Source organism: Stenotrophomonas sp. CFBP 13718 (genome assembly GCF_014842145.1).
Taxonomy (GTDB): Bacteria; Pseudomonadota; Gammaproteobacteria; order Xanthomonadales; family Xanthomonadaceae; genus Stenotrophomonas.
This window is the reverse complement of record NZ_JACYVC010000003.1, coordinates 286,230-343,217: the sequence shown is the minus strand read 5'-3', so window position 1 is coordinate 343,217 and position 56,988 is coordinate 286,230. Positions and strand designations below refer to the sequence as shown.

General features: G+C 65.7%; 49 protein-coding genes, 2 tRNA genes and 1 pseudogene (2 of these 52 running past the window's edge). 28 read left to right on the top strand and 24 right to left on the bottom strand.

Features of this window, described 5'->3' with window-relative positions; genetic code table 11:
• The 7 genes from IFT58_RS07385 to IFT58_RS07355 all read right to left on the bottom strand — a co-directional run.
• On the bottom strand, nucleotides 1-32 hold the 5' portion of the coding sequence (locus IFT58_RS07385; RefSeq protein ID WP_188325274.1) for a K+/H+ antiporter subunit F. The gene continues 253 nt to the left of window position 1, outside the view; 32 of the gene's 285 nt are visible here — the first part of the coding sequence; it begins with the start codon at nucleotides 30-32; its stop codon lies off the left edge, out of view.
• Nucleotides 29-535 carry a Na+/H+ antiporter subunit E gene (locus tag IFT58_RS07380; RefSeq protein ID WP_188325273.1) on the bottom strand — a complete coding sequence of 169 codons (507 nt, stop codon included), beginning with the start codon at nucleotides 533-535 and terminating at the stop codon, nucleotides 29-31. The genes IFT58_RS07385 and IFT58_RS07380 overlap by 4 nt, the downstream gene beginning before the upstream one ends.
• Nucleotides 532-2,067 (bottom strand): monovalent cation/H+ antiporter subunit D, encoded by a 1,536-nt coding sequence (locus IFT58_RS07375; RefSeq protein ID WP_188325272.1) that lies wholly within the window; start codon nucleotides 2,065-2,067, stop codon nucleotides 532-534. Before IFT58_RS07375 ends, IFT58_RS07380 begins: the two co-directional genes overlap by 4 nt.
• Complete coding sequence (locus IFT58_RS07370; protein ID WP_192082544.1) at nucleotides 2,064-2,441, bottom strand: Na+/H+ antiporter subunit C; 378 nt, start codon at nucleotides 2,439-2,441, stop codon at nucleotides 2,064-2,066. Before IFT58_RS07370 ends, IFT58_RS07375 begins: the two co-directional genes overlap by 4 nt.
• The gene (locus tag IFT58_RS07365) at nucleotides 2,441-5,269 is read right to left on the bottom strand and encodes a monovalent cation/H+ antiporter subunit A (RefSeq protein WP_192094333.1); all 2,829 of its coding nucleotides are present in this window, start codon (nucleotides 5,267-5,269) and stop codon (nucleotides 2,441-2,443) included. The genes IFT58_RS07370 and IFT58_RS07365 overlap by 1 nt, the downstream gene beginning before the upstream one ends.
• Before the next feature lie 342 nt (nucleotides 5,270-5,611).
• Entirely contained in the window at nucleotides 5,612-6,094 is a 483-nt protein-coding gene (locus IFT58_RS07360; protein ID WP_188325270.1) for an Mpo1-like protein, read from the bottom strand.
• 75 nt (nucleotides 6,095-6,169) lie between these two features.
• On the bottom strand, nucleotides 6,170-7,096 hold the full coding sequence (locus IFT58_RS07355) for a phosphoribosylaminoimidazolesuccinocarboxamide synthase (protein WP_192082541.1): 927 nt from the start codon (nucleotides 7,094-7,096) through the stop codon (nucleotides 6,170-6,172).
• A 141-nt stretch (nucleotides 7,097-7,237) separates the two neighbouring features.
• Here IFT58_RS07355 and IFT58_RS07350 point away from each other — a divergent pair, with 141 nt between their 5' ends.
• The 4 genes from IFT58_RS07350 to yegS all read left to right on the top strand — a co-directional run bounded on the left by IFT58_RS07350 (nucleotide 7,238) and on the right by yegS (nucleotide 10,354).
• Nucleotides 7,238-7,567 (top strand): DnaJ domain-containing protein, encoded by a 330-nt coding sequence (locus IFT58_RS07350; protein WP_188325268.1) that lies wholly within the window; start codon nucleotides 7,238-7,240, stop codon nucleotides 7,565-7,567.
• Nucleotides 7,568-7,604: 37 nt separating this feature from the next.
• A complete protein-coding gene (gene rpe / locus IFT58_RS07345; protein ID WP_192094332.1) occupies nucleotides 7,605-8,276 on the top strand; it encodes a ribulose-phosphate 3-epimerase in 672 nt (223 codons plus the stop codon).
• Between the two features lie 59 nt (nucleotides 8,277-8,335).
• Entirely contained in the window at nucleotides 8,336-8,806 is a 471-nt protein-coding gene (locus IFT58_RS07340; protein ID WP_192082540.1) for a GNAT family N-acetyltransferase, read from the top strand.
• A gap of 609 nt (nucleotides 8,807-9,415) precedes the next feature.
• Nucleotides 9,416-10,354, top strand: a complete 939-nt coding sequence (gene yegS / locus IFT58_RS07335) for a lipid kinase YegS (protein WP_192082538.1) — start codon at nucleotides 9,416-9,418, stop codon at nucleotides 10,352-10,354.
• A 41-nt stretch (nucleotides 10,355-10,395) separates the two neighbouring features.
• On the opposite strand, the gene IFT58_RS07330 is transcribed toward yegS, so the two are convergent.
• Nucleotides 10,396-11,256, bottom strand: a complete 861-nt coding sequence (locus IFT58_RS07330; protein ID WP_192094331.1) for an ankyrin repeat domain-containing protein — start codon at nucleotides 11,254-11,256, stop codon at nucleotides 10,396-10,398.
• Between the two features lie 113 nt (nucleotides 11,257-11,369).
• Here IFT58_RS07330 and IFT58_RS07325 point away from each other — a divergent pair, with 113 nt between their 5' ends.
• The 7 genes from IFT58_RS07325 (at nucleotide 11,370) to IFT58_RS07295 (ending at nucleotide 19,486) form a co-directional block, all read left to right on the top strand.
• Entirely contained in the window at nucleotides 11,370-13,739 is a 2,370-nt protein-coding gene (locus IFT58_RS07325; protein WP_192094330.1) for an XVIPCD domain-containing protein, read from the top strand.
• Between the two features lie 198 nt (nucleotides 13,740-13,937).
• A complete protein-coding gene (trpE, locus tag IFT58_RS07320; RefSeq protein WP_192094329.1) occupies nucleotides 13,938-15,428 on the top strand; it encodes an anthranilate synthase component I in 1,491 nt (496 codons plus the stop codon).
• A gap of 69 nt (nucleotides 15,429-15,497) precedes the next feature.
• Nucleotides 15,498-16,280 carry an SIMPL domain-containing protein gene (locus IFT58_RS07315; RefSeq protein WP_192082532.1) on the top strand — a complete coding sequence of 261 codons (783 nt, stop codon included), beginning with the start codon at nucleotides 15,498-15,500 and terminating at the stop codon, nucleotides 16,278-16,280.
• Nucleotides 16,281-16,283: 3 nt separating this feature from the next.
• On the top strand, nucleotides 16,284-16,862 hold the full coding sequence (locus IFT58_RS07310; RefSeq protein ID WP_188325261.1) for an aminodeoxychorismate/anthranilate synthase component II: 579 nt from the start codon (nucleotides 16,284-16,286) through the stop codon (nucleotides 16,860-16,862).
• A gap of 29 nt (nucleotides 16,863-16,891) precedes the next feature.
• The gene (gene trpD / locus IFT58_RS07305) at nucleotides 16,892-17,923 is read left to right on the top strand and encodes an anthranilate phosphoribosyltransferase (protein WP_188325260.1); all 1,032 of its coding nucleotides are present in this window, start codon (nucleotides 16,892-16,894) and stop codon (nucleotides 17,921-17,923) included.
• A 55-nt stretch (nucleotides 17,924-17,978) separates the two neighbouring features.
• Nucleotides 17,979-18,773, top strand: a complete 795-nt coding sequence (gene trpC, locus IFT58_RS07300) for an indole-3-glycerol phosphate synthase TrpC (protein WP_192082530.1) — start codon at nucleotides 17,979-17,981, stop codon at nucleotides 18,771-18,773.
• The gene (locus tag IFT58_RS07295; RefSeq protein WP_188325258.1) at nucleotides 18,770-19,486 is read left to right on the top strand and encodes a haloacid dehalogenase-like hydrolase; all 717 of its coding nucleotides are present in this window, start codon (nucleotides 18,770-18,772) and stop codon (nucleotides 19,484-19,486) included. The genes trpC and IFT58_RS07295 overlap by 4 nt, the downstream gene beginning before the upstream one ends.
• A 905-nt stretch (nucleotides 19,487-20,391) precedes the next feature.
• Here IFT58_RS07295 and IFT58_RS07290 read toward each other — a convergent pair.
• Both IFT58_RS07290 and crp read right to left on the bottom strand, forming a co-directional pair.
• Nucleotides 20,392-21,153 (bottom strand): sulfite exporter TauE/SafE family protein, encoded by a 762-nt coding sequence (locus IFT58_RS07290; RefSeq protein WP_192094423.1) that lies wholly within the window; start codon nucleotides 21,151-21,153, stop codon nucleotides 20,392-20,394.
• 243 nt (nucleotides 21,154-21,396) lie between these two features.
• Nucleotides 21,397-22,086, bottom strand: a complete 690-nt coding sequence (gene crp, locus IFT58_RS07285; protein WP_188325257.1) for a cAMP-activated global transcriptional regulator CRP — start codon at nucleotides 22,084-22,086, stop codon at nucleotides 21,397-21,399.
• Between the two features lie 150 nt (nucleotides 22,087-22,236).
• Between crp and speD the strand changes: the two genes are divergently transcribed.
• On the top strand, nucleotides 22,237-23,031 hold the full coding sequence (speD, locus tag IFT58_RS07280; protein WP_188325256.1) for an adenosylmethionine decarboxylase: 795 nt from the start codon (nucleotides 22,237-22,239) through the stop codon (nucleotides 23,029-23,031).
• A gap of 167 nt (nucleotides 23,032-23,198) precedes the next feature.
• A complete protein-coding gene (sugE, locus tag IFT58_RS07275) occupies nucleotides 23,199-23,519 on the top strand; it encodes a quaternary ammonium compound efflux SMR transporter SugE (protein WP_188325255.1) in 321 nt (106 codons plus the stop codon).
• 1,842 nt (nucleotides 23,520-25,361) lie between these two features.
• On the opposite strand, the gene coq7 is transcribed toward sugE, so the two are convergent.
• Nucleotides 25,362-26,006, bottom strand: a complete 645-nt coding sequence (gene coq7, locus IFT58_RS07270; protein WP_192094328.1) for a 2-polyprenyl-3-methyl-6-methoxy-1,4-benzoquinone monooxygenase — start codon at nucleotides 26,004-26,006, stop codon at nucleotides 25,362-25,364.
• 196 nt (nucleotides 26,007-26,202) lie between these two features.
• Between coq7 and rplM the strand changes: the two genes are divergently transcribed.
• Both rplM and rpsI read left to right on the top strand, forming a co-directional pair.
• A complete protein-coding gene (gene rplM / locus IFT58_RS07265) occupies nucleotides 26,203-26,631 on the top strand; it encodes a 50S ribosomal protein L13 (RefSeq protein WP_006398837.1) in 429 nt (142 codons plus the stop codon).
• Nucleotides 26,632-26,633: 2 nt separating this feature from the next.
• Nucleotides 26,634-27,026, top strand: a complete 393-nt coding sequence (rpsI, locus tag IFT58_RS07260; protein WP_188325253.1) for a 30S ribosomal protein S9 — start codon at nucleotides 26,634-26,636, stop codon at nucleotides 27,024-27,026.
• A gap of 254 nt (nucleotides 27,027-27,280) precedes the next feature.
• Here the strand turns inward: rpsI and IFT58_RS07255 are convergent.
• Both IFT58_RS07255 and IFT58_RS07250 read right to left on the bottom strand, forming a co-directional pair.
• Nucleotides 27,281-27,355 (bottom strand) — tRNA-Gln (locus tag IFT58_RS07255).
• Between the two features lie 51 nt (nucleotides 27,356-27,406).
• Nucleotides 27,407-27,483: transfer RNA gene (locus IFT58_RS07250), tRNA-Met, on the bottom strand.
• A 119-nt stretch (nucleotides 27,484-27,602) separates the two neighbouring features.
• Between IFT58_RS07250 and IFT58_RS07245 the strand changes: the two are divergent.
• The 3 genes and pseudogenes from IFT58_RS07245 (at nucleotide 27,603) to bfr (ending at nucleotide 29,122) form a co-directional block, all read left to right on the top strand.
• A pseudogene (locus IFT58_RS07245) lies at nucleotides 27,603-28,216 on the top strand (RNA pyrophosphohydrolase).
• Between the two features lie 123 nt (nucleotides 28,217-28,339).
• Nucleotides 28,340-28,546 carry a (2Fe-2S)-binding protein gene (locus tag IFT58_RS07240; RefSeq protein WP_188327370.1) on the top strand — a complete coding sequence of 69 codons (207 nt, stop codon included), beginning with the start codon at nucleotides 28,340-28,342 and terminating at the stop codon, nucleotides 28,544-28,546.
• A 105-nt stretch (nucleotides 28,547-28,651) separates the two neighbouring features.
• On the top strand, nucleotides 28,652-29,122 hold the full coding sequence (gene bfr / locus IFT58_RS07235; RefSeq protein ID WP_192082528.1) for a bacterioferritin: 471 nt from the start codon (nucleotides 28,652-28,654) through the stop codon (nucleotides 29,120-29,122).
• Nucleotides 29,123-29,231: 109 nt separating this feature from the next.
• Here bfr and IFT58_RS07230 read toward each other — a convergent pair whose 3' ends face one another.
• Genes IFT58_RS07230 through IFT58_RS07220 form a run of 3 tightly spaced genes read right to left on the bottom strand, consistent with a single transcriptional unit; the run spans nucleotide 29,232 to nucleotide 33,972 of the window.
• Complete coding sequence (locus tag IFT58_RS07230) at nucleotides 29,232-31,442, bottom strand: hybrid sensor histidine kinase/response regulator (RefSeq protein WP_192094327.1); 2,211 nt, start codon at nucleotides 31,440-31,442, stop codon at nucleotides 29,232-29,234.
• 42 nt (nucleotides 31,443-31,484) lie between these two features.
• Nucleotides 31,485-33,329, bottom strand: a complete 1,845-nt coding sequence (locus IFT58_RS07225; RefSeq protein WP_188325249.1) for an EAL domain-containing protein — start codon at nucleotides 33,327-33,329, stop codon at nucleotides 31,485-31,487.
• Between the two features lie 28 nt (nucleotides 33,330-33,357).
• Nucleotides 33,358-33,972: a DUF4126 domain-containing protein gene (locus IFT58_RS07220; protein WP_188325248.1), complete on the bottom strand. Its 615-nt coding sequence runs from the start codon at nucleotides 33,970-33,972 to the stop codon at nucleotides 33,358-33,360.
• Nucleotides 33,973-34,190: 218 nt separating this feature from the next.
• On the opposite strand from IFT58_RS07220, the gene IFT58_RS07215 reads away from it, so the two are divergent.
• The 5 genes from IFT58_RS07215 (at nucleotide 34,191) to ampE (ending at nucleotide 37,694) form a co-directional block, all read left to right on the top strand.
• Entirely contained in the window at nucleotides 34,191-34,928 is a 738-nt protein-coding gene (locus tag IFT58_RS07215) for a DUF6776 family protein (RefSeq protein ID WP_192094326.1), read from the top strand.
• 4 nt (nucleotides 34,929-34,932) lie between these two features.
• Entirely contained in the window at nucleotides 34,933-35,403 is a 471-nt protein-coding gene (locus IFT58_RS07210; RefSeq protein WP_188325246.1) for a polymer-forming cytoskeletal protein, read from the top strand.
• Nucleotides 35,404-35,434: 31 nt separating this feature from the next.
• Nucleotides 35,435-35,824, top strand: coding sequence for an iron-sulfur cluster insertion protein ErpA (erpA, locus tag IFT58_RS07205; RefSeq protein ID WP_188325245.1), 390 nt, complete (start codon nucleotides 35,435-35,437; stop codon nucleotides 35,822-35,824).
• Nucleotides 35,825-35,894: 70 nt separating this feature from the next.
• Nucleotides 35,895-36,797, top strand: a complete 903-nt coding sequence (gene nudC, locus IFT58_RS07200; protein WP_192094325.1) for an NAD(+) diphosphatase — start codon at nucleotides 35,895-35,897, stop codon at nucleotides 36,795-36,797.
• 9 nt (nucleotides 36,798-36,806) lie between these two features.
• Nucleotides 36,807-37,694 carry a regulatory signaling modulator protein AmpE gene (gene ampE / locus IFT58_RS07195; protein WP_192094324.1) on the top strand — a complete coding sequence of 296 codons (888 nt, stop codon included), beginning with the start codon at nucleotides 36,807-36,809 and terminating at the stop codon, nucleotides 37,692-37,694.
• A 172-nt stretch (nucleotides 37,695-37,866) separates the two neighbouring features.
• Here the strand turns inward: ampE and IFT58_RS07190 are convergent, their stop codons facing one another.
• The 8 genes from IFT58_RS07190 to IFT58_RS07155 form a co-directional block, all read right to left on the bottom strand.
• Nucleotides 37,867-38,292 carry a DUF2752 domain-containing protein gene (locus IFT58_RS07190; protein WP_192094323.1) on the bottom strand — a complete coding sequence of 142 codons (426 nt, stop codon included), beginning with the start codon at nucleotides 38,290-38,292 and terminating at the stop codon, nucleotides 37,867-37,869.
• A gap of 50 nt (nucleotides 38,293-38,342) precedes the next feature.
• Nucleotides 38,343-38,621 carry a CD225/dispanin family protein gene (locus tag IFT58_RS07185; RefSeq protein WP_188325241.1) on the bottom strand — a complete coding sequence of 93 codons (279 nt, stop codon included), beginning with the start codon at nucleotides 38,619-38,621 and terminating at the stop codon, nucleotides 38,343-38,345.
• 32 nt (nucleotides 38,622-38,653) lie between these two features.
• Nucleotides 38,654-38,944 carry a CD225/dispanin family protein gene (locus tag IFT58_RS07180; RefSeq protein ID WP_188325240.1) on the bottom strand — a complete coding sequence of 97 codons (291 nt, stop codon included), beginning with the start codon at nucleotides 38,942-38,944 and terminating at the stop codon, nucleotides 38,654-38,656.
• Between the two features lie 183 nt (nucleotides 38,945-39,127).
• The gene (locus tag IFT58_RS07175) at nucleotides 39,128-41,014 is read right to left on the bottom strand and encodes an MFS transporter (protein ID WP_192082516.1); all 1,887 of its coding nucleotides are present in this window, start codon (nucleotides 41,012-41,014) and stop codon (nucleotides 39,128-39,130) included.
• 570 nt (nucleotides 41,015-41,584) lie between these two features.
• Nucleotides 41,585-43,768 carry a YccS family putative transporter gene (gene yccS, locus IFT58_RS07170; protein WP_192094322.1) on the bottom strand — a complete coding sequence of 728 codons (2,184 nt, stop codon included), beginning with the start codon at nucleotides 43,766-43,768 and terminating at the stop codon, nucleotides 41,585-41,587.
• Between the two features lie 115 nt (nucleotides 43,769-43,883).
• Complete coding sequence (locus tag IFT58_RS07165; RefSeq protein WP_192094321.1) at nucleotides 43,884-47,006, bottom strand: efflux RND transporter permease subunit; 3,123 nt, start codon at nucleotides 47,004-47,006, stop codon at nucleotides 43,884-43,886.
• Between the two features lie 31 nt (nucleotides 47,007-47,037).
• Complete coding sequence (locus IFT58_RS07160; RefSeq protein ID WP_192094320.1) at nucleotides 47,038-50,283, bottom strand: efflux RND transporter permease subunit; 3,246 nt, start codon at nucleotides 50,281-50,283, stop codon at nucleotides 47,038-47,040.
• Between the two features lie 74 nt (nucleotides 50,284-50,357).
• Complete coding sequence (locus IFT58_RS07155) at nucleotides 50,358-51,608, bottom strand: efflux RND transporter periplasmic adaptor subunit (RefSeq protein WP_192094319.1); 1,251 nt, start codon at nucleotides 51,606-51,608, stop codon at nucleotides 50,358-50,360.
• Between the two features lie 184 nt (nucleotides 51,609-51,792).
• Between IFT58_RS07155 and IFT58_RS07150 the strand changes: the two genes are divergently transcribed.
• From IFT58_RS07150 to IFT58_RS07130, 5 genes are all read left to right on the top strand, one after another.
• Nucleotides 51,793-53,112: a M20 family metallopeptidase gene (locus tag IFT58_RS07150; RefSeq protein WP_192082509.1), complete on the top strand. Its 1,320-nt coding sequence runs from the start codon at nucleotides 51,793-51,795 to the stop codon at nucleotides 53,110-53,112.
• An 838-nt stretch (nucleotides 53,113-53,950) separates the two neighbouring features.
• Nucleotides 53,951-54,769, top strand: coding sequence for an NADPH-dependent 7-cyano-7-deazaguanine reductase QueF (gene queF, locus IFT58_RS07145; protein ID WP_192094318.1), 819 nt, complete (start codon nucleotides 53,951-53,953; stop codon nucleotides 54,767-54,769).
• 106 nt (nucleotides 54,770-54,875) lie between these two features.
• Entirely contained in the window at nucleotides 54,876-55,166 is a 291-nt protein-coding gene (locus IFT58_RS07140) for a LysM peptidoglycan-binding domain-containing protein (RefSeq protein WP_192094317.1), read from the top strand.
• 43 nt (nucleotides 55,167-55,209) lie between these two features.
• Nucleotides 55,210-55,719, top strand: a complete 510-nt coding sequence (locus IFT58_RS07135) for a hypothetical protein (protein ID WP_192094316.1) — start codon at nucleotides 55,210-55,212, stop codon at nucleotides 55,717-55,719.
• Nucleotides 55,720-56,278: 559 nt separating this feature from the next.
• A protein-coding gene (locus IFT58_RS07130) for a hypothetical protein (RefSeq protein ID WP_192094315.1) crosses the window boundary here: on the top strand, nucleotides 56,279-56,988 show its 5' portion. 406 nt of this gene lie beyond the right edge of the window; only the first 710 of its 1,116 coding nucleotides appear in the window; its start codon is at nucleotides 56,279-56,281; its stop codon lies off the right edge, out of view.

The following is a 56,988-nucleotide window of genomic DNA, read 5'->3' as shown; positions in this document are numbered from 1 at the left end:
AGGGTGTTCTGGATGACATCGAATCCGGTCATGGGAAGATCTCCATCAGCGGGGCCTCGTAACGGCGTTTGATCTCGGTGATCAGGTGCTGCTCATCGTCTAGGTTCAGCACATGCACCAGCAGGTATTTGCGGTCGTCACTCAGCGCGGCCGACACCGTGCCCGGGGTCAGCGTGATCATGCTGGTCAGCGCGGCGATGCCATGGACATTGGCGATGTCCAACGGAATCCAGACGAAGCCCGGGTGGATCTTGCTTTCCTTGCCCAGCACCTGGCCGGCCACCTCGATGTTGGACACCAGGATGTCCCACAGGGTGACCGCCAGCAGCTTGGGCACGGGCCGCAGGGTCCCGATGCGGGCGAACTCGCGGTCAAGGCGCGCGGCGAACAAGGGCACGACCAGCCCGAGCAGCAGGCCCAGCGCAAGCAGGCCCACGCTGAAGCTGTCCGACATCAGCAGCCAGAACACGATGACCATGATCGTGAGTGGCAGCGAGGGAAAGATCCGGCGCAGCAGGGGACGTTTCTGGGTCATGGATTGCGGACCTCCGGCTGGGTGGCGCGGACCTGGTCAACGTAGCCCGAGGGCTGCAGCAGGTCACTGGCGATCGCATCGGCGTGTCGCATCAGCGGCGCCGCAAAGACGGTCATGCCGACGCCGTACAGCAGCAGCAGGCACGCCGCCAGGAGTTCTATCCGGCGCGTCGGTGCCTTGCGCGGCTTGGGCGCGTCAGGCTCGGCGTGGGGGACACGCCAGAACAGCCGGATGCCACCCCGGGCCAGGCCCATGATGACCAGCAGGCTGCTGCCCAGCACCGCCGCCCAGACCGGTGCGGTCAGGTAGGGCGGCATGCCCTGCAGCAGCGCGGCCTTGGCCAGGAAGCCGGACAGCGGCGGCAGGCCTGCGATGGAAATGGCCGCGATCAGGAACAGCACGGCGGGCGTTTCCTTGCCCGGCATCGGCGCGATCACTTCCTTGCGGTCGCTGGCACCGCCGCGACGGCGGCGGATGAGATCGGCGATCAGGAACAGCGCCGCTGCGACGAACGTACTGTGCGGCAGGTAATACAGGCCGGCGGCGAGCACCTGCTGGTTGCCCACCGAGAAAGCGATGAACAGCGTGGCGGCCGACACCACCACCAGATACGAGATCAGCACGCGCAGGCGCACGGCGGCCAGTACGCCCAAGCCCCCCAGCACCAGCGTCACCACGCCGGCCCATAGCAGCCAGTCGCGGCCGTAGCCGGCCATCGCACCGGCTTCGTCACCGAACCACAGGCTCTGGATGCGCAGCACGGCGTACAGGCCGACCTTGGTCATGATGGCGAACAGGGCGGCAACGGCCGCCGGCGCGCGCGCATACGATTCGGGCAGCCATAGGTATAGCGGCATCAGTGCCGCCTTCGCGCAGAACACCAGCAGCAGCAAGCCCATGGTGGCCTTCAACAGCACCAGGTGCGAGGCGGGTACCTCGGCAATGCGCTGCGCGATCTCGGCCATGTTCAGTGAACCCAGCGTGGCGTACAGCAGGCCGAGCGCGATCAGGAACAGGGTGGACGCGGTCACGTTGAACACCACGTAATGCAGGCCGATGCGCATGCGCAGGCCACGGCCACCGCTGAGCAGCAGGCCATACGAAGCAATCAGCATCACTTCGAAGAACACGAACAGGTTGAAGATGTCGCCGGTCAGGAACGCGCCGTTCAAGCCAACCAGCTGGAACTGGAACAAGGCATGGAAGTGCGGTGCGCGGCGGTCCCAGCCGGAGCAGGCATGCATCAGGCAGCCGATGGCGAGCAGGGCGGTGGTCAGCACCATCCACGCCGACAGCCGGTCGGCCACCAGGGCGATGCCCAACCGGGCTGGCCAGTCGCCGAGCAGGTAGACCAGGGCGACACCGTCGGCCGTGCGCGCGAACAACAGCAGCACCGCGGCGAGCAATGCGGTGAGTGACGCCCATGCCACGGCGCGCTGGATGCGCGGCCCGAAGCGCCGGTGTTCCACGAACAACGACAGCGACGCGCCGAGCAGTGGGATCAGGATCGGCAGGATCACCAGATGGTTCATGCGTGGTCCTCGTCGCGGCGCGGCGGTGCATCGTCGTCCGGCTCGTGCGCGTCCACATGGTCACTGTGGTTGTCGCTGCGGCTGCGGATCGCCAGCACGATCGTCACCGCCGTCATCGCAAAGGCGATCACGATGGCGGTCAGCACCAGCGCCTGCGGCAGGGGATCGGTGTAGTTGCCCAGGTTCGCGTCCAGCCCTTCCTTCAATACCGGCGGCTTGCCGGCGACCAGGCGGCCCCCGGCGAAGATGAGCAGGTTGGTGGCATAGGACAGGAAGGTCATGCCCAGGATCACATCGAAGCTGCGCGCACGCAGCAGCAGGTAAACGCCGAGCATCGTCAGCACGCCGATGGCGCTTGCAATGGCCAGTTCCATCAGCGCATCTCCCCGGTCAGTGCGGAACGTTTCTGCGGATCGATCTCGCCGCGGCGCGCGGTGCGGGTGCGCGACGGCTTGATGGTGCCCATCATGGAAAGCATCAGCATCGCGCCCCCGAACACCACCAGGTACACGCCGGTATCAAAGCCGATGGCGCTGGCCAGCGGCACGTCGCCGATGATCGGCAGGTGCAGGTCCAGGTGACCGCTGGTCAGGAACGGCACGCCGAACAGCATCGACGCACAACCACTCACGACCGCGATCAGTAGGCCGATGCCGATGCAGCGGATGTAGTCGAAACCAAAGCGCGACTCCACCGAGGCGGTGCCTTGGATGACGTATTGGATCAGCAGCGGCACGGCCAGGATCAGGCCGGCGATGAAGCCGCCGCCGGGCGAGTTGTGGCCGCGCAGGAACATGAAGATCGACACCGTCAGCGTCAGCGGGAACATGATCTGTGCCAGGTCGGCCGGCACCGGCAGCTTGATCGGCGGGCCGGGCATGATCTGTTCCGGCGCCATCCGCGACCGCCGCAGCATGGCATGCACCACCAGGGCGGCAATGCCGAACACGGTGATCTCGCCGAAGGTATCGAAGCCGCGGAAGTCGACCAGGATCACATTGACCACGTTGCTGCCATACGCTTCAGGCAGGGCGCGGGCGAGCATCTCACCGGCCATCGTGTTCGGCGGCAGGGTCATGGCCGTGTAGGCCAGCGCGGCCAGCCCGAGGCCGGCCACCAAGGCAATGCCGGCATCGCGGTACTTGCGCAGCTTGGAGCGCTCGGTCACCGACTGCGCCGGCAGGTAGTTCATGCCCAGCAGCATCAGCACCAGGGTGACCATCTCCACCAGCAACTGGGTCAGTGCCAGGTCCGGTGCGGACAGGAACACGAAGGTCATGGCCACCATCAGGCCGACGCCGCCCACCAGCAGCACCGCCAGCAGGCGCTGCTTGTACATGCGCAGGGTGGCCATGGCGCAGGCCATCATCACCGCCCACAGCGCCCAGCCCAGCAACGGCATCGGCTGTGGCGAGGGCCAGTTCGGCCAAGCGGGCGCGGCCAGCCACGGCGCTGCACCGACGATCACCGCCACCACCACCAGGCCCAGGAGCATGCGCTGCAGGCTGCCGTTGGCGATGGCGCCAGTCAGCCGCTGGGCCAGCGCGGAGAGCAGGTCCAGTTGGTGATGGAAGGCGTCACGCCCGGGCGTGGTGTTGCGCACGGCATACAGATTGATCAGCCTGCGCAGCCCGAAATACAGCGCGATGCCGCCGAGTACGCCGGCCGCGCTCATCGCCAGCGGCAGGTTGAAGCCATGCCAGATGGACAGGCTGTACTCGGGCATCCGGGCGCCCAGGATGGACGCTGCACCGGCATGCAGTACCGGCGCGATGGTCAGTGCCGGCGCAATACCCACCGCCACGCAGATCACCACCAGGATTTCCACCGGCACCTTCATCCAGCGCGGTGGCTCGTGCGGCACGCGATCCAGATCGTGCGGACCCTTGCCGAAGAACGTGTCGTGCACGAAGCGCAGGCTGTAGGCCACGCCGAGTACGCCGGCCAGCAGCGCGGCGATGGACATGGCCAGCCGCATCGGCTCCGGGCCCCCCGCATCCAGGGCCTCGGCGAACAGCATTTCCTTCGACAGGAAGCCGTTGAGCAGAGGAATACCGGCCATCGCCAGCGAGGCGATGATCGCCAGCGCGCTGGTGAAGGGCATCAGCTTCCTCAGCCCACCGAGCTTGCGCATGTCGCGGGTGCCGGTTTCGTGGTCGATGATGCCGGCCGCCATGAACAGCGATGCTTTGAACGTGGCGTGGTTGAGGATATGGAACACACCGGCGACCACCGCCATCGGCGTGGACAGCCCGAACAGCATCGTGATCAGGCCCAGGTGGGAGATCGTGGAATAGGCCAGCAGACCCTTCAGGTCGTGCTGGAAAATGGCATTCCACGCGCCGATCAGCAGGGTCAGTGCGCCGATGCCACTGACCGTATAGAAGAACAGATCGGTGCCGGCCAGCGCCGGGTGCAGGCGCGCCAGCAGGAACACGCCGGCCTTCACCATGGTCGCCGAATGCAGGTAGGCGGACACCGGGGTGGGCGCGGCCATGGCCTGCGGCAGCCAGAAGTGGAACGGGAACTGCGCGCTCTTGGTGAAGATGCCGGCGAGCACGAGGAACAGCACGTACGGGTACAGCGCGCTGTCGCGGATCTGCTGGCCTGCGGCGAGTACCACGTCCAGATCGAAGCTGCCGACGATGCGGCCGATCAACAGCACGCCACCCAGCAGCGCCAAGCCACCGCCGCCGGTGATGACCAACGCCATGCGCGCGCCTTCACGTGCGTCCTGACGGTGCGACCAGAAGCCGATCAGCAGGAACGAGCTGATGCTGGTCAGTTCCCAGAAGATCATCAACAGCAGCAGGTTGCCGGACAGCACCATGCCCAGCATCGCGCCCATGAACAGCAGCAGATAGCAGAAGAAGCGGTGCGCGTTGTCCTGCGGGCTCAGGTAATAGTGGGCATACAGCACCACCAGGGCGCCGATGCCGAGCACCATACCGGCGAACATCCAGGCCAGGCCGTCCAGGCGCAGGGTGAAATCCAGCCCGATCTGCGGCAGCCACTGGCCACTGCTGCGCAGCACCTCGCCATCCAGGACGGCCGGCGTGAGCGTGGCAAGCAGGGCGAGACCGGCCAACGGCGCGGCCGCGGCCAACCAGGCGGCCGTGCTGCGCGAACTTCGGGGTAATGCGGCGACCGCCACGGCCAACAGGAAGGGCAGGGCGAGCAGCAGGATAAGGCTTGGGATCATGCAGGGAATACGCGATTCACGAGCAGGTCATGCAGTCTAACAGGCTGCCATTTGCTGCCGATACCCACGAACAGGTCACCAATTGCACGGATCGTGTGCTTATTCATTTTTTTAACCTTTGCCGGCGTCGGGACAGCGGCGCTGCGGGAGCGCGCTGGACACTGTGCCGCATGTGTCGCGAATGGCGCGTGCAGCGCTGCATCCCCCGTACGGCAGGGGCTGCAAAGGGATGGTTGAAACCGTCAGTTGGCCGATCGGACACTGCTTGGGGAGCCAGCGCGGTCCCATACCGTCCACGTTCCGCGTGCTGAATACGCGTCGACCTCGTTCAGCAAGAGCGGGTCAATAGCGCCAATCGAACTTGCGGTAGACCTTGGCCAGCACCCAGGCCGGTCCGATCAGCAGGTAGGTCAGGTCGGTGAGGAAGCTCGGCTTGCGGCCCTCGGCCTTGTGGCCGATGAATTGTGCGATCCAGGCAAGCACGAACACCACGGCAGCCAATCGGGCGAGGTTGCCCAGGCCGATACGTGCTTCCAGCAGGCGGCAGGTGCAACCGATCACGAACAGTACTGCCAGCATGCCCAGTCCCAGCGGTCGCGACAGCCGGTTGTAGAAACACCACGCGCCGAACATCGCCAGGCCGGCCCAGATGCCGTTCTGGAACCAGGTGATCAGCGGCGGCAGGCACCAGAGCAGGGCGACGACCGACCACAGGATGGCCGGTACCGCGACCACATGGATCCGCTGGTTCAGCACATTGCGGTGGTCGTCGGAATAGCTGGCGAAGTAGCGGTCCACGGGGCGGGCAAGCGAGGTGCTGGACATGGTGCCTCCGGTCGAGCCGGCCGCGGGGCCGGCAACCTTTCCTGATGGGTGGGGCGGGCTGGACCCGCCACTACCTCAATCGACGCTGATGCCCGCCAGGCGCTGCAGGGCTTCGGCGTACTTGGCGCGGGTGCGCTCGATCACCTCGGCGGGGATGCTCGGGCCGGGGGCGGTCTTGCCCCAATCGAGCGTCTCCAGATAATCGCGGACGAACTGCTTGTCATAGCTCGGCGGGCTGGTGCCCACTTCGTACTCGTCGGCCGGCCAGTAACGCGACGAATCCGGCGTCAGCATCTCGTCCATGATGTACAGGCGACCGTCTTCATCGGTGCCGAATTCGAACTTGGTGTCGGCCAGGATGATGCCGCGCTCGCGCGCGTAATCGGCGGCGAAGGCGTAGATGCGCAGGGTGGCGTCGCGGACGCGCTCAGCCAGGTCGGCACCCACCGTCTTCACCATCGCGTCGAAGTCGATGTTTTCGTCATGGTCGCCGACCGCGGCCTTGGTCGACGGAGTGAAGATCGGCTCAGGCAGCTTCTCGGCCTGGCGCAGGCCGTTGGGCAGTTCAATGCCGCTGACCTTGCCGGTGCGCTGGTAATCCTTCCAGCCGCTGCCGATCAGGTAGCCACGGGCGATGGCTTCCACCGGTACCGGCTTCAGCTTTTTGGTGACCACGGCGCGCTTGGCATACAGCGCCGCATCCACGCCGTCGGGCAGCACGCTGGCCACGTCGATGTCGGTCAGGTGGTTGGGCATCAGGTGGGCGGTCTTGGCGAACCAGAAATTCGACACCTGGCAGAGCATTTCGCCCTTGCCGGGAATCGGATCGGGCAGCACCACATCGAAGGCCGACAGACGGTCGGTGGCGACCATCAGCAGGTAGTCCCCCGGGGGCGTGCCAACCGGCAGGCGCTCGCGCGGAATATCGAAAACGTCACGCACCTTGCCGCGATGGCGCAAGGGCAGGCCGGGAAGATCGGATTGCAACAACGTGGTCGGCACGGGCACTCCTGGAGGCTTCGTCGATACGGCTGCCCAGGGACCCGGAGGGCCCGCCGGCCAGCGGGCGGCCTAGTGTAAAGCCGTCCGGGGCGGCTGTGACGTAAAATGGAAGCCCAATTGGCCAAATCTCCCCGGAGCGCCATGCGCTGGTACGGAAAACTGCTGGGTTTCATCGCCGGGGCCCTGCTGTTCCGGCCCAATCCGTTGTTCGGCGCGGTACTGGGGCTGCTGATCGGGCACGCCTTCGATGCGGACTGGTTCCGTCTGAACAAGGAGAACCCGTACCGCGAACTGGGCCTGACCTCGTCGGCCACCGAGTCGGAAATCGACCTGGCCTACCGCCGACTGATGTCGCAGTACCACCCCGACAAGCTGATCGGCGCCGCCCCGGAACTGCTCAAGCAGGCCGAGGCGAAGAGCCGCCGCGTGAACGCGGCCTACGACCGCATCAAGACCCTGCGCAAGCGCTGAGTTTTTCCCTTTTCCCTCTGTTCCGAAGGCCCCGGCCATGTCCAACTGCATCATTGCCCCGTCCATCCTGTCCGCGGACTTCGCCCGCCTTGGCGAGGAGGTCGACAACGTACTCGCCGCCGGCGCGGACTGGGTCCATTTCGATGTGATGGACAACCATTACGTACCGAACCTGACCATCGGGCCGCTGGTCTGCCAGGCCCTGCGCAAGCACGGCGTGACCGCGCCGATCGACGTGCACCTGATGGTGGAGCCGGTGGACCGCATCATCCCCGACTTTGCCGAGGCCGGTGCCACCTATATCAGCTTCCATCCCGAGGCCAGCCGCCATCCGCATCGCACGATCCAGCTGATCCGCTCGCTGGGCTGCAAGCCGGGCCTGGTGCTCAATCCGGGCACCCCGGTGGACATCCTGGACTGGGTGCTGGACGACCTGGACCTGGTGCTGCTGATGTCGGTCAACCCGGGCTTTGGCGGCCAAGCGTTCATCCCCTCGGCGCTGGACAAGCTGAAGGTCGTCCGCCAGAAGATCGATGCTTGCGGCAAGGACATCCGCCTGGAGATCGACGGCGGGGTAAAGGCCGATAACATCGGCGCGATCGCCGCCGCCGGCGCCGATGCCTTCGTGGCGGGCTCGGCCATCTTCAACGCACCGGATTACCAGCAGGTGATCAGCGCGATGCGCGCCAACGTCGCCGCTGCCCGCTGAGAAAAAAGGGGACGGAGGGAATTAAACTCGTTTAATTCCCTCCGTCCCCTTTTCTGCCCATGAACATCCGTCCGGCCACTGTTGCTGATGCAGGTCTGATCCTGCGTTTCATCCGCGAACTGGCGGTCTATGAGAAGGCGGAGTCGTCGGTGCAGACCGACGAGGCCGGCATCGCCGCCAGTCTGTTCGGCCCCGATGCGAGCGCGCAGGCGCTGGTCTGCGAGGTTGACGGCGAAGCGATCGGCTACGCGGTGTATTTCTACAATTACTCCACCTGGCTGGGCCGCAAGGGCATCTATCTGGAAGACCTGTACATCTGCCCGCAACGGCGCGGATCGGGTGCCGGCAAGGCGCTGCTGAAGCACATCGCCCGGCTGGCCGTGGATGCCGGCTGCGGCCGCTTTGAATGGTCGGTGCTGGACTGGAACCAACCTGCCATTGACTTCTACGTCGCCGCCGGCGCCAAGCCGCAGGACGAATGGACCGTGTACCGCCTGGAAGGCGAAGCGCTGCACGATTTCGCCCGGTAACGCCCTGGTAGAGCCGGCTTCAGCCGGCTGTGTCGCGCAGCATCCGGTAGAGCCGGCTTCAGCCGGCTGCGCCCCGCAGCATCCGGTAGAGCCGGCTTCAGCCGGCTGCGTCACGCACGATCGCAGAGTGCAGCCGGCTGAAGCCGGCTCTACCAGGGCCCGAGCGCCCCCAGATCCCAGAGCACCCACCAGTACCAAAGCACCCACCAGTACCAGAGCACCCACCAGTACCAAAGCACCCACCAGTACCAGAGCACCCACCAGCACCAGAGCACCACCAATACCAGAACACCCACCAGTACCAAAGCACCCACCAGTACCAAAGCACCCACCAGTAGCAGAGCACCCACCAGTACCAGAGCACACGCCAAAACCAGAGCGCGGGCCAGTGCCGGAATGCTCCCCCGGAAACAGAGCGGCCATCCCAAAAAAAAGGCCCCGCCGCTGCCGGCGTGGCCCTGCTGAAATAATCGGAGGCTGATCCTGCCTCCATCCGTCTTCCCTGCTATGGCCTCCCATGATCCGGGCGAACGGTGACAGGCCGATGACATTCACTGCTACCGAACGCGGCACTGCTAGCCTGTGCCACCCCCCTTCCGTGAAGCCCCCATGAGCCTTTCCCGCTGGCGTTTGATCCTCAACGGAAAATCCGCCGGGGACGTCGACGTACGTGATGCGGTCAAGGTGTGGCGGGAGCGCGGTATCGACCTGGAAGTCCGCGTTACCTGGGAAGGCGGCGACGCCGAACGCTACGTGGCCGAGGCCATCGACAACGGCGTGGACGTCATCATCGCCGGTGGCGGCGACGGCACCCTGAGCGCCGTCGCGGAAACGCTGGCGCACCGCGATGAGCCCGCCGATGCGCTGCCCTCCTTGGCGCTGTTGCCGTTGGGCACGGCGAACGATTTCGCCACGGCTGCCGGGTTTCCTGAAACCCCGGCCGAGGTGTTGGCGCTGATCACCGCACAGGCGCCGCGCGCCATCGACCTGCTGCGGATCGATGCGGACGGCAAAGTCTGGTGGTGCGCCAACGTCGCCAGTGGCGGCTTCGGAACCCAGGTCACCGTGGAAACCGACGAAGGCCTGAAGAAGGTGCTGGGTGGCTTGGCTTACGTTTTGACCGGTATCTCCAAGCTGGGCCGCATCGAGCCGATCCTGGCGCGCCTGCATGGCCCTGGCTTCGAGTGGGAAGGCGGCTTCATCGCGCTCGGCATCGGCAACGGTCGCCAAGCCGGCGGCGGCCAGGCGCTGTGCCCGCAAGCGCTCATCGATGACGGACAGCTGGATGTCACGGTGATCCCCGAACTGACGGGTGAAGTCGGTGCAATGCTGGGGCAACTGGTCACCGGCGGCAAAGAGGCTGCGCTGGAACGCGTAGCCACGCGCGCGCGCCTGAACCGGATAGAGATCCTTGCGGAAAAGCCGCTCACTCTGAATCTGGACGGTGAACCGGTGGAAGCGCGTCACTTCCGCATCGAATGTGTGCCGCGCCGCGTGCGGATGCATTTGCCCGCAGACTGTGCGTTGCTGTCGGTCAGCAAGCGCTGAGGCTGAGCGCCGCGCTGGACGCGGTTGCAGCCGTCAACGCGTCACAGCAGCGGAATATCCTCTTCCTTGGTGGGGAATCCAAAGGCCTTGCGCTTGGCCCGTATGCCATCTGGCATGGGCGGTCGAGGGATGTTGCGCGCGATCAGCCATTGCTGGCACTTTTTCTGCCAGGGAAGCAGATCGGGCGTGCTGATGCCCCAATAGATATCTTCAGCGATGAACATGCGGTCGGGCTTTCCGATCGATGACGTCAGCATCACCGTCGGGTCGGCGCCGTGTTCGAGCAGCCAGTAGACGTGCTCGAAGGCGCCTCGGCCGCTGTACCAGCTGATGACCGTGTCGGAAGGCCCGATGCTTGGCGCATTGATATCCGCCCCGTTCTCCACCAGCAACTGGACGTTCTTCCATTGGTTGCCACTGATGAATGCTTGGAACAGCAGCGTTTCGTTGTTTGAATTCCGGGTGTCTGGATCACCGCGATGCCTCAGCAGCGCGTCGAGAAATCGTGGATCGTCCATCTTTGCTGCGTAGACCATCGCATTGTTGAAGCGGATCACTTCGCCGTTCATTCTTTTGACCAGCCGGGCATCGGGATCGGCGCCGCTTTCCAGCATTGCCTCCAATCCCTGCAGGTTCTTCGCGCGCAGCGGCCAGGCAAGCAGGGGAATGCCCTCGCGGCTGGAGAACTCTTTGTCCGGATTGACGCCTTCCTGCCCTGTAAGCTGCCGAATTGCGTCCACATCCCCATTTTCACTGGCAATCGCCAGCTTGAGTGCATCGCCTTGAAAATACTGTGCAGCGCCATGGCGGGACGGGGCGGCGCAGCCACTGGTGGCAACCAGCAGCAGAAGCGCCACGTATGAGAGTGCTTTTGCCGAAGAGATGTGAAGGCTGGTCCGCATGATCTACCTGATAGAAAGCCCTTGGCGGGTGACATTAGCAGAACTTTCTGTTATTCGATGATGGCCGCGACTGAGGAAAGTCGCGTGCTTTTCACTGTGCAATGGAGCTTGCCATGAGTGATCCCGAGATCGAGGCGCGTGTACGCGCCATCCACGAGCAGAACCTTCTCGTCCGGCAATTGCGCGACAGCGGCAATGACGAGCAGGCGAGCAGGCTTCAGGAAACCCACCACGCACGTGAAATGTCGGGGCTGGCCGCTGACGTCTATCTTTCGGCCAAGCACGAAGGTGAAGCACCGACCGGCTGGGTACGGGGTAGCGCTGATCCCGGCGCAGTACGTGCTGTGGGAATCGACCTGTCGGATGCGCAGCTCTCTGACCTTCTGCATCCGCGGCAGTCCGGTTTTCGCGCGGAAATCTATATTCCGGACAAGCGCGTGCTCGGAGAGGATGCGAAGCCTGTCATCGTCTTCAAGGGGTCCACGGGCGAGATCATTGACCCGTCCGCCTTGGGCGGTCGGCGTGAATCCGCGAGCGAGGACTTCCTCAATAATGGCCAGCAGGGAGTTGGCATGCGCAGCGATTATTACGATCGCGCCATGGCACTTGCGGTGCGCGTCCAACAGCAGGTGGGCGAGAACTTCGAAATCGCCGGTCACTCGCTCGGTGGCGGCATGGCGTCGGCGGCATCGGCAGTGACGGGCGCCCGCGCGACCACGTTCAACTCCGCCGGCCTGCATCCGCAGACCGCCGCACGCTATGGGGAAGACAACGGGCTGCCCACCTTCAACACCCGCGATACGGTCCACACTTATGAAACCAGCGGCGAGGTCCTCAATGACGTGCAGAACGGGCTGCAGCGGCTGAGCGATCGCCAGCGGCAGGACTTCGGCCTGCTGGCCAATGAAACCACGATGCTGCTGCGCCAGCCGATGATGCAGGGCCTGGTCACCGGCAAGCTGCAGGCGGCGCTGCCCGAGTACGCGCAAGAGGCCGCCACCCAGCTGATCGAGCGGCTGGCCACTGAACCCGGTGCGCAGGCGCTGCGCAGCGTGCCGGTTGCTGCCGGCAGGATGGAGATCCTGCTGGACCCCAAGACGCGCGACGCGCAGGGCAACCTGATCGACCGGGCGCAGGTAGCGGCTCCCAGCCAGGTGGCCGAGCTGGCCGGCCCGTTGTCGACCGTGCTGGTGGCGGGGGCACAGGGCATGCGGGGCGGGCGGCTGGCCGGCGAGCAGATCGAGCGCATGGGCGCACTGGGCGGCAAAGGGCTGGACGTGGCCGGTGATGTCATCCAGCAGGGCGCGACGATGCAGGGCAAGGCGATCGGCAGCGTGGTGGATTTCGGCGGTACCAGCCTGCGCGTGGGCGTGCAGGGCGGGGCCACGGTGATCGCGCAGGGACGCGAACTCGCCGGCCAAGTCGAGGCGATCAAGCACCGCGTGGAAGGCTATCGCGACCGCACCTTGAGCGGCTGGGGCGCCACCGTGGCGGGCTGGGTGGGCGCTGACGAGACGGCCGAGCAACTGCGCCAGCGCGGCACACAGTCGCAGGCCGACCACGCGCTGAAGGCCGAACAGGCCACGCAGCAGGCGGCAGGCGACGCCGCCCGGATCCGGGCCGGCGGTGAGCACATCGGTGCGCAGATCCAGGCCGGGACGCAGTGGTCCTCCGATGGCCTGCGCAACGGCTATGCCCAATACGGTGCCACCCTGAACCAGGCCGCCGACTGGAGCGGGCAGCAGGTGGCCGGTGTCACCTCGTATGCGCCCGTCGTGCTCTCTTCCGTTGGCGGGGCGACCACGGCGCTGGGTTCGGCGCTGGCCACCCACACGCCCGCACTGACGATGCCGCAGAACGAACGGAACCTAGCCAGTACCACCGCGTTCACAAGCAACATCAGTGCAGCGTTCGGTGAAGCGACGGCGCGCCACGGCATGGCCGACACGGTGATTCCCAGCCTGGATGCGGAAATCCAGAAGCAGGAAGCCGCCGCCCGGACGTTGCTTGAAGTGCAGCAGCAGGCGCCGTCACCCGCGGCCCGCCCGGTGTCGATCAACGATCCGGACCATGCTGATTTCCGGTTGTTCCAGGGGGCGCAGAGCGGGGTCCACCGTATCGACGCCAGCTACAACCGCGTGCCTGACCTGCAGAGCGATCAGCTGGCCGGCGCGCTTGCCGCCAAGGCAAAGCAGGATGGCCTGCAAACCATCGAGCAGGTGATGCTGAGCGATGACCGGGCGCGCGCCTTCGCGGTGGACACGGCCGATGCCGCGTCCTTCACCAAGCGCTATGCGTATGTGGATGTCGCCTCCGGCCTGCAGCAGCCGTTGAGCGTCAGCACCGAGCAGGCGGCGGAGGTTGACCGCCAGCGGCAGGCACCGGCCATCACGCCGCCGCTGACGGCAGGCATCGCCGCCGAGCAGCAGGATCAGCAGGATCACGCCCAGGAGCAGCAGCGCGCCGCCCTGCGCATGGCCTAGCGGGCGCGGATCGGGGCACGGTGAGCGGGCCGCTGGTGGGCTCGCCCGGCTTCCGCCCGGCCCCACCCATGCGGTACAGTGGCCCGGTGTCCATTCTGACGACCCCGCATAGTCTTTCTTCCGCTCGCCGTTGGTGGCGATGGTGGCCTGTAGCCGTCGTCCGTCCCGCCACCGCCGCATCCCGGAAGGAAAGTCGTGTTGAATACCCCCGCTCAGTTCCAGCAGCAGGCCGCTGAAGGCCACACCCGCATCCCCGTCGTCCGTGAAGTGCTGTCCGACCTGGACACGCCGCTTTCGGTCTATCTGAAGCTCGCCGACGGCCCGCACACCTATCTGTTTGAATCGGTCGAGGGCGGTGAGCGCTTCGGTCGCTATTCCATCATCGGTCTGCCGGCGCGCCGCGTGTACACCTTCCGTGGGCATACGTTGTCCATCGCCGAGAACGGCGTGGAGGTCGAACGCCGCGAGGTCGCCGATCCGTTCGCCGAAGTAGAGGCGCTGCGCAGCGCGCATTCGGTGCCCAAGCTGGACGGTCTGCCGGGCTTCACCGGCGGGCTGGTGGGCTGGTTCGGCTTCGAGTGCATCGGCTACATCGAGCCGCGCCTGGCACCGCCTGCGGGCCGCGATGAGCTGGGCACGCCGGACATCCTGCTCATGCACTCCGAAGAGCTGGCGGTGTTCGACAACCTCAAGGGACGGCTGTACCTGATCGTGCACGCCGATCCGCGCCAACCGGGTGCGTGGGACGAGGCACAGACGCGACTGGACGATCTGGTGGCCAAACTGCGCGCACCGGGTGCGGGCTATCCGGCACCGTTGCACAGCGACGTGCTGGACGAAAGTGACTTCATTTCAGGCTTCACCCGCGACGGGTTCATCGACGCGGTGGAGCGCAGCAAGGATTACATCCGCTCCGGCGACATTTTCCAGGTGGTGCTGAGCCAGCGCCTGAGCGTGCCGTTCAAGGCGCGACCGGTGGATGTCTACCGTGCGCTGCGTGCGCTCAATCCATCGCCCTACATGTACTTCCTGGATGTCGGTGACATGCAGGTCGTGGGCTCATCGCCGGAGATCCTGGTCCGCCTGCAGCACGACGCCAATGGTGTCGGCGAAGTGACCGTGCGCCCCATCGCCGGCACGCGTCCGCGTGGCGCCACCGTGGAAGAAGACAATGCGCTGGAAGTGGAGCTGCTGGCCGATCCGAAGGAGCGTGCCGAGCACCTGATGCTGATCGACCTGGGCCGCAACGACGCCGGCCGGGTATCCACGGCCGGTACGGTGGAGGTCGGCGAGCAGTTCGTGATTGAACGCTACAGCCATGTGATGCACATCGTCAGCGAAGTGACCGGCACGCTGCAGCCGGGTCTGAGTTATGCCGATGTGCTGCGCGCGACCTTCCCGGCCGGGACGGTCAGTGGCGCGCCGAAGATCCGCGCGCTGGAAGTGATCCGCGAACTGGAACCGATCAAACGCAACGTGTACGCCGGCAGCATCGGCTACATCGGCTGGCACGGTGATGCAGACACGGCCATTGCGATCCGCACCGCGGTGATCAAGGACGGACGCCTGCACGTGCAGGCTGGCGCTGGCATCGTCTACGACTCCGACCCGCAGAAAGAGTGGGACGAAACGATGAACAAAGGCCGCGCGTTGTTCCGTGCGGTCGCCCAGGCGGCGAAGGGCCTGTAATCCTTGCATGCGCCGGGTGACTGCGCCGGGCGCGTTTGTGCTTTTTCCCTCCATGACAAGGAATACCGCATGAAGCTGTCGAGCGTTCTGCTGTGGTCGTCGCTGCTGGCTACGCTGGCACCTGAGGCGTTGGCGCAGGCCAACACGATCCCGGACCAGCCGCACCTGCTGGTGAAGGGCGAAGCGCGCCGTGAGGTGATGCCCGACCGCTTCACCCTGCAGTTGACGCTCGCCCAGGTCGACATGGATGCCGACACGGCGCGGGCCAAGGTGCAGGAGGATGCCGCGCGCGTGCTGGCGCTGTTCAAAAAACACGGCGCAGTGGCCGGCAGCGTGCGCGCGGACAACCTCGAGATCGGGCCGGCACACCGTTACGAGCAGGCCCGCCAGGTGTTCATTGGTACCCGCGTCAGTCGCCGCTTGAAGGGCAGCTTTGCCAGCCCGCAGGCGATGCAGGGATTCCTTGGTGCACTTAATGCCAGTGACACGCTGCAGGTCAGCAGCCTGGCGCCGGGCTACTCCGATGTTGTCGCGCTGCGCCGTGAACTGAAAAGTGAGGCCGCTGCACAGACCCGGGACTCGGCCAAGGCCTTGGCAACCGCCTATGGTGCACGCATCCGCGGCCTGTACAGCATCTCCGACGTGGCACCCAGCTTCGCCTACGGCGTGCAGGCCGGGCGGTGGCCCACCGAAGGCGAGTCCGTTATCGCCGAGACGCGACCGACGGATCTGGTCACTCCGCCCGCGCCGCCATCTCCGCAAGCGCCCTACACGCGCGAATCAATTGAAGCCGGACCCATCACGTACACCGAGAATGTGTACGCCATTTTTCTGATAAGCGACGGAACCTGATCCATGTTGTGGATGATCGACAACTACGACAGCTTCACCTACAACCTCGTGCAGTACCTGCAGACGCTGGGTGCCGAGGTCAAGGTGGTGCGCAACGATGCCATGACGGTCGATGAGATAGCCGCGCAGAGACCGGAGCGCATCGTGATTTCGCCCGGGCCGTGTACACCCAACGAAGCGGGTGTGTCGCTGGAACTGATCCAGCGGCTGGGCCCGACCACGCCGATCCTCGGCGTCTGCCTGGGCCACCAGGGTATCGGCCAGGTGTACGGTGGCACGGTGATCCGTGCAGGCAACATCATGCACGGAAAGACGTCGGCCATCCGACACGAAGGCAAGGGCGTGTTCGCTGGGCTGCCCGATCGCTACCAGGCCACGCGCTACCACTCACTGGTGGTGGACAAGACGCGGCTGCCTGCATGCCTGGAAGTCACGGCCTGGACCGAGAACGACGACGGGTCGGTCGAAGAAATCATGGGGCTTCGCCACCGCGAACACCCGGTGGAAGGCGTGCAGTTCCATCCCGAATCCATCCTGACCGAACACGGTCACGCGCTGCTGCGCAACTTCCTGCAGCGTTGATCTGCAGGCTGACTCCAAGGAATCCACTGATGCACTTCTCCCCCCAGGAAGCCCTGCAGCGCACGATCGAGCATCGCGAGATCTTCTTCGACGAGATGGTCGATCTGATGCGGCAGATCATGCGCGATGAGGTATCGCCCATGATGACCGCAGCGATCCTGACCGGCCTGCGCGTCAAGAAGGAAACCGTCGACGAGATCGCGGCGGCCGCTACGGTGATGCGCGAATTCGCGCTCCCGGTGCACGTCGCCGACACGCGCCACCTGGTCGACATCGTCGGCACCGGCGGCGATGGCTCGCATACCTTCAATATCTCGACCTGCTCGATGTTCGTCGCTGCCGCCGCAGGCGCACGCGTGGCCAAGCATGGCAATCGCAGTGTCTCGTCGAAGTCCGGCAGTGCCGATGCCGTGGAGGCGCTCGGCGCGGTGATCGAGTTGCGGCCGGAGCAGGTAGCGCGCGCGATCGAGCAGACCGGCATCGGCTTCATGTTCGCGCCGATCCATCACCCATCGATGAAGGTGGTCGCACCGGTGCGGCGCGAAATGGGGGTGCGGACGATCTTCAACATCCTCGGGCCGCTGACCAATCCGGCCAGTGCGCCATCGGTATTGATGGGCGTTTTCCATTCGGACCTGGTGGGCATCCAGGCGCGCGTGCTGCGTGAGCTGGGTACCGAGCGGGCGATGGTGGTCTGGGGTCGCGACAACATGGATGAGATCTCGCTCGGCGCCGGCACGTTGGTCGGCGAGTTGCGGGATGGAAAGGTGCGCGAGTACGAGATCCATCCGGAAGATTTCGGCATCGCGATGTCGGCCAGCCGCAATCTGCGCGTAGATGGACCCGAGCAGTCCATCGCCATGTTGCGGGCCGTGCTGGACAACGAAGCGGGCCCGGCACTGGACATCGTGGCGTTGAATGCAGGCGCAGCCTTGTATGTGGCCGGCGTTGCTGACGACATCGGCGATGGCCTGGCGCGGGCACGCGCGGTGATTGCCGATGGCAGCGCCCGCGACCGTCTGCAACAGTACGTCGACATCACCCGCGTACTGGCAGGCTAGGCTGAAAAGCCGGAAACGACTTAATCCCCTCCGTCCCCTTTTTTCTGTGAGCATCATGAGCGACATCCTGCAGACGATCCTGGCCCGCAAGGCCGAAGAAGTGGCCCAGCGCCGCGCTGCCGTGCCGCTGGAACAGCTGCAGGCGCGCGTGGCGGCAGCTCCGCCGGTGCGTGGTTTCGTGCGCGCGCTGCAGGCGGCGATCGCCAACGGTGACCCGGCGGTGATCGCCGAGGTCAAGAAGGCCAGCCCGTCCAAGGGCGTGATACGGCCCGATTTCCATCCGGCTGACATCGCGGTGAGTTATGAATTCGGCGGTGCAAGCTGCCTTTCCGTGCTCACCGACGTGGATTTCTTCCAGGGCAGCGATGCGTATCTGCAGGAGGCTCGCGAGGCCTGCACGCTGCCGGTGCTGCGCAAGGACTTCGTGATCGACGCCTACCAGGTGGTCGAAGCACGCGTGCTCGGGGCTGACTGCATCCTGCTGATCGTTGCGGCCTTGGACGACCGCCAGCTGGCGGAGCTGTCCAGCCTGGCGATGGAGCTGGGCATGGATGTGCTGGTGGAAGTCCACGATATCGATGAACTGGAGCGCGCCCTGCAGGTGCCGGTGCAGATGATCGGCATCAACAACCGCAACCTGCGCACGTTCGAGGTTTCGCTGCAGGCCACGCTGGACATGCGCACCGCCGTGCCGAAGGACCGTCTGTTGGTGACCGAGAGTGGCATCCTGGCACCGCAGGACGTGGCCCTGATGCGCAATGCCGGGGTCAACGCGTTCCTGGTCGGTGAGGCCTTCATGCGCGTGGAGGAGCCCGGTGAGGGCCTGCGTCAGCTATTCTTCGCTGCATGAGCACGATCTATCCAACTCCGCAGGACAGTGCGCCGCTGGTGGTGTTCGATTTCGACCACACCCTGTACGACGGTGATTCCGGCAGCCATCTGTTCGCGACGCTGATCAAGCGCAACCCGCTGCGGTTGCTTGCTGCGCTGCTGGTCACGCCGGTGGCCGGCCCCTTGGTGGCGATGCTGCCCACGCGCCGTGCCGGCATCTCGATCTACGTGTGGATCGCGACCTTCGGCATGCATCGGGCGCGCGAGTTCAACCAGGTGATCGACGCGTATGTGCTGAAGAACGAGCCCAGCCTGCGGGCCAAACTGTTGCCGCAGGCGCTGGAAGTCTTCGCTGCGCACCGGGCTAAAGGCGACCGGGTGGTCGTGGCGACAGGTGCGCCGCCTGAGCTGGCCAAGGCCATCCTGGGCTTCGTCGCCCATGTGGATGTGCCGGTGATCGGCAGTGAAGTCGGGCCGCGTTTCGGTGCCGTTGGCGCCACCCGTCACTGCCACAACGAAGAAAAGATGCGGATGCTGCGCGAACGCGGCTACGGCAACATCGACGTGGCCTACTCCGACAGTACGGCGGATCTTCCCCTGCTGGTTGCGGCGAAAGCGCCAGTGGTGGTCAATCCGAAGCATGGCAGCGTGGACTTCTTCCGTCGCGTGCTGCCGGAAGGCACCCGCATCCTCAACTGGGGCTGCGCGGACCGCGGTGGTGAAAAGGTCTGATCGACGGCGGTCGTAGCCGGCCTGCCGAATGCGCCCAGACGAGGGTAGAGCCGACTTCAGTCGGCTGCCCTGCGCGTGTAAACAGCCGGCTGAAGCCGGCTCTACCGCCAGCGCCGCATTGCCTCACACCTGTAGCGCCGAGCCGTGCTCGGCGGCATGCCGGATGCGCCCACCCACCTGCCCGCCGAGGGGGTAGAGCCGACTTCAGTCGGCTGCCCTGTGCGGGAAAACAGCCGGCTGAAGCCGGCTCTACCGACAGCGCGGCATCGCATCACACCCGTAGCGCCGAGCCGTGCTCGGCGGCATGCCGGTTGCGCCGACCCACCTGCCCGCCGAGGGGGTAGAGCCGACTTCAGTCGGCTGGCCCTGCACGCGAAAGCAGCCGGCTGAAGCCGGCTCTACCGACAGCGCGGCATCGCGTCACACCTGTAGCGCCGAGCCGTGCTCGGCGGCATGCCGAACGGCCGACCGACCGGCCCGCCGAGGGGGTAGAGCCGACTTCAGTCGGCTGCCCTGCACGCGAAAGCAGCCGGCTGAAGCCGGCTCTACCGACAGCGCGGCATCGCCTCACACCCGTAGCGCCGAGCCGTGCTCGGCGGCATGCCGAACGGCCGACCGACCTGCCCGCCGAGGGGGTAGAGCCGACTTCAGTCGGCTGCCCCGCACGCGAAAGCAGCCGGCTGAAGCCGGCTCTACCGACAGCGCGGCATCGCCTCACACCTGTAGCGCCGAGCCGTGCTCGGCGGCATGCCGACGGCCGACCCAGTCTGCCGGACGTGGGGGTAGAGCCGACTTCAGTCGGCTGCCCTGCACGCGAAAACAGCCGGCTGAAGCCGGCTCTACCCTCGGCCCTGCGCAGGGAGCCAGCCGGCTGAAGCCGGCTCTACCGACAGGCATGCGCGGCGTTACCGGCCCAGCAGGCCGATGGCTGTGTGGCCGATCTGGTACAGACTGATCGCCAGGACCAGTACGCCAACGGCGACAAGTACCCAGCGCTCCTTGACCCGTTTCACCAACACGGCGGCCAACGGCGCGGCCATCATCCCGCCTATCAATAGTCCCGCCACGATCTGTAGGTGATGCAGGCCCATCGTCAGCAGGAAGGTTGCAGACACCGTCAGCGTCACCACGAACTCTGCTGCATTGACGGTGCCAATGGTCGTACGGGCTTGGCCGCCGCGTGCCAGCAGGGTAGAGGTGGCAACCGGACCCCATCCGCCACCGCCGGTAGCGTCGAGGAAGCCGGCGACCGCACCCAACAGAGGGACGCGCTTGATGTCGCCCTTGGGCATCAACCGGCCTGCCGCGCGCAGCAGAATGACGATCGCAAGCACCAGCAAATACAGATAAATCAATGGCCGGATGACGTCTCCGGGCAGCTGGGTGAGGCCATATGCGCCGACGGCTCCGCCGATTGCGCCAGGGATGGCCAGGCGCACGAACATTTTCCGGTCCACGTTGCCGGCCACCAGGTGCGAAACGCCGGACGCGCCGGTAGTGAATACCTCCGCCGTATGCACGCTGGCGCTGACCTGCGCCGGTGGCAGGCCCATGCTCAACATCACCGAAGACGACACCAGACCGAAGGCCATGCCCAATGCGCCGTCGACCAGCTGTGCGCCCAGGCCGATAAGGATGAACCACCAGAATTCGCTGCTCAGCTCCATGCGCGCAGCCTGCGGTGTGGAGGAATATCGGTCAAGCCACTGCCCGCCACTGCACGCGGTGAGGGTAGGCATGGGCGCGGTAGAGCCGACTTCAGTCGGCTGCCCTGCGTGGAAGGCAGCCGACTGAAGTCGGCTCTACCAGGCGTTGTGGGAGGCAGCCGACTGAAGTCGGCTCTACCAAGCGTTGCGGAAGGCGGCCGACCGAAGTTGGGGCAACCGCGCGGCCCGCTGTACGTGGACGCGTCAGCGCGTCCCGTACAGCACCACGGTCTTGCCGCGGGCATGCAGCAGGCCGTCGACCTGCAGCTTCTTCAGCACGCGTCCGGCCATTTCGCGGGAGCAGCCGACCAGACGGGCCAGCTCCTGCCGGGACACGCGCAGTTGACTGCCCTGCGGGTGGGTCATGGCCTCCGGCTCCTCGGCCAGGTCGTGCAGGGTGCGCACGATGCGGTCCGTCACGTCCAGGAAAGCCAGGCGACTGGCCTTGCGGCTGGTATCCAGCAGGCGCTTGGATATCTGCTGGCCCAAGGCATACAGCAGGCGCGGGGCATCAGTGGACAGCGGGCCCAGGAACAGCTGGTGCAGGCGCTCGTAGCTGATTTCGGCCAGCTCACAGGCGGTCCGCGTCCGCAGGATCACCTCACGGCGGTCCGACTCCACGAACAGGCCCATTTCGCCGACGAACTCACCGGTGCCGAAGTAGCCGAGCACCAATTCACGCTCTTCATCCTCTTCAGCAATTATTGAAACGGATCCACTGATTACGTAGTACAGCGTGCCAGCCGGGTCTCCGGGGCGGAACACGTCAGTGCGGGCAGGGTAACGGCGCCGATGGCTGTGAGCCAGGAAGCGGTCGATGGTAGCAATGTCCAAAGCCAACGGACTGGTAGCAAGGCGCACGGTTGACACGATGGTGGCGCTCCCTCTGCGCATGAACGGATTCACGGGGTGTGGGAGCAGCTTAGCGGAGCGGAAATGTTAAGAGCAAACAGATTGCAGGAACCGTTCGTTCGTTCAGGCTCCCCCCGGCGGCACAATTGCCTCATAATTGTTCCTTTCCCCGCTCTTACAGGATCGACCGCCGTGGTCAAGCCGTTGCCTCGCCTGAGGTTGCAAGGTTTCAACAACCTCACCAAGGCGCTGAGCTTCAACATCTATGACGTCTGTTACGCCCGCACCGAAGAGGAGCGTCAGCGCTACATTGATTACATCGATGAAGAGTACAACGCCGACAGGCTGACTCAGATTCTCACGGACGTTGCCGAGATCATCGGCGCGAACATCCTCAACATTGCGCGCCAGGATTACGATCCGCAGGGTGCTTCGGTGACGATCCTGATCTCCGAAGAACCGGTGATCGACAAGAAGCTTGCCGGCAAGGAGTTGATCTCCGATGCCGTGGTTGCGCACATGGACAAGTCGCACATCACGGTGCACACCTATCCGGAAACGCACCCGCAGGAAGGTATTGCGACCTTCCGCGCCGATATCGACGTGGCAACCTGCGGCGTCATTTCGCCGCTGAAAGCGCTGAACTACCTGATCGAGAGTCTGGAATCGGACATCGTGATCATGGATTACCGCGTGCGTGGCTTCACCCGTGACGTAAAGGGCAAGAAGCACTACATCGATCACAAGATCAACTCCATCCAGAACTTCCTGGCGAAGAACATCAAGTCGCGCTATGAGATGTTCGACGTCAACGTCTATCAGGAAAATATCTTCCACACGAAGATGCACCTGAAGGACTTCGACCTGGATCAGTACCTGTTTGAAGAGAAGGCGAAGAACCTTTCCTTCAAGGAACGCATGAAGATCGAGGCGCTGTTGCGTCGCGAGATCGAAGAGCTGTTCCACGGCCGCAACCTGGCCGAGTAAGAAGCCGGTCTGGCGCACTGCGCCGGAACGTTATGCAGGCGGGACGCCCCGTCCCGTGAAACAGCGATCTGCGCAGATTGGTGTTCCACGGCAGAAGACCGACCCACGGCCCGGTGTGAAAGCACTGGGCCGTTTTGTTTCCGTTATAAAAGTTGAGGAGCATCCCCATGCCCTGGATCTATCTCTTGTTGGCCGGCATCTTTGAAATCGGCTTCGCCATCGGAATGAAGTACTCCAATGGTTTCACCAAACCGTTGCCGACCGTCGCGACGGTGGTGGCTGCGTTGATCAGCCTGTATCTGATGAGTCAGGCCATGAAAACCATTCCGGTCGGCACTGCCTACGCCATCTGGACCGGTATCGGCGCGCTGGGCGTGGCCGTGTTGGGTATTTTCCTGTTCAACGACAGCGCGTCGCCGGCCCGGCTGGGTTGCGTGGCACTGATCGTGGCCGGCGTGATCGGCCTGAAGCTGGTTTCGACCCCGTAACGCAACGCGATCTGTCCGCGGTCCGCCATCACCGCACGGATTCTGTAGCGCCGAGCCGTGCTCGGCGGAATGCCGGACGCGCCACGCGATGTGGCCGGTGAGGGTAGAGCCGACTTCAGTCGGCTGTCGTTGCGGAAGGAAGCAGCCGACTGAAGTCGGCTCTACCGCGAGCCGCGAGCCGCGAGCCGCAAGCCACCGCCCGCGAGCCGCCATCCGCCATCACCGCACGGATTCTGTAGCGCCGAGCCGTGCTCGGCGGAATGCCGGACGCGCCACGCGATCTACGCGGTGAGGGTAGAGCCGACTTCAGTCGGCTTGCGGTGCGGAAGGAAGCAGCCGACTGAAGTCGGCTCTACCGCGAGCCGCGAGCCGCGAGCCACCACCCGAGAGCCGCCATCTGCCGTCACCGCACGGATTCTGTAGCGCCGAGCCGTGCTCGGTGGAATGCCGGACGCGCCACGCGATGTGGCCGGTGAGGGTAGAGCCGACTTCAGTCGGCTGTCGTTGCGGAAGGAAGCAGCCGACTGAAGTCGGCTCTACCGCGAGCCGCGAGCCGCGAGCCGCAAGCCACCGCCCGCGAGCCGCCATCCGCCATCACCGCACGGATTCTGTAGCGCCGAGCCGTGCTCGGCGGAATGCCGGACGCGCCACGCGATCTACGCGGTGAGGGTAGAGCCGACTTCAGTCGGCTGTCGTTGCGGAAGGAAGCAGCCGACTGAAGTCGGCTCTACCGCGAGCCGCGAGCCGCGAGCCGCAAGCCACCGCCCGCGAGCCGCCATCCGCCATCACCGCACGGATTCTGTAGCGCCGAGCCGTGCTCGGCGGAATGCCGGACGCGCCACGCGATCTACGCGGTGAGGGTAGAGCCGACTTCAGTCGGCTGTCGTTGCGGAAGGAAGCAGCCGACTGAAGTCGGCTCTACCGCGAGCCGCGAGCCGCGAGCCGCAAGCCACCGCCCGCGAGCCGCCATCCGCCATCACCGCACGGATTCTGTAGCGCCGAGCCGTGCTCGGCGGAATGCCGGACGCGCCACGCGATCTACGCGGTGAGGGTAGAGCCGACTTCAGTCGGCTGTCGTTGCGGAAGGAAGCAGCCGACTGAAGTCGGCTCTACCGCGAGCCGCGAGCCGCGAGCCGCAAGCCACCGCCCGCGAGCCGCCATCCGCCATCACCGCACGGATTCTGTAGCGCCGAGCCGTGCTCGGCGGAATGCCGGACGCGCCACGCGATCTACGCGGTGAGGGTAGAGCCGACTTCAGTCGGCTTGCGTTGCGGAAGGAAGCAGCCGACTGAAGTCGGCTCTACCGCGAGCCGCAAGCCGCGAGCCGCGAGCCGCAAGCCGCGAGCCGCGAGCCGCGAGCCGCGAGCCGCGAGCCACCGCCCGCGAGCCGCCATCTGCCGTCACCGCACGGATTCTGTAGCGCCGAGCCGTGCTCGGTGGAATGCCGGACGCGCCACGCGATCTCCCCGGTGAGGGTAGAGCCGACTTCAGTCGGCTGGCGTTGCGGAACGAAGCAGCCGACTGAAGTCGGCTTTACCGCAAGCCGCAAGCCGCAAGCCGCAAGCCGCGAGCCGCAAACCGCAAACCGCAAACCGCGAGCCACCGCCCGCGAGCCGCCATCTGCCGTCACCGCACGGATTCTGTAGCGCCGAGCCGTGCTCGGTGGAATGCCGGACGCGCCACGCGATCTACCCGTTGAGGGTAGAGCCGACTTCAGTCGGCTGGCGTTGCGGAAGGAAGCAGCCGACTAAAGTCGGCTCTACCGCAAGCCGCAAGCGGAAGCAGTCGACTGAAGTCGGCTCTACCGCAAGCCGCGAGCCACCCAGCCCCACCACCAGCCCATCAAAGGCGGTAGGCGATCGTCTTCATGATCTTCGACGCGAGCGCCATTGCCCCGGGGATCGGGAAGGGCAGGCGGCGTGCGCCGGCCTGTTCGGCGTGCTCGGCATGCCGTGCCTCGTCTTCCTTCATCACCTTGATCACTTCCCGGCTGCGCAGATCACCTGCGGGCAGGGTGGTCAGGTGCTCGTCCAGATGCGCTTCCACCTGGCGCTCGGTCTCTACGACGAACCCCAGGTTCCAACCGTCGCCGCGCAGTCCCGCCAATGTGCCGATCACGTAGCTGCCGGCATACCAGACGGGATTGAACAGGCTGGGGCGGCTGTCCAGTTCGCCCAGTCGAATGGCGCACCAAGCGAGGTGATCGGTTTCCTCCTGCGCGGCCTCCAGCAGGTGGGCACGGGTGGCGGGGTCGTGGGCTACCGCGGCCTGGCCGAAGTACAAGCCTTGCGCGCAAACCTCGCCTACGTGGTTGATGCGCATCAGGCCGGCCGCGTGGCGTCGCTCGCTGCGGTCCATGCCCGGCTCGTCAGCCTCGGCGGCAGGGTAGGGGCGCAGGGCCGGCGGATTGCCGAACACGGTGTCCAGTGCGCGCTGCGCCTCGGTCAGCAGGTGGTCCAGCGGGGTGGTCTGGCGAAGCGCGCTCATGGTGGGGCCAATGACGTCGGGGTGCCTCCGATTCTCGCCGCCAGGGCCGCTGCTGCCAAGTCTTGCTGAGCAGGGCAACTTGCACCGCAGGCAAAAGGTGGATAAAATCCCGCCCTTGCGTTTCACCTTCACAACGCGTGGCAGAGTTCCGGCCCTCCTGGCCGCAATGAGCCCGACGACCTACATAGAGTTCTTCATGAGCACTTTCACCGCTAAGAACGAGACCGTCCAGCGCGACTGGTACCTCGTTGACGCCGAGGGCAAGACCCTGGGCCGTCTCTGCACCGAGCTGGCCCGCCGTCTGCGTGGCAAGCACAAGCCGGTCTACACCCCGCACGTTGATACCGGCGACTACCTGGTCGTCATCAATGCAGAAAAGATTGTCGTCACCGGCAAGAAGCTGCAGGACAAGATGTATCACCGTTTCACCGGTTACATCGGCAACCTGAAGACCGAATCCCTGGCTCAGGCGCTTGAGCGCCACCCGGAGCGCGTGATCGAGACCGCCGTGAAGGGCATGCTGCCGAAGGGTCCGCTGGGTCGCCAGATGTACCGCAAGCTCAAGGTCTATGCAGGCACTGAGCATCCGCACGCCGCACAGCAGCCGCAGGTTCTGGATATCTAATCATGGCTATCACTCAAAACTACGGCACTGGCCGCCGCAAGTCCTCCACCGCCCGCGTGTTCCTGCGTAAGGGTTCGGGCAAGATCACCGTCAACGGCCGTCCGCTGGACGAGTTCTTTGGTCGTGAGACCGCGCGCATGATCGTGCGCCAGCCGCTCGAGCTGACCAAGAACACCGAAAGCTTCGACATCCTGGTCACCGCCGCTGGCGGCGGCACCACCGGTCAGGCCGGTGCGATCCGCCTGGGCATCGCCCGCGCGCTGGTCGAGTATGACGAAACCTTGAAGTCCGAACTGCGCAAGGCGGGCTTCATCACCCGTGACGCCCGTGAAGTCGAGCGTAAGAAGGTCGGTCTGCACAAGGCACGTCGCGCCACCCAGTTCTCCAAGCGCTGATCCACCGCGCCTGGCGTGGGGCCCTTCGGGGCTCTGCTGGGAGGAAAACAAAAACCCGGCTTCGGCCGGGTTTTTGTTGTTTTAAAGAACGGTCACATCGTCGATCAGGACCTTATCTACCCGCCTGCATCATCCCCGATGGAGTAGAGCCCCCTTGTTGTTCAAGGAGGCGCGCCAACGGCGCGGGGATAAGGTGGAATACGCGCCCAAATACTAAAAAAGGCCTGATCAACGATCAGGCCTTTTTTAGTATTTGGCTGCCCCGGATGGATTCGAACCACCGAATGCCTGAGTCAGAGTCAGGTGCCTTACCGCTTGGCGACGGGGCAAAATAGGTAAATCAATTCTCTCACTTTCCAGGTCGAAAACCAACTCCGACATGGTGGCTATGGGTGGACTCGAACCACCGACCCCAGCATTATGAGTGCTGTGCTCTAACCGGCTGAGCTACATAGCCTTGGTGAGCCGCGTATTCTGGGCATGTGTACGAAGCATGTCAATACTTTTGTGTTCCGCTTGTGGGCCGACAGGCGGCATGGGATAGTCCCTGTCAGTAGATTTCTAGGAGTCCGCATCGTGATCGATCCGGACGGCTATCGACCGAACGTCGGCATCGTGTTGATGCGCCAGGATGGTCAGGTGTTCTGGGCACGTCGTGTGCGCCGGGATGGCTGGCAGTTCCCACAGGGCGGCATGAACACGGATGAGACGCCCGTCGAGGCCATGTATCGAGAGTTGCAGGAAGAAACGGGCTTGTTGCCTGAGCACGTTGAAGTGCTGGGAGCAACGCCTGGGTGGTTGCGCTACAAGCTCCCCGCGCGGGCGATCCGCCGCAATGAGCGACAGGTGTGCATTGGCCAGAAGCAGGTCTGGTTCCTGCTGCGCCTGACCGGTGACGAGTCGCACGTACAGCTGGATCTGACCGACAGCCCCGAGTTCGACAATTGGCGTTGGGTGGATTTCTGGTACCCGGTGGAACACGTGGTGATGTTCAAGCGTGGCGTTTATGCACGTGCGCTGCGGCATCTTGCGCCCATGGCCCGCGGTGTCGACGGTGCGGATGTATCGCAGATGCCGACAGGCGCGCAGGAGGCCTGGATGCCAGGCCACGCCGCGGGGCATGATCGCCCGAGAAAGCGGGCGACCACGAAGGGTACTGGCCGAAAAAAGTGCAAGGCGACCCTACGTAAGCCCCGCCCGATGGTTCTGGCCTGAACCATATCGAGAATGATTCAGGTAGTTAATTGACAACCATTCGCGTTTGAAGTGGAATGACGGCAGGCCAGTCCGGCCTGCCAGCGTCAAAGCCCACTGTGTACGTCTGCATCTGCAACGGAGTAACCGATCACCAGATCCGCGCTGCTGCGAGTGATGGCTGCACGACGGTGGCCGAGCTGACCATGCGCACCGGCTGCGGTGCCACCTGCGGTTCCTGCCTGGACATGGCCGGTGACCTGCTGGCCAAGGCGATGGGCACACATGATCTGCCGTTGCCCGTACTGGGTCTGCAGGCTGCCTGACAGTGCCTTGAGCGTGCGTGCGTGATTGAGCACGATTCGCGTTCCTTCATCGCCGCGCCAAAGCCGCTACAGTGCCTGCGTTTTCAGCGTGCAGGAGCACCCCCCATGAAAGGCGACGCCACCGTCATCCAGTACCTCAACAAGGTGCTGTACAACGAGTTGACCGCGATCAACCAGTACTTCCTGCATGCAAAGATGCTGAAGAACTGGGGCATCAAGGAGCTTGCAGAGCACGAGTACAAGGAATCGATCGACGAGATGAAGCATGCCGACATGCTGTCCGATCGCATCCTGTTCCTTGAAGGACTGCCGAATTTCCAGGCGCTGGGCAAGCTGCGCATCGGCGAGAACCCGACCGAGATCCTGCAGTGCGACCTGGCGCTGGAAAGCGAGGGCGTCGTGGTGTTGCGCGAGGCCGTCGCGCATGCAGATGCCGTCGGCGATTATGTCAGCCGCCAGCTGTTCACCAAGATCCTGGATTCCGAGGAAGAGCACATCGACTGGCTGGAAACGCAGCTGGATCTGATTGCCCGCATCGGCGAGCCGAAGTACCTGCTCAGCAAGCTGGAAGACTGAGCGAAACGGTGCGCCGCGCGGGGCGCTCGCCGAGCATGGCTCGGCGCTACAGAAGCAGATGCATGCGTCCGCGCGCGCCGTAGCGCCGAGCCACGCTCGGCGGCATCTGTCAGCGCGCTGGACGCCAACCCGCCAGCGCGATCCGCGCCCGGGCAAACTCGGCCACTACCCGCGCCGCCGCGATGGTCGGCTTCTCGAGGCTCTCTGCGCGGGCTTCCAGTTCAATGCGACGTGCTGCGGTCGACAACGCCAGTGCGCCGACATTCGCGCTGGATGACTTCAGGCTGTGGGCAAGTCCGCGCAGGCGCTCGGTATCGCTGGCCTGGGCGGCGTCCTGCAGGTGCTGCACCAGCGCTGGCGTGTCATCCAGGAACGCGGTGATGATCGCCTGGGTGCTGTCACCAATCACCTCATGCAGCTCATCCAGTACCGAGGGGTCCAGCGCGGGCTGCGCGGTGTCCGCGTCACTGGCTGACAGCGTCTCGGCCAATGCATCGGCCATCGGGTCTGCTGCAACGGCACCGGTCTCCGGGTGGCCCCACCGTTCCAGCATGCCGCGCAACAGCCGCATTTCCACGGGCTTGGACACGTAGTCATCCATGCCGGCCTGCAGGCAGCGTTCTCGATCACCGGCCATGGCATTGGCGGTCATCGCGATGATGGGCAGCCGGGGCAGGTGATGGGCGGCTTCGTGTGCCCGCCAGCGTTGGGTTGCCGCATAGCCGTCCAACACCGGCATCTGGCAGTCCATCAGCACGACGTCCACGCCGCCGGCATGCAGTTCCTGCAGTGCCAGCTCGCCGTCCACTGCCGTGCGCACCGTGCACCCCAGGACCTCCAGCACGCGTTGGGCGACCAGCAGGTTGACGCCGTTGTCCTCAACCAGCAGCAGGCGCAGGCCAAGCGGCGTTGTCGGGGCTTTGGTCAGTGGGCGCAGCGACGCCTCGCCCAGCAGTGGCGCGGGCCGTGCCGAGGCGCGTACCGGCACCAACAGGGCATGCAGGGTGCTGTCGCTGACCAGTTCATCCAGCCAGTGCTGGCCGTTGCGTGATGCGGCGTTGCCGAGCTGCAGCCATAGCACCTGCGGCGCGTCGTCGCCGCGCTCCGCCAAGGCCCGCTGCAGGGAGGCGTCGCCGTTGCGCAGCAGGCGCCCATCCACCACCAGCCATGCCAGCGGCCGCGTCGCGGCGCGCAGCGGCTCAAGCGCTTCGGCCAGGGTAGTGACCGTCTGCACCTGCAATCCATGCTGCGCCCCCACGCGGTGTACGCGCTGCTGCAATGCGGGGTCCTGACTCAACAGCAGCAGGTGGCCCAGCTCCGGACCGTACCCGTTGCCCGTATCGCCGGCTGCTTTTGACAGGGGTATTTCAAACCAGAACGTGGCGCCCTGGCCGGGCTGCGATTGCACGCCGATCGTCCCTTGCATCAGTTCGATGATGCGTCGGCAGATTGCAAGGCCCAGCCCTGTGCCACCGTACATGCGGGTGGTGGACGCATCGGCTTGGCTGAAGGACTGGAACAGCCGCGGTTGCTGCTCCGGGGCGATACCGATGCCGGTGTCCACTACCTCAAAGCGCAGCGCATGGCGCCGCACGGTCTCGCCCAGCCGTCGCACCTTGACGCTTATCTTGCCGCGCGCGGTGAACTTGATGGCATTGCCCAGCAGGTTGCCCAGCACCTGCCGCAGGCGGACCGGATCGCCGCGCACGGACAGACGCACCGAAGGGTCGATCTCCAGCTCGATCCGCAGGCCTTTGGCCTCGGCAGCGCGTTGCATCAGCTGCACCACGCCCTCGAGCAGGTCACGCAGGTTGAAGGTGGTGTCCTCCAGTTCCAGCGCGTTGGCCTCCAGGCGGGAGTGGTCCAGGATGTCATCGACGATGCGCAGCAGCTGCTGGGAACTGAACGCCGCCGTCGCCAGCATCTGCCGTTGTTCGGTCTCCAGCTGCCCGCGCCCGATCAGGTCGAGCATCGGGATGATGCCGTTCAACGGCGTGCGGATTTCATGGCTCATCGTGGCAAGGAACTCGCCCTTCGCCAACGCGGCGGCTTCGGCAGCCTGCTTGGCCAGCAGCAGTTGTTGTTCCAGCTGTCCCTGCTGGTCATGCAGCCGCTGCAGGTGGTCACGCTGCTGCTGCAGATCGGTCAGTCGAAGGTCGCGTTCGCGTGCGCGTTCGTGGCGCGCGGCGAGCCGCTGCCCATGCAGGAAGAACAGGGCCACCGCCGCCGCTGCGGAAAGCGCGGCCAGCCAGGGCCACGGCCCGGCGAGCTCCAGCGCGGCCGCTATCGCCAGTGCCACGGTCGCCAGTGCGACCCCCATGGCCGGCCACCAGCTTGATGTGCCCCGCCCTTGGGCCATCGGTTACAGCACCGCGTTGAGGAAGTCGAAATCGAGGTCGCTGCCAGCGGACTGCACCATGTTGCCTTGGATGAAGTCGACACCGCCAACCCACATGGCGGCGGCCGCCTGCGGATCTTCGATCTGCTGGCCGATGATCTGCAGGTTGGCCCGGTGCGCCGCTTCGATGGCACTGCGCATCTCGTCGCGGGTCTGCGGATTGGCATGGCTGCTGGAAAAGCGTGCCGCCATGCGTACGAAGGCCAGCGGCAACTGGGTCAGCAGGGCATTGGCCTCCGCGCTGGGTTCGAACTGGCTGAGGCAGAAGCGCACGCCCAGCGTGGCTACCCGCGCGCAGAACTGCTGCAGTGTCACGGTGTGGATCAGGGCATCGGGCAGGCGCACGTCGATCACCAGCGCACTGCCCTCCAGGCGGCGCTGCTGCAGCGATTCCAGCAGCCAGTCGGCGAAGGCATCGCGGGCGAGCGTGCGCAGCGACTGCGACACGAACAAGTGCAGCGGCGGCGATGCGTGGCGATAGTGGTCCAGCAGGCCCAGCGCGTGGTCCATGACCTGCTGGTCCAGATCGGCGATGCGGCCGGCGGCTTCGGCAGCCGGGATCACCTGGCCGGCGGTCAGCACGCTGCCATCGGCCTGGCGCAGCCGCAGCAGCACCTGGTACTGCGCGTTGCCGCCGCCGGCGACGGCGACGATCGGCTGGTAGGCCAACTCCAGCTGCCCGTCCAGCATGGCCAGATGCTCATCACTGCTGGCCTCGACATGCGGCACGTGACCGGCAACGCCGGCCGTGAGCAGGCGGGCCTGCAAGGTGGTGCGCTCGATGGCTTCCAGCGCGCTGCCGACATCGGCAAAGCCCGGCGACAACGGCGCAAAGCCGATCACCCCGCGCAGGTGCACCGATTCTTCATCGCGTATCACGAAGGCGCGCGCGGAAAGCTGTTCGCGCAGGGTCTTCGCGGTGGCGTCCAGTTGCTCTTCGTCGATGCCGCGCGCCAGGGCAAGGAAGCTGTTGTCGTTCAGCCGGGCCAGCAGGTACGGCTGCGCGGCTTCTGCCAAGCGCTGCCCTGCCTGCACCATCAGGCGCTCGAATGCGGCGTAGCCATAGCGTTCGCGCAGTCCCAGCGCGCTGGCGATCTCGATGAAGAACACGCCGCCGTGATCACGGTGGGACAGTGCGGCGGCCAACTGCTGCAGCAGGTGGTGGCGCGTCGGCAGGCCGGTCTCCGGATTGTTCAGCAGCGGTCCGCCACGCTCGCCCGATGCGCTGGCCGCCTGCGCGCGCGCACGGCGGATGCGGTTGGACACCGCCGCAATCAGGTGGCGTGGACGGATCGGCTTGCTCAGGTAGTCGTCTGCGCCGCTGTCGAGCACTTCGAACTGGCGCTCAGGGTCCGGGTCACCGCTCAGGAACACGATGGGCAGCATCTGCATGCCCGGCATCTGGCGGATCATCGCCGTCAGGCGCATGCCGTCCAGACCAGGCAGGTGCAGGTCCATCAGGATCAGGTCCGGTGCATGCTCGTGGATCGCGGGCTGCACGCTTTCCGCATCGCCGACGACCACCGCTTCCATGCCTGCGCCGTGCAGCACGCTCTGCGCGAACAGCGCCTGCGCGCGGTCATCTTCGACGACCAGCACACGGTAAGGCGCGTCACTGGGCAGCAGATCGGATGGCACGCCCGCCTGGGCATCCATGGCGGCAGGCAACGGCGGCGGGGTGGCTGCAGGAAGCGCGACCACGTTGTCGGCGAGGGCGGTCGGCTCGACCGGCGCCGACGCCCAGCGCTGCCAATGATCGGCCGGTGGGGTTTCAGCACGTGCGTTGCGTGGGGAATTGGGATCGTTCACGAAGTCGGCAGCGTCGAAGGTAGGGGGATTATGCGGCAGGGCCTGTGCGCGAGATATCGCGATGCCCCCCCGTCAACCAACGTACACCCTTCCACAAGGCGCGCCAGACCAGCCACACCGCCAGGGCACCGGCCAGGCTGCAGGCCAGCACCACGATCAATGCCAGCCACGGATGGGCCAAGGCCAGTGCCAGACCGCCGACGACCAGGGTGTCTTCGGCCGCCGAGGCGACCCAGTTGCTGGCGGGCTCCGGCGAGGTGTTCAACAAGGCGCGGGTGCCGGCTTTGAGGCCATGGCTGGTCAACGCCACCGCTGCGCCCGCAAGCAGGGTGCCGTTACCGAGGTCGCCATCCGGCGACAAGGTGGCTGCGGCGAGAAACGCGCCAGCAGGCACCCGCGCCAGCGTCTGCAGCAGGTCCCAAGCCGAATCCACGCCGGGAATCTTGTCGGCGAAGAATTCGGCGACGGCCAGGACGGCGGACGTGCCGAGCACCCAGTACGATTCGGTGGCCTGCAGCGCCGGCGGCAGATCGACCCAGCCCAGCAGCCCGGCCAGGCCAACACCGAATACGGTCAGGTAGACGCGGATGCCGGCCAGCCAGGCCAGCAGGATCCCGATCACGAACAAATGGGCGTCGGTCATGGCGCAGGCTCCAAAGGAAAGCTCGGTCAGAGCGGCGGCTGGCCACTCCGAAGGGGCCGCACGCCGGAAGGCTGCACTATCAGCGAAGGCGTCGCTGAATGCCACAGGCGGGCAGTCGGCATGGGCGGAGCGCGGCCTGCGTCCTGAACTACAATAGACGCGACTGACTGCCTGACGCTGTGCCTGCCCTGCGCAGCGCGCAGCCCCGGAGACCTGCCATGAACCATCGACCGCCTTCGCGCGTCCAGATCCGCCTGCCAGGCCATGCCGCCCCGGGTCCCCGCCGCCCGTGGCTGCTCGTAGCGGTCGGCCTTGCCGTGCTGCTGCTCGTCGGCCTGCTGGGTTTCTGGCTGGGCCGCCCCGGTGGTGAGGTCGGTGACACGCTGCAGGGGACGCAGAAACGTGCCGATGCCTTGCAGCAGGAGCTGGTGGAACTGCGCCAGCGTCAAGCCACGCTGGAAGCCTCCGATCGGATCAGCCGCGCCGCCAACAACGAAGTGCAGGCATCGCTGGCCGAGCGCGACGAGGAAATCGCGGGCCTGCGCGCCGATGTGGCCTTCTACGAGCGCCTGGTGGGGGCGACCAGCCAGCGCAAGGGACTCAATACGCATTCCATCGAGTTCCGCTCCGAAGCGGCCGGTACGTATCAGTACACGGTGGTGCTGACCCAGAACCTCAACCGGGGCGCTATCAGCCAGGGTCAGATGCGTTTTACCGTGGAAGGCGTCAAGAATGGACGTCTGGCCACGGTCAGCTGGGATGACCTGCACCAGCGCAGCAAAGTGCCCGGACAGGAGTATTCCTTCCGGTACTTCCAGCAGTTGAGCGGCAGCGTCATCCTGCCGTCGGACTTCACCCCGCAACGGGTGAAGGTCACACTGGGTAGTGGAACGGGGGGTTCCACGCAGGTATTCGACTGGAAACAGGCCGGTGCACCGGCCACGAACGGGGAGTAGGACAATGTTTGGAAGCAGCAAATCCAGCCGTGATGGGCAGTTGGTCGTCGATGCATTGATCGGCAGCCAGGTAGTGATCCGCGGTGATGTGGAATTCAGTGGTGGCCTGTATGTGGAAGGGCGTATCCACGGCAAGGTGATCGCACAGGAAGGCGCCAGCGCCGCCAATCTCACGCTTGCCGAGAACGGGGTCGTCGAAGGCGAGATCCGTGCCCAGGTGGTGGTGATCAGCGGCCGGATGGACGGTGACGTGCATGCGACCGAGCGCGTCGAGCTGACCCCGAGCGCGCGAGTGAACGGCAATGTGCACTATCAGGTCGTGGAAATGGCTGCGGGTGCCCAGCTGAACGGTCGGCTGATCCATTCCAGCGCCCCGATGGCCGCGCTGCCGCCGCCGGAAACCGGCAAGGATGAGGCCGCATCCGGCAAGGGCGACACCGCTGCCCGCCGCAAGCTGGCCGAGGCCATGGCTTGAAAGCCGACCCCCGCGGCCCCATGCTGAAGCCATGAGCACGTTGATCTCCCTACCCGGCACTGCCGCTGCAGCGCCGGGCTATCAGTCCCTCGACCGCCCGTTGAACTTCACCGAGTCCGCTGCGGCGAAAGTGCGCGAGCTCGTCCAGGACGAAGGCAACGCCGATCTGGCGCTGCGCGTCTATATCCAGGGCGGTGGCTGCTCCGGTTTCCAGTACGGGTTCGAGTTCGATGAGAACCGCGCCGAGGATGACCTCGCCGTGCAGACCAGCGGCGTCACCCTGCTGGTGGATCCGCTGAGCCTGCAATACCTGATGGGCGCCGAGGTTGATTACACCGAGAGCCTGACCGGCGCGCAGTTCGTGATCCGCAATCCCAATGCGAAGACCACCTGCGGCTGCGGTAGTAGTTTCAGCATGTAAGGGCACGGGGCGGCGCGTAAATGCGCTGCCGCGACTTGCCAGCCGCAGCCCATGCGTTCAGGCTTGGCAGATGCCTACCCATCTTTCGCCGCTGTCCGATTTTTCCTTTGTCGATGAGCCGCTGGAGCGCGCTGATGCCCTGCGTGCCGATGCCGACGCCCTTGCGCGTCTTTGGCCCGATGCACGCATCCTGATCCTGGACCGCGACGGCACGGCGTTCACCGGCGCTGACGACCAGCCGTTGCCGCTGACCGGTGCCGATCTGGGCGGTGGTCCCGGGACAGCGATCTTCCTTGGCCTGCGTGGTGCGCAGGCGTGGTTCTCGGTGGAAGCGGCGGCGCTCGATGTGACCGCACCGGGGCGCATGGACCTGCGCCAGGCTGCGCTGTCGTGGTCGATGGGGGATGCGACCGCCTTCAGTTACGCGCGCGGCATGTCGTACTGGCATTCGCGCAATCGCTTCTGCGGTGTCTGTGGTGGCGAAGTGCGTTTCGAACGAGGGGGCTTCGTCGGCCGCTGCCAGCAATGCGCGGTGGAGCATTACCCGCGCGTGGACCCGGCAGTGATCGTCGCCGTGCAGAACCGCGGCCGCCTGCTGCTGGGTCGCCAGGCGAGCTGGGCGCCGCGGCGCTATTCGGTACTGGCCGGTTTCGTCGAGCCGGGCGAATCGCTGGAACAGACCGTGGTGCGCGAAGTCTTCGAAGAGAGCAAGGTCAGGGTATCGGCGTGCCAGTATCTCGGCACCCAGCCGTGGCCGTTTCCGGGTGCGCTGATGGTGGGCTTCAGCGCACAGGCCGAGGATGACGCGCCGGAAGTGGACGGTGAGCTGGAAGACGCACGTTGGTTCAGCAAGGAAGAGGTCGGTGCCGCGATCGCCCGCGACGTGCACGATGACGGTGACGGCATCCGCCTGTCACCCCCCATCTCGATCTCGCGCAGCCTGATCGAGCACTGGTACCGCCAGCAGCCCTAGGAGCGTCGCATGTTCACCACGCTGGTTGCCGTACTGGTCGCTTTGGCCCTGGGGCATGTGGTCCCCGCGTTTGCGTCACGGCTGCGGCGCTTTGAAGGCTTCCGCCACTGGCTGACATGGCTGGGTGCGCATCCGGGACCGGCATGGCGCGGCCCGGCCGGCGTGGCATTAGCCGTCGTGCCGCCCGTGCTGCTGCTGGCCCTGCTGGCCTGGTGGCTGCATGACCGGCTGTATGGACTGCCCGCGCTGCTGCTGGGCATCGCGGTGCTGTGCTGGTGCTGGGGGCCGCGTGATCTGGATCGTGATGTCGAGACGATCATCGATGCCGATGAGGCCGCCGTGCGTCACGCCGCCTTGCAGAACCTGCAGTCGGCGGGCGGCAGCCTGCGCGACGATGTGCCTTCGCTGGTGGACGCCACGGTGTACAACGCACTGCGTCGCTGGTTCGCGGTGCTGTTCTGGTTCCTGTTGCTGGGCCCGGCCGGTGCGTTGGGGTATCGCCTGTTGGCGCTGATGGCCATCAGCCCGATGCGCGCACGGGTGCCGCCGGACAGCTTGGACGTGGCGCAGCGCGTCCTGGGCTGGCTTGAATGGCCGGTCGCACAGGTGATGTCGCTGTCGATGGCGTTGGTTGGCAACTTCGACACGGCGTGGACCGCATGGCGTCAGGCGCATGGCGAGCGCTGGCGGCGCGATGTGGGGTTCCTCGGCGCCGTGGCGCGCGCCAGTGTCAGTGCCGAGCTGCGCGAAGAGGCCCACGATTACACCGATATGGGCCTGCTGCCCGTCTGGCAGCGTCTGCCCGAACTCCGCGACGCCATGAGCCTGGTCTGGCGGATGCTGCTGCTGTGGCTGGCCGTGTTGGCGCTGCTGGTGATCGCCGGCTGGATAACCTGACGACCGGGTAGAGCCGACTTCAGTCGGCTGGGCGATTCTGGGTAGAGCCGACTTCAGTCGGCTGGGCAATCCTGGGTAGAGCCGACTTCAGTCGGCTCTACCAGGGAATCCGGCTGCGGCTGTCCGATCAGCCGACTGAAGTCGGCTCTACCAGGTGACCGGTGCATCCGGCTCACCCGGGCGCAAGCGCCATGAACGGTGCCCACGGCAGGTTGCGCAGCACCGCATACCCTAGCAACACCACCAGCCACATCATCGGATTGGCGAGCATCCGTATCAGCGGATCAAGCACGCGCATGCGCACGCCGGCCCCATTGAGCAGCATCAGCAGCAGGAACGGCAGACTCATCACCAACAGCGGATTCATGGCCATCGCGCCGGCCAGGTCGCCGTGGACCAGAGAGTAGAGGCAGCGCGTGCTACCGCAGCCGGGGCAGTACAGGCCGGTCAGCGCGTAGAGCGGGCACGAGGGCAGGGGATTGCCATCGGCATAGGGGTTGACGTGGTGCAACACGACGGCAGCGCCAGCCGCCAGCGCAACGGCCGTGCCCAGCGGCAGCCAGCGTTGCAGAGACGGCGGTAGGACAGGCAACGGCATCGCTCGTGCAGGGAACGGGATCCGGCATGTGCCGGACCCCGTCGATCCGCTTAGTAGCCGCTGTTGCTCAGCGCGCCCATGCCGCCGAGGGCAACCACGAAGATCGCGTACAGCACCAGTACGACGACGCCGGCGATGGCAGCCCACATCGCGAACTTCTTCGCCTTGTCCGAGGCTTCGCGTGCACCGACGATGTCGCCGGCAGCAATCTTGCCGTTGACCTGTGCGGCAAAGACGATCGACACGATGCCCAGCGGCATGCAGCAGAAGAGGGTGGTCAGGATCGCCCAGACGAGGTGGTTCGGGATCTGCGGGTTGACTGCATTCATTGCATAAGCTCCTTGGGATGGTGGGTGGTGACTCAGTTACCGGAGAGGGCGCCCAGCGCAGCGATGCCGCCGAACAGTCCGAACCACAACAGCAACAGGACCGGCAGCGCAGCAGCCGAGGCCACTGCCCACCATCCCGCCCTGCGCGATGCGTCGTGTGCGCCCACGAGGTCGCCCGCAGCGCGGCGACCATCGACTTGGGCGGCATAGACGATCGACACCACGCCCAACGGCAGGCAGCAGAAAAGCGTCGACAGGATCGCCCAGACCAGATGGTTCGGGACGAAGACCGACGAAGTGCCCAGCGGTGGTGGGTGATTCAAGAGCGAGACTCCATTCCATGGTGGCCGGCAGGATCAACGGCGTGCCGGTGCGCCCCCCTGTGGCTGGGTAATCTACAGCAATGAACGACAGGTGTATGCGTCTTCGGCGTGTTTTCTGGAACCGATTACATCGATCCCGTCGCGGACAGACCCACCATGTGGATGGGGCATCACGTCGATGGCTCAGGCGTTGTCCCCGCGGAGCGCCCGCACCTGCGCTTCCAGCAGGTCGGCGTTGGTCGTTGCGCCATCCACGGCAGACGCGGCCGCGACGTCGATCGTCGCGCGGAACCGCCGTGGTACGCGCATGCGGCCAAGGCGGCTGTCGCGCCGGCTCCACATGCTGCTCCACATGCCGCGCAGCGCCATCGGCACCACCGGTACGGGACGGCGCTTGAGGATCTTCTCCACGCCACTTTTGAAGGCCGTCATGTTGCCATCCCGGGTCAGCGCACCCTCCGGAAAGATGCACACCAGTTCGCCTTCGGCGAGCGCCGCATCGATCTCGTCGAACGCGCGCTGCATCAGGGCAGGGTCCTCCTTCGCACCGGCAATCGGGATGGTCTTGGCGGTGCGGAAGATCCAGCTCATCACCGGGATGTTGAAGATGCGGTAGTACATCACGAAGCGCACCGGCCGCGGGATGCTGGCCGAAAGAATGAGCGCATCCAGATAGCTGACATGGTTGCAGACGATCAGCGCCGGGCCCTCGTCCGGCACGCTCGCTTCGATGCCGTGCGGACGCAGGCGATACAGCACGCGCACCATCAACCAGCTGAGGAAGCGCATCAGGAACTCGGGCACGATCGTGAAGATGTAGATCGCCACCAGCGCATTGGCGACGCCCAGTGCCAGGAACAGCTGCGGGATCGTGATGCCCGCGGCATGTGCCGCCAGCCCAACGCCCGCCGCGGCGACAATGAAACCCGAGTTCTGGATGTTCAGGGCAGCGAACACACGCGACATCTCCGACTTCGGCGTGCGGCTCTGTATCAGTGCGAACAAGGGCACCACGAAGAAGCCGGTGAACAGGCCGATGCCGAGCAGGTCGATGATGATGCGGGTACTGCCGGCCTGCTGGACGAACTGGATGACGGACAGTCCTTCCGCCGTGGCCTCACCGGCCCGCGCGAAGTACAGGTCGAGCAGGAAGGCGGTCATGCCGAAGGCCCCCAGCGGAACGAGTCCGATCTCCACCCGTCGCCCGGACAGCTTCTCGCAGAGTAGCGAACCGACACCGGTGCCGACGGAGAACAACGCGAGGGCGAAGATGTACAGCGTGGGCTCGCCACCGAGGTTGGTGACCGCATAGGTCGGCAACTGCGACGTCAGCACGGTGCCGACGAACCAGAACCACGACACGCCGAGGATGGCGTTGCGTACGGCCTTCTGCTTCTTCGCCATGCGCAGCACGGCCAACGACTCCGGAAGGGGATTCCAGTTGATCTTCAACGTGGGATCGCCCGCATCTACCTTGGGAATCATCCGCGCGCACAGGTTGCCGCAGACGGCGAGGGCGATCACTGCGGTTGCGGCGACCACCGGGCCGTGGCTGCCGGCAAGGGTGAAGATCAACCCGCCGACGATCATGCCCGTCAGGATCGACATCGACGTGCCCATTTCCACCAGCCCGTTGCCGCCGGTCAGCTCTTCCGGCTTCAACACCGACGGCAGTACCGAATACTTGACCGGACCGAACAGGGTGGATTGCAGGCCCGTACAGAACAGCGCCACCAGCAGCACCGGCATGCTCTGGGTCAGGAAGCCGGCCGCGGCCAGCGTCATGATCACGATCTCCATGGTGGTGGTGATCACGATCAGGCGGGATTTCTCCAGCTTGTCCGCGATCTGCCCGGCCAGCGCAGAGAACAGGAAGTACGGCAGGATGAAGATGGCCGGCGCCAGCGTGGTGTACAGCGAGCGTTCGTCGGCAGACACGCCGAGATAGAACAGCAGGCCGATGATGGCCTGGCGGTACACGTTGTCATTGAATGCGCCGAGCGACTGCACGATGAAGAACGGCAGGAAGCGGCGCTGACGGAGCAGGTTGAACTGGCTGTGGCCTGACATGGAAACTCCCTTCGGACCGGCGGAAGCCTAGCATCCGGCGCGTAACGGATGCTTGCCTGCGGCGGGTTGGACGAAGGCAAGTGCAACGTCAACGTCAGCGGCTACAGGGCTGCGTGCCGGCGGGGCGGGGTGGGTTGACGGGGGACGGCAAGGGCCGCATCCATGCGGGCCTCGTTTCGTGCCATCCATGGCACTCAACGCCCCCGCCAACCCACCCCGCCCCACCCTCGACAGGTTCATGGCGGCTCTGGGTTTACATCGGTAGCGCCGACCCATGGTCGGCGAGCGCAGCGGGCCGTTGGCGGAAACATTCCGCCGAGCACGGCTCGGCGCTACCGATGACGGTATCCCGTCGGGTGGAGGGAGCCCCTGAGTCAGGGGCGGGGTGTGGGTGCTGGTGAGACGGGGCCCACGGTTTGCGCAGCAAAGCGTGGGAGCGGCAGCGCGAATGCGATGACGTGGACCCCGCATGGATGCGGCCCTTGCCGTCCCCCGCTCAGTCCCATCGCCCGGCCCAAACCCAGCGGCAGCACCATCAGCCAGCCGCGAGGGGCCCGACCCGTTCGCCGATCACGACCGCACCGGCACCCGCACCGCCTCGTTCGCCGCCGCCCGCAGCTTCGGCAGCAATCGCAACGCCAACGCCACCTGCGTGCGGATCAGCTGCAGCTTCGGCGGCATCGCATCGTCGAACTGCTCCAGCTGCTCGGCAATGGCGCGGTCGTTTTCATTGTCTGCATCGCCGATCTGCTCGCGCTCTGCCAATGCATGCGCCAACTGCTGCAACCCCTGTTGCACCCGCTCACCGGCGGACAACGCCAGCGGATCCTGGGCGAAGCTGTCGACCTGATCGCGATGTGCACCCAAGGCCGAAAGATGCCCGAGCAGCGTGTTGGACAGGGCAAGGAACCGGAAACTCGCATCCAGATTGCGGCGGACATGGCCGGGCTCGCGCAGCATGTTGGACAGCGCCGTGGACAGGGCCGCATCCGCGTTGTGCATGTCGCGGCGTGCGATGCGGTAGGCAAGGTCATCGCGCATGCCGCTGCGGTACTGGCCCAGCACGGCCTCCAGATAGCGCGCAGCACTGTCCAGGACGCGCGCCAGCACCTTGTTGAGCTGGCGCCCCTGCCAGTCGGGCAGGATCAGGAACGCGGCGGCTGCGGCAATGGCGCAGCCCAGCACCGTATCGACCATGCGCGGCACGATCAGCAGGAAGCCGTCACCGATCAGGTTGAAGCAGGTCAGGGCCATCACCGTGATCGCACCGGAGGCCATCAGGTAGCGGTCGGTACGGGTGAAGAAGAACAACAGGGCGGACAGCAGCGCGATCAGCAGTTGGCTGTGCAGGTCCTGGAACAGCTGCAGCAGGGCCCACGTCAGCACCAGGCCGACCAACGTGCCGGCGATGCGTTGCGCCAGCCGCTGCCGGGTGGCGCCGAAGTTCGGCCGACAGACGAACACGATGGTCAGCAGCACCCACGATCCGTTCTGGAAGTTGAACAGGGAAATCGCGGCGAAGCCGACGATCAGCGCGATCGCCATGCGCAGACCATGGCGGAACAGCACCGAGCCGGGCGTCAGCTGCTGGCGCAGCCGCGTGCCCATTTCGCGCAGCGTGTGGGGGTTGTTGTCGCGCAGGCGGGTGTCGACGTTATCCAGGGTGGCGTCGGAGTTTTCGGCATCCAGCAGGCGGCGGCCGATGCTCTGCAGGTTGTTCACCAGCAGGTCCAGCGAGGCCAGCAGGCGGCGCCACTGCGGGCGATCCTGACCACGCAGGAACGCCAGCGAATCCACCAGATCGCGCGCCGCCTGTTGGTTGCTGTCGCCGTACACGAAGGGCCGGCGGACGCGGATCGCTTCGCCCAGTCGCGCGCAGGCTTGCCCCTGCAGGTCCAGCAGGCGCTGGCAGCGGTACAGCACATCACTGTGGAAAAACGCATCCACCAGCGCGCCGTAGGGGTAGTGCGATGAACTGGCGCGCTCGTGGAAATCCTGCGCGGTGTAGTACAGCCGCAGATACAGGCCGGAGTTCACCGCCGGCCGGCCGGAGCGTCCGAAGCGGGCCAGGATCGCGGTCTTGGCGACGTTCAATGCGTCCACCACGCGGCGGTTCTGTTCGGCCAGCGCCAGCTGACGCCGTTGCAGGTCAGCCTCGCGTACCGGTTCAAACAGCGTGGCCTTCAACTGCAGGTAACGCCCCAGTTCCACGTACAGACGGGCCACGCGTTCGCGCACCGGACGGTTGGCGAACAGTGCCGTCCACAGGATCGACAGCAGGCCGTACCACGTGGCGCCTGCGAGCAGATGGCTGACGGCCTCCAATGACGTGCGCCAGTCCTGCGCACCGTGGTGCTCGAGCCCGATCATCGTGTAGATGGCCAGCGTCACGGTCGCTTGCGCGATCGACGCATAGCGCTCACCGAGGCCACCCAGCAGGGTCAGCCCGAAGGTGGACAGGGCCAGCGCGCTGATGAACAGCCACGGTACCGGGAACAACCAGACCACCGCTGCGGCGGCCAGGCAGAAGCACAGCAGTGACAGCACGACAGCCTTGGTGCGGCCCCACGCATTGTCATCCGTCTCCGCGATCGCACTGGCGATGATGCCCAGAAACACCCCGGGCAACGCCGTGAGCGCATCGAAATGCCAGCACACCGCCATCGCCGCGGTCAGGGCGATGAACACCCGCAGGCCATAACTGGCCTTCTCGTGCGCCCACAGGCGGCTCAGACGGGATTCTCGGGCAGGCATGCGGACCCAGCAACAGAAGCAGCCTCCATTATCGTGAAAAAAGGGGACGGAGGGGATTAAGTCGCATTCGGCCGCCTATGGTCGAATGCGACTTAATCCCCTCCGTCCCCTTTTTTCACGCACGGGCGGCGCGTTTGAGCTGCTTCTTCTCGTGGCGGCGGGTGCGCCAGCTGCGCCAGCGTTCGGCCAGGCACGAGAAGATCACGTACAGCGCCGGGGTGCTGAGCAGGGTCAGGCTCTGCGAGAACAGCAGGCCGCCGATCATGGCAATGCCCAGGGGGCGACGCAGTTCGGAGCCTTCGCCGATGCCGATCGCCAGCGGTACCGCGGCCAGGATCGCCACCATGCTGGTCATCATGATCGGGCGGAAACGCACGATGCTGGCTTCGCGGGCAGCTTCCAGCGCACTTTTGCCGTGCTCGCGCTGCGCGACGACGGCGAAGTCGATCATCATGATCGCGTTCTTCTTGACGATACCGATCAGCAACACCAGCGCGATCATCGAGATCACCGACAGTTCGGTGTTGGTGCCATACAACGCCAGCAATGCGCCCACCCCCGCAGCGGGCAGGGTGGACAGGATCGTCACCGGGTGGATCAGGCTTTCGTACAGCATGCCCAGCACCAGGTACACCGTCAGGATGGCGGCGATCACCAGCACCAGCATTTCCATCGGGTCCGAATCAAAGCTGAAACCGCCGCCTTCGGCCAACCGGATGTCACCGGGCATGCGCATGCCCGCAACAGTGCTGTCGATGATTGCCTTCGCCTCGCCCATGCTGGTACCGGGCGCCAGGTTGTAGCTCAGCTCCATCGTGGTGTACTGGTTTTCATGGGTGATCTGCGAAGGCGCCAGCCCTGGTACCTGCTCGGCTACCGCGGTGATCGGCACCATCTGGCCATTGCCTGCGCGCACATAGACCTGGTCCAGCGCACCCGGGGTTGCCGTCTGTTCCGGCAGGGCGTTGACCACCACGCTGTACTGGTTGATGTCCGAGTAGATCGTGGAGATCTGGCGCTGGCCGAACGCGCCGTACAGCGCGCCGTCGATGTCGCCCACCGAAATGCCCAGGCGTGCCGCCTTGGCGCGGTCGATCACGATGTTCTGGCGCAGGCCCGCCTCGTCCACGTCGGTGCCGACGTCGGCCAGCTTGGGGTTCTTCTTCAGCACGGCCTGCAGCTTGGGCAGCCATTCCTGCAGTTGCGCCAGATCGTTGCCCTGCAGCGACACGCGGTACTGCGCGCCCTGGCTTGAACCACCGCCGTCGCCGCTGGGCAGATCCTGGATCGCACGCAGGCGCAGCTGCAGGTCCGGGTAGCGGTCGGCCTTGGCGCTGAGCCGTGCCAACGCCTGCGCGGTGGTCTCGCGGCGTCCGTCCTTGCGGGCCTTCAGCTCGATGTTGAACTGCGCGCTTGAGCCTTGCCGGCCACTGCCCAGGCGCACGCCGACGGTCTTCACCGCCGGGTCGGCCATCAGCATGTCGGTGATGCGGCGCTGACGGTTGACCATGTCTTCGAACGACACCGTCGCGCTGGAGTTCGCGCGGCCCCAGATCAAGCCGGTGTCCTGCGCCGGGAATGCGCCCTTCTTCACCGCACCGAACAGGAACACCGTCGCGGCGATCAACAGCAGGGGGGTGAGCGACAGCAGCAGGGCGTGGCGCAGCGAGAAATCCAGCATGCGGGTGTAGATCCGCAGCATGCGGTCGTGCCCGGCATCCAGCCAGCGGCCGAAGCGGCTCGGCGTGCCGGCATCCGCGTGCGGATCGAGGAAGCGGCTGCACAGGGCGGGCGTCAAGGTGAGCGAGATGATCATCGACACCACGATGGCCGCCACCAGGGTGACGGTGAACTCGCGGAAGAACGCGCCCATCATGCCCTTGGCGAACAGCAGGGGAATGAACACCGCCACCAGCGAGGCGGTGATCGAGACGATGGTGAAGCCGATCTCGCGTGCACCGGTGAAGGCGGCCTGCATGCGCGGCATGCCCTCGTCCAGGTGGCGCATGATGTTCTCGATCACCACGATCGCATCATCGACCACGAAGCCGATGGCGATCACCAGCGCCAGCAGGCTCAGGTTGTTCAAGGTGAAGCCGAGCGCGTACATCACCAGCGCCGCACCGGCCAGTGACAACGGCACGGTGACAGCGGCGATCAGGGTCGGGGCCAGCCGGCGCAGGAACAACGCCATCGTCAACACCACCATCGCCAGCGCGATCAGCAGGGTGATCTGCACTTCATGCAGCGACCCGCGGATGGTCGGCGTGCGGTCGAAGTACGGGGTGAGCGTGGTGCCCGGCTGCAGGTAATCGCGCAGCGTGGGGATCTGCTCCTTTACCCGGTCCACGGTCTCCACGATGTTCGCCCCTGCACGGGTGAACACATACATCACCACGGCGGGTTTGTGGTTGAACCACGCGGCCTGGTACGCATCCTGCTGGCCGTCGTACACAGTGGCGACATCCTGCAGGCGGATCACCCGGCCGTCTTCGCCGGTCTTGATGATCAGATTGGCGAAGTCGGCGGCGCGTGCCACCGAATCGTTGGCGATGATCGCGGTGGTGGTGTTGCCGTCGCTCAGGAAGCCGGTGGGCGAGGTGACATTGGCAGCGCGCACGGCGTTGCGCAGGTCATCGGCCGTCAGCCCGAGGGCGTTCATCTGGCGAAGGTTGACGTCCACGCGCACCGCAGGCGTGGAGGCACCGGCGATATCCACCGACGACACGCCGGTGATCTGCCGGATGCGTTGCGCCAGCAGGGAGTCGGCGACGTTGTAGAGATCGTCGGCGGACTGGGTTTCAGAGGTCAACGCAATGGCGATGACCGGATCGTCGTTCGGGTTGGCCTTGGAGAACATCGGCGAACCCAGCCCGGACGGCAGGTCGGCCTGCGCTGAATTGATGGCGGTCTGCACATCCAGCGCGGCCGAATCGATGTCGACGTCGCTCTGGAAAATCATGAACACCAGTGAGCTGCCTTCCGAGCTCGACGAGCGCATGCGGTCGATGCCCGGCAACTGGCCCAGGTGGCGTTCCAGCGGTGCGGTGACCGTGGACGCCATGGTCGACGCATCGGCGCCGGCCTGGTTGGCGTGCACGAAAATCACCGGGATCTGGATGTTCGGCAGCGCCGACACACCCAGCTTCAGGTAGCAGATCAGGCCGATGATGAACAAGCCGATCGCCAGCAGGGCCGTGCCGATCGGACGCCGGATGAAGGGGCCGGAGATGTTCAACGTGCGGCTCCCGCCGTGCGCGTCGTTGCACTCACGCCTGCGGCTCCTGCGCCGGGGGATGGCGATCGCCACGACGCAGTGCGCGCTGCTCGCGACGCCGTGCGGTCCAGTCGGAGAACCGTTCCATGTAGAGGTAGATCACCGGCGTGGTGTACAGGGTCACCAGCTGCGACAGCAGCAGGCCGCCGACGATGGCGATACCCAGCGGACGACGCAGCTCCGAACCGATGCCGGTACCCAGCGCGAGGGGCAAGGCGCCGAGCATGGCGGCAGCGGTGGTCATCATGATCGGGCGGAAGCGCAGCAGGCACGCCCGACGGATCGCCTCATGCGCGTTGGCGCCGGTGCGACGCGCCTCGATGGCGAAGTCGACCATCATGATGCCGTTCTTCTTGACGATGCCGATCAGCAGCACGATGCCGACGATGCCGTCCACCGACAGGCTGAGGCCGCTCAGCATCAGGGCGAGCAGCGCGCCCACGCCCGCCGGGGGCAGGGTGGAGATGATGGTGATGGGGTGGATGTAGCTTTCATACAGCACGCCCAGCACGATGTAGATCACGACCAGCGACGCCAGCAGCAACCACACCACGTCGGTCTGGCTGCCGGTGAACTCCGCGGCCTTGCCGATGAACTGTGCATGCACCTGCGAGGGCAACTTCAGTTCGGCCTGGGTTTCTTCAATGGCCTTCACTGCGGCGGACAGCGAGTACCCGCTGGCCACGTTGAACGAGATGGTGACCGCCGGCAGCTGCTGCTGGTGGCTGACCAGCAACGGGGCACTGGTGACCTTGCTGTCGGCCAGCGCGGACAGCGGAATGATGCCGCCGCCGCCCACGGTGATGCCGGTGTTCTGGTTGCCGATGCCGGTGGCCGTGGACGAATTGGACGAGGTGACCTGGCCGAAGCTGGTGGCGTTGGTGCCAGTCAGTGCACCGGTGCCATTGGACGCGACGGCCAGCTGTTCCATCAGGGCGGTGCTGGTACGGAACTCCGGCGCGACTTCCAGCACCACGCGGTACTGGTTGAGCTCGGTGAAGATGGTGGAGATCTGGCGCTGGCCGAACGCATCGTAAAGCGTGTCGTCGATGGTCTGCATCGGCACGCCGAGCACGCTGGCCTTGTCGCGGTCGATGGTCAGCTCCAGCGCGCGCCCCTGGTTGGACAGGTTGTTGTCCACGTCGGCCAGCTCGGGCCGTTTGCGCAGCGCTTCAGTCATCCGCAGCGCATGGGCCGCCACTTCGTCGGCCTGTACGTCCGACAGCACGAACTGGTAATCGGTCGCCGCGACGCGGGTATCCAGGGTCACGTCCTGCACGGGCTTCAGGTACAGCGCGATGCCGGGAATGTTCTTCACCGCGTCCTGCAGGCGCGGCAGGATCACCGCCATGCCATCGCGCTCACCCCGTTCCTTCAGCACGATCGACAGCTGGCCCTGGTTGAGCGTGGGGTTCATCGAGCCGGCGCCGATGAAGGCCGATACACCGGTCACGTCCGGATCCTGGCGCAGCGCCTCGGCCACGGCCTTGGTGCGCTGTTCCATCTGCGGGAAGGCGACGTTCTGGTCGGCCTGCACCACGGCGGTGATCATGCCAGTGTCCTGGTCAGGCAACAGACCCTTCGGGATCAGGATGTACAGCACCACCGTCAACACCAGTGCCGCGCCGGCCACTGCCAGGGTGATCGGCTGGTGGGCCAGCACCCAGTCCAGGCTGCGCTCGTACAGGCCCACGGTGCGGGACCATACGTTCTGCTTGCCGGCCGCGGCCGCGCGTTCGTGCGCGTCTTCGCCTTCCGGCAGTTCGTCCGGCTTGAGCAGGTAGGCGCACATCATCGGGGTCAGGGTCAGCGAGATCAGCATCGACAGCGTGACCGCGATGCTCAGCACCCAGGCGAACTCATGGAACAACCGGCCGGTGACGCCGGGCATCAGCAGCAGCGGCAGGAACACCGCGACCAGCGACACGGTCAGCGACAGCACGGTGAAGCCGATCTGGCGCGCGCCGATCTCTGCGGCTTCCTTGCCACTCTTGCCCTGCTCGATGTAGCGGACGATGTTCTCGATCATCACGATCGCATCGTCCACGACGAAGCCGGTGGCCACCACGAGGGCCATCAGCGAAAGGTTGTCCAGCGACATGCCGGCGAAGGCCATCACCGCGAAGGTGCCGGCAAGCGACAGCGGTACCGCGACCGAGGGAATGATCGTGGCCCACAGGCGGCGCAGGAACAGGAAGATCACCGCGACCACCAGGCCGATGGTCAGGATCAGGGTGAACTGCACCTCATGCACCGACGCACGGATGGTTTCAGTGCGGTCGGAGAAGATCTCCAGGTGTACGTCGGCGGGCAGCACGCCCTGCAGCTGCGGCAGCAGCGCACGCACGCGTTCGACGGTCTGCACGATGTTCGCGCCGGGTTGGCGCCTCACTTCCAGCAGCACCGCTGGCTTGCCGTCGGCCCAGGCCGCCAGCTGGTCGTTCTCTACGCCATCGACCACGTTGGCGACGTCGGACAGGCGCACCGGCGCGCCATTGCGGTAGCTGATGATGGTGTCGCGGTACTCGGCGGCACTGGTCAGCTGGTCGTTGGTGCCGATGCTGTAGGACTGGGTCTTGCCATTGAGCGACCCCTTCGGTGCGCTGACGTTGGCCTGGGTCAGCGCACTGCGCAGGTTCTCCAGGGTCAGTCCCATGTTGGACAGCTGTGCCGGGTTGACCTGGATGCGGACGGCCGGGCGCACGTTGCCGGCGATCGACACCAGGCCGACGCCCTGCACCTGCGACAGGCGCTGGGCGAGGATCGAGTCAGCGTAGTTGTTGACCTCACGCAGCGGGCGCGTATCGGAGGTCAGCTTCAGCGTGACGATGGCCGCATCGGCCGGATTCACCCGGTTGTAGACCGGCTGGTAGGGCAGTGAGGAGGGCAGGGTGGCCTGGCGGATGGCGGCCTGCACGTCCTGCGCGGCGATGTCGATGTCCCGTTCCATCGAGAACTGCAGGATGATCGTGGACAGCCCCGCCGACGAATCGGACGTCATCAGTTCCAGCCCGGAGATCTGCCCGAACTGGCGCTCCAGCGGCGTGGTGACCAGCGACGCCATGGTCGTGGCGTTGGCGCCCGGGTACTGGGTGGTCACCACCAGGCTGGGTGCATCGATCTCCGGCAGTGCCGACACGGGCAGCTGGCGGTAACCGAGGATGCCGAGCAGCAGCAGCCCCGCCATCAGCAATGAGGTGGCGATCGGGCGACGGATGAAAAGGGTCGAAAAGCCCACGGGCAGATCCTTGCTGGGACGTCATGACGATGCCGGCAGAGGTGCCGGCACCGATGAATCAGGCGGGGCCGCGATCAGCGCGGGCCGCCACCGGGACGGCGACCGCCGTTCTGCTGCTGTGCGGCCTTGAGTTCGGCTTCGGTCGGTGCTGCCGGGGTTTCGCCCGGCTTGAGTGCGTTGACCTTGGCACCGGGCTTGAGCCGGAACTGGCCTTCGCTGACCACCCGCTCGCCGCCCTTCAGGCCTTCGGTGACCTGCACATGGCTGTCGCCCACTTCCACGCCGCTGCGCACGGTCTGCATCTTCACCGTGTTGTCCGCCTGCACCACATAGACGTACTCGCCATCAGGCCCGCGCATCACCGCCTGGGTGGGAATGACGATGCCGCCACCGATGGTGCGAAGCTGCAGGCGGACGTTGACGAACTGACCCGGCCACAGGATGTTGTCCTGGTTGGCGAACAGGGCACGCGCGCGGAACGTGCCGCTGTCGCTGCTGATCAGGTTGTCGACCACATCCAGGGTGCCGTCGCCGCTGATCACATGGGCATCGGTGCGATCAAGCGCGGCGATCTGCACGGCACCCGCCTGCTGCGCGGTACGCACGTCACCGAGCTGGCGCTCGGGCAGGTTGAACACCACGTGGATCGGATGGACCTGGGTCAGGGTGACCAGCGCCGTGCCGGCACTGACCACGTTGCCGGCGTCGACGGCGCGGATGCCGGCCACGCCGGTGATCGGGGCGGTGACCTTGGTGTACTGCAGCTGGACCTGCGCGGCGCGCATGCTGGCCTCATTGGCCGCCACGGTACTTTCGAACTGGGCCACCTGGTTGCGCTGCGTATCCAGGTCGGTCTTCGCTACGTACTGCTGATATTCCGGCGCACTGGAGCGCTGGAAATTGGAGCGTGCGGTCGCCAGCTGGGCCTGGTTCTGGCGTTTGGCGGCCGCGGCTTCGTCATAGCTGGCCTGCGCGGTGCGCGGATCGATCACCGCCAGCACGTCGCCCTTCTTCACTTCCTCGCCTTCGCGGAAATTGAGGCTCATCAGTTGGCCGCCGATCTGCGGGCTGACAGTGACGGTGTTCATCGCGCTCACCGTACCGAGGGCACTGGCGTACACCGGCACGTCCTGGCGCTGGGCTTCCACCACGGTCACCGGCACCGGGCCGGTGTCGGCCGGGGGGCCGCCCCGCTCGCCGCGCTCACCCGCCGCAGCGGCGTCGCCGGCAGACGCCTCCTTGCCGCCGCCCATGAAGCGCAGGCCGACGAACACGACCACCAACACTGCCGCCACCAGCAGCACGATCTTCCACAAACGCGACATTCCAATCACTCCTGGGGGCTGGGCCGGGCGAACGCCCGGCTGGCAAGGTGCCAAGCATACCTGTGGGCCGTGTCAGTGCCTGCATGCCAAAAGGGCCGGATGCTCCGACCCTGCCAGGAGCCAAAGGTTCCCGAAAGCGACAGCTTGGCCTACATTCAACCGCAACCCTACCGTGGAGATCCCGATGCCCCGTCGCGCGCTGCTGTCATCCGCCCTGTTGCTGGCCCTGCCGGTGCTCGCCCATGCGCAGTCCGCCGAGCGCCCCGAAGTCGCCGCTGCTGCGCAGAAACTGCAGGCCCAGGTGGTGGAGTGGCGCCGTGATTTCCACGCGCATCCGGAGCTGTCCAACCGCGAAGAGCGGACCTCCGCAGAGGTCGCCAAGCGGCTGCGCGCGATGGGCCTGAAGCCGAAGACCGGCATTGCCCACCACGGCGTGGTGGCGATCATCGAAGGCGGCAAGCCGGGCCCGAAAATCGCCCTGCGTGCCGACATGGATGCGCTGCCGGTCACCGAGCAGACCGGGCTGCCGTTCGCGTCCAAGGCGACCAGCACGTACCGCGGGCAGACCGTCGGGGTGATGCATGCCTGTGGCCACGACGCGCATACCGCGACCCTGCTGGGCGTGGCGGAGGCCCTGGTGGCGATGCGGAAGGACCTGCCGGGCCAGGTGATGCTGATCTTCCAGCCCTCGGAAGAGGGCGCCCCGCCGCCGGAAGAGGGCGGTGCGGCCCTGATGCTGAAAGAAGGCGTGTTCGCCGATTTCAAGCCCGAAGCAATCTTCGGCCTGCACGTGTTCTCCAGCGTGCAGGCGGGCAAGATCGCCGTACGCGGTGGCCCGCTGATGGCGGCCTCCGATCGCTTCGGCATCAAGGTGATCGGCCGCCAGACCCACGGCTCGGCGCCGTGGAACGGGGTGGACCCGATCGTGGCCACGGCTGACCTGATCGGCACCGCGCAGACCATCGTCAGCCGCCGTACGAACCTGGCGCAGCAGCCGGCGGTGGTCACCTTCGGTGCGATCAACGGCGGCATCCGTTACAACATCATCCCGGACGAGGTGGAGATGGTGGGTACCATCCGCACCTTCGACGAGGGCATGCGCCAGCAGATCTTCGCCGACCTGCGCAACGTCGCCGAGCACACCACGGCCGCACATGGCGCCACGGCGGTGACCGAAATCTACGAAGCGGAAGGCAACCCGGCGACAGTGAACGACCCGGCCCTGACCGCCCGCATGCTGCCAAGCCTGCAGGCGGTGGTGGGCGCGGACAACGTGTACGAGCCGCCGCTGCAGATGGGCGCGGAGGACTTCTCGCTGTTCGCCAAGGAAGTACCGGCGATGTTCTTCTTCGTCGGTTCCACCAGCGAAGGGATCGACCCGGCCAAGGCGCCGGCCAACCATTCGCCCAAGTTCCTGCTGGATGAAAAGGCCTTGGACGTCGGGTTGCGCGCGTTGCTGCAGGTGAGCCTGGATTACCTGAACGGTGCGCCAGCCGAGGCCTGAGTGGGTCTGCTGGGGTCCTGCTTTTTGAACCCACAGCAACAGCTGCAGGGCTGCCTGTGGGCGGGACGGGGTGGGTTGGCGGGAATCGCCGTGAATCCGTCCATGGAGGCTCGCCATCCGCATCCATGCGGATGAGCGTTCCCGCCAACCCACCCCGTCCCACCTTCGACAGGTCCATGGCGGTCACGGAAACGTTGGGCATGCCGACGTCGGTAGCGCCGACCCATGGTCGGCGGAGGGTCCCCGCCAAGAGCCCGCTGCGCTCGCCGACCATGGGTCGGCGCTACCGCTTTTCTCTTCTTTATTACGCGGCGGGCGGCCACGGAACTTGTCAGGGGCCGGGCGGTGGGGCGGGGGCGTTGAGTGCCATGGATGGCGGGGCCACGTCATCGCATTCGCGCTGCCGCTCCCACGCTTTGCTTCGCAAACCGCGGGCCCCGTCTCACCAGCACCCACACCCCCGCCGCTTCGCGGCCGCCCCTGACTCAGGGGCTCCCTCCACCCGACGGGTCAACGGGGCCTGCGGTAGCGCCGACCCATGGTCGGCGGAGGGTCCCCGCCAAGAGCCCGCTGCGCTCGCCGACCATGGGTCGGCGCTACCGCTTTTCTTTTTTTATTACGCGGCGGGCGGCCACGGAACCTGTCAGGGGGCCGGGCGGTGGGGCGGAGCGGGGGCGTTGAGTGCCATGGATGGCACGAAACGAGGCCCGCATGGATGCGGCTCTTGCCGTCCCCCGTCCCGCCCCACCGCCCGGCCCCAAGCACGTAATCCGCTTTTCGCAGCAGCCCGCCGCGAGGGGGTCTCACCCGTTCGACCCGCTCATTTACAATGAGCGCCATGAATACCCCCCAGGATTCCAGCCTCGGTCGCGAGGTCAGTTACCCATCGCAGTACGACCCCGGCCTGCTGTTCCCCATCCCCCGCGCGGCGGCACGCGCCGAGATCGGCCTCGACGCGGCGACGCTGCCGTTCGTCGGCCATGACCGCTGGCACGCCTTTGAACTCGGCTGGCTGGATGGCCGGGGCAAACCCTGCGTCGCCGTCGCTACGGTGCAGGTGCCGTGCACCTCGCCCAGCCTGGTGGAATCGAAGTCGTTCAAGCTCTATCTCAATTCACTCAACAGTGCCCGCTTCAATACCGCAGAGGACCTGCGTGCGTGTATCGCCACCGACCTGTCCGCCTGCGCCGGTGCACCGGTAGACGTCCGCTTCGGCCTGCCGCCGCTGCGCGAGGTGCCACTGGGCGACAGCATTGATGGGCTGGACGTGGATATCGACTGCTATGGACCGCCGCGCGCGGATTATCTGCTGGCCGATGCGTCACAGGTGGTCGAGGAAACCCTGGTGTCGGCACTGCTGAAGTCCAACTGCCCCGTCACCGGCCAACCCGACTGGGCGACGGTGAGCGTGCGCTATCACGGGCCGAAGATCGACCGCAGCGGCCTGCTCCGCTATCTGGTCAGCTACCGCGAGCATGCCGAATTCCACGAACAGTGCGTGGAGCGGATCTTCAGCGAGGTCAGCCAGCGCTGCGACCCGCAGTGGCTGGAAGTGGAAGCACGCTACACCCGCCGCGGCGGCCTGGACATCAATCCGTGGCGGGCCAGCCACGGCATCGCGACGCCGGCAACGACCTACCGGGAGCAGCGCCAGTAACGGCGCATGCCTCCGGGCGGCACAGGCTTCACGCGAAAACCATCCCTATTTAACAACCTGTGTGCGAACGTGCTTGCCACGTAGTCATGCAGACGGGAGTGTGTTGATGAGTACCGAGAAGAAAGCCGATTTCTCCGGTGTCAGCGCCAAGGTGGACAGCACGGCAGACCAAGTCCCGAAGGCCGATTTCTCCGGCGTTTCGTCCTCTGTCGACAGCACCGCCGAGGTCGTGGGTGGCACTTACACCGTCGCGGCAGGCGACACGCTGTCGAAGATCGCGAAAGACCATCTGGGCAGCGCGAACGCTTGGAACAAGATCTATGAAGCAAACCGTGACCAGCTTGATGACCCGGACAAGATCAAGCCGGGCCAGGTACTGAAGTTGCCGCCGAAGTAAAACGACATTCCGCGTTATCGCCGTACCCCTTGGAGGAAACCCTATGACCTGTACCCACACGCTTCGTAATGGCCTGCTTGTCGCACTGCTTGGCAGCGTCGCCTTGGTTGGCTGCAAGAAGAACGAGCCTGCAGTCGATACCACCGCCACCCCGGCGGCCGAAACCGCACCCGCTACCGCACCGGCCCCGATGACCGGCGCACCGCCGCCGATGGCCGAAGCGGCTTCGGTGAATGTTGCTTCGGTAACTGTTGGCAAAACGGCTGCGGCGGATAAATCCGTTGCAACTGCAGCGCTGTTCGCACCCAAAGACGAGATCATCGTCTCGGTTCGTACCGACGGAACCGCGAACAATGCCAACGTGGGCGCCAAGCTGACCTTCCAGGATGGTCAGGTGGCCGGTGAGCAGAGCGCAACGCTGAACACCAGCGGCGCCGAGACCACCAACATCAGCTTCAAGAACGCCAATGGTTGGCCGGCCGGCAAGTACCGTGCGGAAGTCATGGTGGACGGCAAGGCGGCAGGTACCCCGCAGGAGTTCGAGGTCAAGTAAGTCCACGCATTACCGACTCTCTCCCGGTAGTGGACTCACGATGGACGCAGCCGCGAGGCTGCGTCTTTTTTTTTGCCCGACCGGCGCCCTGTCGTCGGCAGGGCCGAGCGCGCGGCGTGGCGCTGCGCGATGGCTGGAAGCCATTGGTCAGCGCCTCTACTAGCATCGTCATCCACATCTGGCACGGATGGCGATCAAGCCGCTTGTAGCAATGGTTGCAAAACCCACCCCCGCCTTCTTTTCAAAGGGGATTCCGGGGATTCCGGGCACCGCCGGTCGTGTACGGCGATGCCGGACTTCTTTCGGGGAACTCCTTCAGCTGAGCAATCGCCCCGATTGTCCTATAGATGTCGTGCGGATTCGAAACCAGCTGTGCAGGGAAATGTCCATAAGGGCACAGAGTCAGTGCCGTGCCGAAGAAGTCGTCTGCCCCGCGGTGCCAGGAGTCAGCGCGGCACCGCTGGAGGCGTGCTGCCGCGCCGCGCTGCGCGAGGGTCGACGACTGCCGGACCCCGCAGCAACGGTGCCGTCATTGGAGATGCTCGCGGCCAGACAACGGGTGAACCTCCTGTTGGCGCAGGGCACCTTCCCGCCGCATGCGCTATCGCAAGCGGGCGTGGCTTGCGATAGCAGCCTCTGGCAAAGCGTGGCGGCCGCGACGTGGCGATGCCTGAAAGCAGGCACCGGCCCAGGATCGACCTATCTCTGGCGGGCTGCCCGGGAGGAACTTGAGCGCGTGGAGGTCGAGGTGGCCGTGCGTGTGATCGATCAAGGCGACACCTATCGGAACGTGGTCGAGCTGCTGAGGCTGAAGGACGACGCGCAAGAGAGCGTACTGCGCCGGGTGCTGGAAGGGACGGCCACTGCGGCCCTGCGTGACGGGGTGGAATGGAGCGAGGTGCGCGCGACCCTTGGCCTGCCCAACTTCAACAGGTACCTGCTGAGTGTGGTGGCCAGAACGGTCGGCGCGCGGCTGGTCCAGCGAGGTCAGCCCTGGCGGAATGTCATGGCGCGGCTTGGGTTGAGTGATCCCCCCGCTCTGCGGAGCATTCTGCACGAGGCCGCCGCACGTGGGCCGTGCCTTGCACGTGTCCTGCAGGGTGAGGGATGGAGGCCGGTGTCCGACGCCTTCGAGCTGGGTGTGGGAGGACGGACCGCCCTGCAGAAAGCCTTGGTGGATGCCAGGCTCCCCCTGCGCCTTGGCCAGGCGTGGTGGGACCTCGCAGAGGAGCTCGCCCTGGATATGCATGGCGAGGATCACCTAAGTTG

What these genes read in the sequence shown, in the direction of transcription:
- IFT58_RS07365 (WP_192094333.1), bottom strand. Translation starts at nt 5,269, where the DNA reads ATGATCCCAAGCCTTATCCTGCTGCTCGCCCTGCCCTTCCTGTTGGCC.
- IFT58_RS07190 (WP_192094323.1), bottom strand. Translation starts at nt 38,292, where the DNA reads ATGCCGTTGCCTGTCCTACCGCCGTCTCTGCAACGCTGGCTGCCGCTG.
- ampE (WP_192094324.1), top strand. Translation starts at nt 36,807, where the DNA reads ATGTTCACCACGCTGGTTGCCGTACTGGTCGCTTTGGCCCTGGGGCAT.
- crp (WP_188325257.1), bottom strand. Translation starts at nt 22,086, where the DNA reads ATGCGCAGAGGGAGCGCCACCATCGTGTCAACCGTGCGCCTTGCTACC.
- IFT58_RS07290 (WP_192094423.1), bottom strand. Translation starts at nt 21,153, where the DNA reads ATGGAGCTGAGCAGCGAATTCTGGTGGTTCATCCTTATCGGCCTGGGC.
- IFT58_RS07350 (WP_188325268.1), top strand. Translation starts at nt 7,238, where the DNA reads ATGCGCTGGTACGGAAAACTGCTGGGTTTCATCGCCGGGGCCCTGCTG.
- trpC (WP_192082530.1), top strand. Translation starts at nt 17,979, where the DNA reads ATGAGCGACATCCTGCAGACGATCCTGGCCCGCAAGGCCGAAGAAGTG.
- IFT58_RS07135 (WP_192094316.1), top strand. Translation starts at nt 55,210, where the DNA reads ATGACCTGTACCCACACGCTTCGTAATGGCCTGCTTGTCGCACTGCTT.
- erpA (WP_188325245.1), top strand. Translation starts at nt 35,435, where the DNA reads ATGAGCACGTTGATCTCCCTACCCGGCACTGCCGCTGCAGCGCCGGGC.
- sugE (WP_188325255.1), top strand. Translation starts at nt 23,199, where the DNA reads ATGCCCTGGATCTATCTCTTGTTGGCCGGCATCTTTGAAATCGGCTTC.
- IFT58_RS07215 (WP_192094326.1), top strand. Translation starts at nt 34,191, where the DNA reads ATGAACCATCGACCGCCTTCGCGCGTCCAGATCCGCCTGCCAGGCCAT.
- yegS (WP_192082538.1), top strand. Translation starts at nt 9,416, where the DNA reads ATGAGCCTTTCCCGCTGGCGTTTGATCCTCAACGGAAAATCCGCCGGG.
- IFT58_RS07310 (WP_188325261.1), top strand. Translation starts at nt 16,284, where the DNA reads ATGTTGTGGATGATCGACAACTACGACAGCTTCACCTACAACCTCGTG.
- IFT58_RS07140 (WP_192094317.1), top strand. Translation starts at nt 54,876, where the DNA reads ATGAGTACCGAGAAGAAAGCCGATTTCTCCGGTGTCAGCGCCAAGGTG.
- IFT58_RS07295 (WP_188325258.1), top strand. Translation starts at nt 18,770, where the DNA reads ATGAGCACGATCTATCCAACTCCGCAGGACAGTGCGCCGCTGGTGGTG.
- IFT58_RS07220 (WP_188325248.1), bottom strand. Translation starts at nt 33,972, where the DNA reads ATGACCGACGCCCATTTGTTCGTGATCGGGATCCTGCTGGCCTGGCTG.
- queF (WP_192094318.1), top strand. Translation starts at nt 53,951, where the DNA reads ATGAATACCCCCCAGGATTCCAGCCTCGGTCGCGAGGTCAGTTACCCA.
- IFT58_RS07370 (WP_192082544.1), bottom strand. Translation starts at nt 2,441, where the DNA reads ATGGAACTGGCCATTGCAAGCGCCATCGGCGTGCTGACGATGCTCGGC.
- IFT58_RS07185 (WP_188325241.1), bottom strand. Translation starts at nt 38,621, where the DNA reads ATGAATGCAGTCAACCCGCAGATCCCGAACCACCTCGTCTGGGCGATC.
- IFT58_RS07380 (WP_188325273.1), bottom strand. Translation starts at nt 535, where the DNA reads ATGACCCAGAAACGTCCCCTGCTGCGCCGGATCTTTCCCTCGCTGCCA.
- IFT58_RS07230 (WP_192094327.1), bottom strand. Translation starts at nt 31,442, where the DNA reads ATGGGGGTCGCACTGGCGACCGTGGCACTGGCGATAGCGGCCGCGCTG.
- IFT58_RS07210 (WP_188325246.1), top strand. Translation starts at nt 34,933, where the DNA reads ATGTTTGGAAGCAGCAAATCCAGCCGTGATGGGCAGTTGGTCGTCGAT.
- IFT58_RS07155 (WP_192094319.1), bottom strand. Translation starts at nt 51,608, where the DNA reads ATGTCGCGTTTGTGGAAGATCGTGCTGCTGGTGGCGGCAGTGTTGGTG.
- rplM (WP_006398837.1), top strand. Translation starts at nt 26,203, where the DNA reads ATGAGCACTTTCACCGCTAAGAACGAGACCGTCCAGCGCGACTGGTAC.
- IFT58_RS07325 (WP_192094330.1), top strand. Translation starts at nt 11,370, where the DNA reads ATGAGTGATCCCGAGATCGAGGCGCGTGTACGCGCCATCCACGAGCAG.
- rpsI (WP_188325253.1), top strand. Translation starts at nt 26,634, where the DNA reads ATGGCTATCACTCAAAACTACGGCACTGGCCGCCGCAAGTCCTCCACC.
- IFT58_RS07375 (WP_188325272.1), bottom strand. Translation starts at nt 2,067, where the DNA reads ATGAACCATCTGGTGATCCTGCCGATCCTGATCCCACTGCTCGGCGCG.
- rpe (WP_192094332.1), top strand. Translation starts at nt 7,605, where the DNA reads ATGTCCAACTGCATCATTGCCCCGTCCATCCTGTCCGCGGACTTCGCC.
- IFT58_RS07360 (WP_188325270.1), bottom strand. Translation starts at nt 6,094, where the DNA reads ATGTCCAGCACCTCGCTTGCCCGCCCCGTGGACCGCTACTTCGCCAGC.
- IFT58_RS07315 (WP_192082532.1), top strand. Translation starts at nt 15,498, where the DNA reads ATGAAGCTGTCGAGCGTTCTGCTGTGGTCGTCGCTGCTGGCTACGCTG.
- coq7 (WP_192094328.1), bottom strand. Translation starts at nt 26,006, where the DNA reads ATGAGCGCGCTTCGCCAGACCACCCCGCTGGACCACCTGCTGACCGAG.
- IFT58_RS07340 (WP_192082540.1), top strand. Translation starts at nt 8,336, where the DNA reads ATGAACATCCGTCCGGCCACTGTTGCTGATGCAGGTCTGATCCTGCGT.
- trpD (WP_188325260.1), top strand. Translation starts at nt 16,892, where the DNA reads ATGCACTTCTCCCCCCAGGAAGCCCTGCAGCGCACGATCGAGCATCGC.
- yccS (WP_192094322.1), bottom strand. Translation starts at nt 43,768, where the DNA reads ATGCCTGCCCGAGAATCCCGTCTGAGCCGCCTGTGGGCGCACGAGAAG.
- IFT58_RS07175 (WP_192082516.1), bottom strand. Translation starts at nt 41,014, where the DNA reads ATGTCAGGCCACAGCCAGTTCAACCTGCTCCGTCAGCGCCGCTTCCTG.
- bfr (WP_192082528.1), top strand. Translation starts at nt 28,652, where the DNA reads ATGAAAGGCGACGCCACCGTCATCCAGTACCTCAACAAGGTGCTGTAC.
- nudC (WP_192094325.1), top strand. Translation starts at nt 35,895, where the DNA reads ATGCCTACCCATCTTTCGCCGCTGTCCGATTTTTCCTTTGTCGATGAG.
- IFT58_RS07150 (WP_192082509.1), top strand. Translation starts at nt 51,793, where the DNA reads ATGCCCCGTCGCGCGCTGCTGTCATCCGCCCTGTTGCTGGCCCTGCCG.
- IFT58_RS07330 (WP_192094331.1), bottom strand. Translation starts at nt 11,256, where the DNA reads ATGCGGACCAGCCTTCACATCTCTTCGGCAAAAGCACTCTCATACGTG.